The sequence below is a fragment of the Billgrantia aerodenitrificans genome, assembly GCF_021404405.1.
In the GTDB taxonomy this organism is placed as follows: domain Bacteria; phylum Pseudomonadota; class Gammaproteobacteria; order Pseudomonadales; family Halomonadaceae; genus Halomonas; species Halomonas aerodenitrificans.
Window position 1 is genome coordinate 111,276 of sequence record NZ_JABFTV010000003.1, and the last position, 56,402, is coordinate 167,677.

Here is a 56,402-nt window from a genome sequence, read left to right on the forward strand (position 1 = left end):
AGAACCACAGCCACTCCTCATCGAGTCTGCCTTCTACGGGGCCAAGTGAGGCGCCGGGGCAGGTCGAAGAGGAGGTCATTTGCCAGGGATGGCAAATGTAGCGCCCATGGATGGGTTCACAGCGCCTCCTCGTAGACCGAGCGACGGCGCAGCACAGCCTATAGCAAGTACGGCTATTTATCTCGATAGGTCTTTTCTGACCTGGGTCATTTTCTCTCGCTGCCGAAGGCATTAGCCTTCACACACCATATATTGTGGTTAAAAATATCAAATGGCAGCACATATAGGGAGATTACGGTGAACGCCCCCATCCGCCAGGCCGGCCCGCGCCGCATCGACGTCGCCTCGACCGTCAACGAATACCTCGAACGCGCCGACTGGCGCGTGCACGCCAACGCCAACCAGGGCTACTCCCTGGGCGGGCTGATCCTCAACGTCTCGGGCAAGCTGATCGCCAACTACTGGCTCGACGAGGTCTACCCGGCCGAGGTCGGCGCCGCTCACCGCGAAGGCGACCTGCACATCCACGATCTCGACATGCTGTGCGGCTACTGCGCCGGCTGGTCGCTACGCCAGTTGCTGATCGAAGGCTTCAACGGCGTGCCCGGACGCGCCGAGAGCGGCCCGCCGCGCCACCTCTCCAGCGCCCTGGGGCAGATGGTCAACTTCCTCGGCACGCTGCAGAACGAGTGGGCCGGGGCTCAGGCCTTCAGCTCCTTCGATACCTACCTCGCCCCCTACGTGCGCAGGGACGGCCTCGACTATCCGGCCGTCAAGCAGGCGATCCAGGAGTTCATCTACAACCTCAACGTGCCGTCGCGCTGGGGCAGCCAGACGCCCTTCACCAACCTCACCTTCGACTGGGTATGTCCGGCGGACCTGCGCGACCAGGTGCCGATCATCGGCGGCCAGGAGCAGCTCTTCACCTACGGCGAGCTGCAGACGGAGATGGACCTGCTCAACCGCGCCTACCTGGAGGTGATGGAGGCCGGCGACCGCCAGGGTCGGGTGTTCACCTTCCCCATCCCCACCTACAACATCACCCCGGATTTCGACTGGGAGAGCGACAACGCCGAGCGGCTGTTCGCGCTGACCGCCAAGTACGGCCTGCCCTATTTCCAGAACTTCCTCAATTCCGACCTGGAGCCGCACATGGTGCGCTCCATGTGCTGCCGCCTGCAGCTCGACCTGACCGAGCTGCTCAAGCGTGGCAACGGCCTGTTCGGCAGCGCCGAGCAGACCGGCTCGCTGGGGGTGGTGACGCTCAACTGCGCACGACTGGGTTATCGCTTCGCCGGCGACCGGGCGGGCCTGCTGCGCGAACTCGACCACCTGCTGGCGCTGGGCCGCGACAGTCTGGAGCTCAAGCGCGAGTGCATCCAGCAGTGGATGAACGAGGGGCTCTACCCCTATACCCAGCGCTACCTGGGCACCCTGCGCAACCACTTCTCCACCCTGGGCGTGAACGGGCTCAACGAGATGGTGCGCAACTTCTGCGACGACCGCTACGACATCACCGCCCCCGAAGGGCGCCAGCTGGCCCTCGAAGTGCTCGACCACGTGCGCACCAGGATGCAGCAGTTCCAGACCGAGACCGGCCACCTCTACAACCTGGAAGCGACCCCGGCGGAGGGCACCACCTACCGTTTCGCCCGCGCCGATGCCGAGCGCTTCCCTGGCATTCTGCAGGCCGGCACGCCGGAGGCGCCCTACTACACCAACTCCAGCCAGCTGCCGGTGGGGCACACCGACGACCCCTTCGAGGCGCTGATTCACCAGGACCCGCTGCAGACCCGCTACACCGGCGGTACCGTGCTGCACCTCTACATGCGCGAGCGGCTCTCCAGCGCCACCGCCTGCCGCAAGCTGGTACACACCGCGCTGTCGCGCTTCCGCCTGCCCTACATCACCGTGACGCCGACCTTCTCGATCTGCCCGGTGCACGGCTATCTGGCCGGCGAACACGAGTTCTGCCCCAAGTGCGACGAAGCACTGCTGGCAAGACGCGCCGCGGCCATCCCGGCCTGAGCGTTTTTAAACCGCTGTCATCAACCCTTTGGAAGGAGCCAAGCCATGACGAACATCGACACCCTGCCCACCGAACAACGCCAGCGCTGCGAGGTCTGGACCCGCGTGATGGGCTACCATCGCCCGGTCAGCCAGTTCAACGTCGGCAAGCGCGCCGAGCATCGCGAACGCCGCCATTTCACCGAGCGGGCCGCCGCCCTGACGCCCTGACATTCGACCGATGGACCTGCCGGGCCCGGTGCCCGGCATTCACGTCCCAAGCCGAGAAGCTCCCATGATCGCCACCGACCTCGCCCCGCCCCCCTTCACGTCTCTCGACGGCATTCGCCTGCCCGTCGCCGGCATGACTCAGATGACCACCCTGGACTATCCGGATCATCTGGCCTGTGTGGTGTTCCTGCAGGGCTGTCCTCTGCGCTGCGGCTACTGCCACAACGGCCATATGATGGCGCCGCGTCGCGGCGACGAGAACGAGTGGCAGGCGGTGCGTGAGTTCCTCGAGAGCCGCCGGGGCCTGCTCGAGGCGGTGGTGTTCAGCGGTGGCGAACCGACGCTGCACAACGCCCTGCCGGCGGCGGTACGCGAGGTCAAGGAAATGGGCTTCAAGGTCGGCTTGCATACCGCCGGCCCTTACCCGGCGCGGCTTTCACGGCTGCTGCCGTGGCTCGACTGGGTGGGGCTCGACGTGAAGGGACGCGGGGGCGACTTCGACCGCATCTGCGGGCGTCCCGGCATCTGGCAGCGCAACAGCCAGAGCCTGATGGCGCTGCTCGACGGCGGCATCGACTTCGAGTGCCGCACCACCGTGCACTGGCGCGACTTCTCGCTGGCCGAGGTGGAGCGCCTGGCGCTGACCCTGGCCGACTGCGGCGTGCGCCGCTACGCCATTCAGGTGGCCCGCACCCGCCAGTGCCTCGACCCGGCCTACTGCCAGCCGGTGGAGAACGCCCCGCCGCGGGCGATGCTGGCCGGGCTGGTCAAACGCCTGGCACCGCATTTCGAGCGCATCGAGCTCAGGGAGTGAGTTTAAGATTCTCCGGTCCAAACGCATCGGGCAGGAGCTGTTCCATGGTGTAGCGCTTGAGCAGCCGGCCTTCGGCGTCGACCACGTGGATACGGGTCTCGGCGTCGGCAAATTCGCGGATGCGCTGGCGGCAGTCGCCGCAGGGGGTGCACAGGTGCTCGCCGGGGCCGATCACGTAGACGTGGCGCAGGCGCCGCTCGCCGGCGCTGACCATGGCGGCAATGGCCGAGGCCTCGGCGCACAAGCCCTTGTAGTGGGCCACCTCGACGTTGGCGCCGAAGTAACGCGCGCCGCTCTCGCTTTCCACCATGGCGCCCACCGGATGCTGCGAGTACGGCGCGTAGGCGTTGCCGCGTACCGCGATCAATGCGCCGACGATGGCCGGGTCGACGGCGTCGCTCATGCCATGGCTCATGCCGCCCCCGCCGCGTCGTCGCGCAGTACCGCTTCCAGTGCCACCTCGACCATCTCGTTGAAGCTGCGCTCGCGGGCCTCGCTGGGCAGCGATTCACCCTTGAGGATATGGTCGGAGACGGTACAGATGGTCATCGCCCGGCCGCCGAACTCCGCCGCCACGCCGTAGAGCCCCGCCGCCTCCATCTCCACGCCAACGATGCCGTAGCGCTTCATCAGTTCGAACAGCTCGCCCTGGGGGCTGTAGAACAGGTCCGCCGAAAACAGGTTGCCCACCTTCACCGGCACGCCCTGGGCCGCGGCGGCGTCCACCGCGTGGCGGGTCAACTCGAAGTCGGCGATGGCGGCGAAGTCGTGACCCATGAAGCGAGTACGGTTGACCGCCGAGTCGGTGCTCGCACCGAGGCCGATCACCACGTCACGCACCGCCACGTCGTCGCGCACCGCGCCGCAGGAGCCGACCCGGATCAGGCGCTGCACGCCATAGTCGGTGATCAGCTCCTTGGCGTAGATGGAGACCGAGGGGATGCCCATGCCGTGGCCCATCACCGAGATCTCGCGGCCGCGATAACGGCCGGTGAAGCCGAGCATGTTGCGCACGCTGGTGACCTCGCGGGCATCCTCGAGGAAGGTCTCGGCGATGTGCTTGGCACGCAGCGGGTCGCCGGGCATCAGCACGGTGTCGGCGAAGATGCCGCGTTCGCCCTGAATATGGGGAGTCGCCATGTCAGGCTCCTATGCAGCGAGAGGGTCGGGTTGAGGTGGCTTGGGCTGAGGTGGAGAGGCAATAAAACTCGTGCCGTCGGCCATGGGCGCCAGGCCCAGATGCGCCGCCAGGCTCTGGCCGATATCGGCGAAGGTGTCGCGCGCGCCCAGCGAGCCGGGAGCGAGCCCGGCCCCCAGCGCCAGCACCGGCACCCGCTCGCGGGTGTGATCGGTGCCGTGCCAGGTGGGATCGCAGCCGTGGTCGGCGGTGATCACCAGCAGGTCGTCGTCGCGCAGTTTGGCCAGCAGTTCGGGCAGCCGCGCGTCGAAGGCCTCCAGCGCAGCGGCATAGCCGGTCACGTCGCGCCGGTGGCCGTAGAGGGTGTCGAAGTCGACGAAGTTGGTCATCACCAGAGAACGCTCGCCGGCCTCGTCCAGGGCGGCCAGGGTGGCGTCCATCAGCGCATCGTGGCCGCTGGCCTTGAGCGTGTGCGTCACCCCGCAGTGGGCGTAGATGTCGGCGATCTTGCCGATGGCGAACACCTCGCCGCCGTCGTCGCACAGCTTCTGCAATACCGTGGGTGCGGGCGGCTCGACGCTGTAGTCGCGACGGTTGGCGGTGCGGGTGAAGTCCGCCGCGCTCTGGCCGACGAAGGGCCGCGCGATCACCCGGCCGATGTTGTAGGGCTCGAGCAGGCGCCGGGCGGTCTCGCACAGGGCGTGGAGCCGCGCCAGACCGAAGCTTTCCTCGTGGGCGGCGATCTGCAGCACCGAGTCCGCCGAGGTGTAGACGATGGGCTTGCCACTGGCCATGTGCTCTTCGCCGAGCCGGGCGATGATCTCGGTGCCCGAGGCGTGGCAGTTGCCCAGCACGCCGGGCAGCTCGCCCTCGCGGATCAACGCTGCGAGCAGCTCGGGAGGAAAGCTCTCCTCGCGGTCGAGGAAGTAGCCCCAGTCGAAGCGCACCGGCACCCCGGCGATCTCCCAATGGCCCGAGGGGGTGTCCTTGCCCGAGGAGATCTCCCCGGCGTGGCCGTAGGCGCCGATCACCTCGGTCGGCACCTCGACGCCCTCGGCCCAAGCGCCGGTGCTCTCGCGGTGGGCGTGGAACAACCCCAGCCGGCCCAGGTTGGGTAATGCCAGCGGGCCTTGGCGTGCCGCCGGGCCGGTTTTGGGGCCCTGTAAAGAGCCGTCACAGCGTCCACGGGAGCAGGCGGCGGCGATATGGCCCAGGGTATCGGCCCCGGCGTCGCCGAAGCGCTCGGCATCGGGGGCCGCACCGATGCCGAAAGAGTCGAGTACCAGCACGATGGCACGCGTCATGGCGCCTCCCGACGGATCACGTCTTGAATGAGTGTAGGCAGTACGACGTCTCCGGGTGCGACGTCGTTCACTTCGATGGCCGCGCGCAGCTGGCTGGCGGCGCGCTCGGCATCGGCCTCGCTGCCGGCGTGCACCCAGGCCAGCGGGCGTTCGCCATCGACCGCCTCGCCGAGGGCGGCAATGCCGCTCAGGCCAACCGAATGATCGATACCATCGCTCGGCGCACGACGTCCGCCGCCCAGCGTCACCACGGCGAGACCCAGGGCGCGGGTATCCATGCGCGTGACCCGCCCGCTGCGCTCGGCGTATACGGGGCGCACCACCGCCGCCCCGGGCAGGTGGCGGTCGTGTCGTTCGAGCAGGTCGGCGGGGCCGCCCAGGCCCGCCACCATGCGCGCGAAGCGCTCGGCGGCAGCCCCCGAGGCGAGCCGCTCGTCGAGCAGGGCCAGGGCGCCTTCATGGTCCCTGGCCAGCCTGCCGGCCAGCAGCAGCTCGGCGGCAAGCGTGCGGGTTACCTCCAGCAGACGCCCTCCGCTCTTATCACCGCTCTCATCACCGCTCTTGTCGCCCGTCTTTTCACCAGTCAGCAGCGCAATCGCCTCGCGCACCTCGACGGCATTGCCGGCGCAGGGCGCCAGCGGCTGGCTCATGTCGGTGAGCAGCGCAGTGGTCGGCGTGCCGGCGCGGCTGGCCACCTCGGCGATGGTGCTGGCCAGCTCGAACGACGCCTCATGAGTAGGCATAAAGGCGCCGCTGCCGGTCTTGACGTCCATCACCAGGGCATCGAGGCCGCAGGCCAGCTTCTTGCCGAGGATCGAGCTGACGATCAGCGGCAGCGACTCCACCGTGGCGGTGACGTCGCGAATGGCGTAGAGCCGCCGGTCGGCCGGGGCCAGCTCGGCGGTCTGGCCGACGATGGCCACGCCCGCTTCGCGTACCAGGCGACGAAAGCGCTCCCGCGTGGGGGCAATGTCGTAGCCAGGAATTGCCTCGAGCTTGTCCAGGGTGCCGCCGGTGTGGCCCAGGCCGCGACCGGACACCATCGGCACGTAGCCGCCGCAGGCGGCGATCCACGGCCCCAGCACCAGCGAGACGAGATCGCCCACTCCGCCGGTAGAGTGCTTGTCGAGCACCGGCCCCGGCAGGTCGAGCCCCTGGCCCAGGCCGCGCCACACCAGCACCTCGCCGGAGTCGCGCACCGCCTCGGTCAGTGCCACCGTCTCGGCGGCATTCATGCCGTTGAGGTAGATCGCCATGGCAAGCGCACCGACCTGGGCGTCGGAGAGGCTGCCGTCACTGACGCCGGTCACCAGCTCGCCTATCTCCTCGGGGGCGAGCGCCTGGCCGTCGCGCTTGGCGCGGATCAGCTCCTGGGGAAGCGCACGGATAGCCATCAGTAGCCTCCCGTCGGGCCCTTGTCTTGCTCGACGCCCAGGGTATCGAGCAGGCTGCCGAGCAGCCCCGAGGCACCGAAGCGGAAGTGCGCCGGAGTGATCCACTCGGCCCCCATCACCCGCTCGGCGAGCTGCAGGTAGGCGGCGGCATCCTCGGCGGTGCGCACCCCGCCGGCGGCCTTGAAGCCGACGTCGCGGCCGCTCGCCTTGATTGCGGTGAGCAGGATCTTGGCGGCGTTCAGGGTGGCGTTGACCGCCACCTTGCCGGTGGAGGTCTTGAGGAAGTCGGCGCCGCCGTCGATGGCCAGCATGCCGGCGCGGTCGATCAGCCCGGCGTCCTTGAGCTCGCCGGTTTCCAGAATCACCTTGAGCACGGCGTCGCCGCACTCGCGCTTGCAAGCCTCGACCAGTTTACGGCCGACCTCGGCGTCACCCGCCATCAGCGCACGGTAGGGAAACACCACGTCGACCTCGTCGGCGCCGGCGGCGATGGCCGCCCGGGTCTCCTCTGCGGCGCGCTCGATGTCCGCCTCCCCGTGGGGAAAATTGGTCACCGTGGCCACCTTCACCTTGCCGGCCAGGCCCTGCTCGGCCAGCGCCTGACGCGCGGTTGCCACGAAGGCGGGAAAGACACACACCGCCGCCGAATGGCCCACGGGGGTGTTGGCGCGGGTGCACAGCTCGCGAATGACGGCATCGCTGTCATCGTCGTTGAGGCTGGTGAGGTCCATCAGCGCCAGGGCCTGGCGCGCGGCCTGCTGCAGTTCGGTCATGACGTTACCTGTCGAAGCGAAATGGATTTACGGTGGCCATCAGATCACTCCCCCGATGGAGAGGAAGAACCCGGCAATGGCCGCCGACATCAGGTTGGAGAGGGTGCCAGCCAGCACCGCCTTGACCCCGAAGCGGGCAATGTCGTGACGCCGGCTGGGAGCGATACTCCCCAGGCCGCCGAGCAGGATGGCGATCGACGAGAGGTTGGCGAAGCCGCACAGGGCGAAGGAGAGAATGGCGATGGTGTGGCCGCTCATGGCCTGGCCGGTGTTCGCCACCATCGCATCGCCGTCGATGTAGGGCGCCAGGTTGATGTAGGCGACGAACTCGTTGACCACCAGCTTCTGGCCGATGAAGGAGCCGGCCAGGGTGGCCTCCGCCCAGGGCACGCCGAGCACGAAGGCGAGCGGCGCGAACAGCCAGCCGAGGATCAGCTCCAGGCTCAGCTGCTCGAACCCGACCCAGCCGCCGATGCCGCCGAGCATGCCGTTGACCAGCGCGATCAGGCCGATGAAGGCGAGCAGCATGGCGCCGACGTTGGCGGCCAGGCGCAGCCCGGACGAGGCCCCTGCCGCCGCCGCGTCGAGCACGTTGACCGGCCTGTCCTCGGCCTCGATCACCTCGCTGGCCTCCTCCACGTCGTCTACCGGTTTCTCGGTCTCGGGCATGATCAACTTGGCGAACAGCAGGCCGCCTGGCGCGGCCATGAACGAGGCCGCCACCAGGTACTCCATGGGAATGCCCAGCGCCGCATAGCCCGCCAGCACCGAGCCGGCCACCGAGGCCAGCCCGCCGCACATCACCGCGAACAGCTGCGAAGGGGTCATGCGGGCGATGAAGGGGCGCACCACCAGCGGCGCCTCGGTCTGGCCGACGAAGATGTTGGCAGTGGCCGAGAGCGACTCGGTACGCGAGGTGCCCAGCGCCTTCTGCAGCGCCCCGCCGAGAATGCGGATCACCCACTGCATGATGCCGATGTAGTAGAGCACGGCGATCAGCGAGGAGAAGAAGATGATCACCGGCAGCACCTTGATGGCGAAGACGAAGCCGATGCTGTCGGTATCGGCCAGGCCGCCGAAGAGGAAGTCGATGCCGTCGTTGGCGTAGAGCACCACCTGGCTCACGCCAGCGGAGATGGTCTGCAGCACGGTCTGACCGAACGGCACGTAGAGCACGAAGGCGCCGATGCCGGCCTGAATGGCGAAGGCGCCACCCACGGTTCGCAGGCGGATGTCGCGACGGCTGGTGGAAAAAATCAGAGCGATGGCGATCAGCGTCGCCATGCCGACCAGGCTCATGATGGCAGTCATGGAATCCATCCTTTGGTGCCGGCGGCGATGTGCCAGGACCCGCCGCATCTGGTTGTCGTGATATCAGCGCAGGGGAAGACTGCACGAGATGTTAAAATTATAACATTTTGTGTTATCTAACCAACATTCATCCAAAGCGCAAGATTGCTACGCCAAACGCAGTGGCTTAAGGACAGGACAGTGTAGGGAGTGGAAAATACTCGTTGCCTAGCTCAGCATAGGGCCAGCCAAAGCGATCTTCGCGCCAAGTTCTGGAGGGTAAGTTGGAGAGCAACGAATGAAAGACCGCAGCGCCATGCGCCTGGCCCGTCTGCAGCAGGCACTGGCCGGTGGCGGCACCCTCCCCCTCGGCGAGGCCGCTCAGATGTGCGGCGTCTCCGAGATGACCATTCGTCGTGACGTGGCCGCAAGCGACGGCGCCATGATCCTGCTCGGTGGACGCCTGGTCATGGCCAATCACTATGCGCCGGTGTATGACCTCGACCAGCAACAGGACAGCCACACCCTGGCCAAGCGCAGGCTCTGCGAACGGGCCGCCGGCTTCATCGAAGACGGCGACACTCTGTTCATCGACTGCGGCACCACCCTGCTGCCCCTGGCGGGCTTGCTCGCCGAGCGCCGCCAGCTCACCGTGGTGACCTACGCACTCAACGTCGCCAATGCCATGAGCCTGGTGCCTGGCGTACGCCTGGTACTGCTGGGTGGGCTCTATCATACCACCTCGCACTCCTTCGGCAGCGACGACATGAGCGCGGCAATCAAGCGCCTGGGCATCAATCGCGCCTTTATCTCGGCCGCCGGGGTGCACGCCGAGCGCGGTGTGAGCTGCTTTCACTTCCACGAAGTCGCCCCCAAGCAGGCCGCCATCGCCTGCGCCGAACAGCGCCTGCTGGTGGTGGACGAGAGCAAGATCGGCCAGGTGCACCCCGCCTACTTCGCCCAGCTCGACGACTTCGACGTGGTGATCACCGACGGCGACATGACCCTACCGCAAGCCGACGGCGGCCCCAGAATCGTCGCCGCCTGACCCCGGACACGACGAAGCCGGAGCAAGTCCGGCTTCTGGGGGCATAGCATGTCCGTGCAGACAGTTTCAGAAAGTGCTGGTCAGCTTGGCGAGCGAGATGAAGCGCTAGGCGCACGGAGCGCAGGAACCGGAGCCTATGGGGTATAGGTGAGGATTCCGAGCACCGCGCAACGCAGCGATTCGCTCGCGCAGCCAGCTGTACAGTGCTTTCTTAGCCGCACTTGGACCAGCCACAGCCCGCATAGCAGGTGGGGCAGCCGTCCATCATGATCAGCTCGCCGCGACACTCCGGACAGTGGCCCACCACCGTGGGGCCGTCGCCCTTCTCTGCGGCGACTGCCGCCTTGGCCTGCTGCTCGGCCTGCGCCTCCTCTTCCGGCGTGGGCGGCTGCCAGGGGTGGCCGTGGGTCAGGCGGTGGGCGTAGCGGCGCACCAGCTCCTCCACCGGCACCTGATTGCCGTCCTGATCGAGGAAACCGCGGCGGTAGAGGATCTGCTGGATCGACCAGGCGATGGCGGCCACTTCGGAGTCGTGGAACATCGGCTTGCCCCAGCGGTTCATGCCGCAGCGCACCAGGCCCTTGTCCCAGGCCACCTTGCGCAGGTCGGCCACCGCCTGGGTGACGTAGCCGCCGCGGGCGGCCAGCGACAGGCTGCGCATGGTGGCGGTGATCCACTGGTGCTCGCTGGAGAGCTGGCCGGAGGGGAAGAAAAACTCCACCGGACGCTCGATCACCACCCGCTTGCCGTCGAGCACGCCTTCCACCGGCATGAAGGAGACCAGCAGGTAGACCTTCTTGCGGCCTTCGGCGCCGACGTAGGAGATCTTCTCGGAAACGGCCTCCAGCGTCCCTTCCGGGCGCGAGGGAATGCGTACCGTGAGCGGGTTCTCGTCGGCCAGCGGCGCCTCTTGCACCGCCTTCTTGACGCTGTAGGAAACGATCTTGGACTTGATTTCGACGGCCATCAGTAGGCTCCTCCAATACTTGTCTTCATGACGCAGAAACGGATCGAGCGGTTACCACTTCCCATAGGTACCCTCTTTCAATGCGTCATAGAGATTGGCCGCGTTGTGCTCTTCGCCGTCGTAAACCACCTTCTCGTCGCCGGAAAGCTCCAGCGTCTCGCCGTTCTCCAGCTCGAACACGTAGGTGGTGTTCTTGAGGTCGTCCTCGCGCACCAGCACGCCCTGGAAAGCCTCGGGGTTGAAGCGGAAGGTGGTGCAGCCCTTGAGCTTGCTCTCGTAGGCGTCCAGGTAGAGGTCCTTGAACTGCTCGAAGGGAAACTCGGTGGGCACGTTGACCGTCTTGGAGATCGCCGAGTCGACCCACACCTGGGCCGCCGCCTGCACCGCCACGTGCTGCTTGGGGGTGACCGCATCGGCGGTGATGAAGTAGTCGGGCAGGTCGCTCTCCACCGCGTCGCTGGCGATGAAGTGGCGGTAGGCGGCCAGCTCGAAGGAGACCACTTCCACCTGCTCCTTGGTCTTCTTGCCGGACTGGATCACGTTGCGGAAGTAGCGGTGCGAGAACGATGGCTCGATGCCGTTGGAGGCGTTGTTGCCCAACGACAGCGAGATGGTGCCGGTCGGCGCGATGGAGCTGTGGTGGGTGAAGCGCGCGCCGTGCTCGGCGAGTGCCGCGACCAGCTCCGGTTCCACCTCGGCGACCTTCTGCATGTAGCGGCTGTAGCGGGCGTGCAGGATGCGCCCCGGCACCTTGTCGCCGATCTCGTAGCCGTCCTTCGCCAGCTCCGGACGCTCGCGCATCATCTTCGGCGTGATTTCGAAATCCTCGGCGAGAATCGGCGCCATGCCCTTCTCGCGGGAGAGTTCCAGCGCCTGCTTCCAGCCCTCGATGGCCAGGTTGCGGCTCACCTCTTCGGTGAAGGCCAGCGACTCGGCGGAGCCGTAGGGGATCTTGAGCATGGTCAGGGTCGAACCGAGGCCGAGGAAACCCATGCCGTGACGGCGCTTGGCCTCGATCTCGCGGCGCTGGCCGGGCAGCGGCAGGCCGCTGATCTCGACCACGTTGTCGAGCATGCGGGTGAAGATCGCCACCACCTGGCGGTAGCGCTCCCAGTCGAAGCGCGGCTTCTTGCCGAACGGGTCGATGACGAAACGGGTCAGGTTGACCGAGCCCAGCAGGCAGGCGCCTTCCGGCGGCAGGGGCTGTTCGCCGCAGGGGTTGGTGGCACGGATCTCCTCGCAGAACCAGTTGTTGTTCATGCGGTTGACCTGGTCGATCAGGATGAAGCCCGGCTCGGCGAAGTCGTAGGTGGAACGCATGATGGTGTCCCACAGCTCACGCGCCTTGATCACCTCGACGATGCGGCAGGCCACGCGGCCTTCGGCGTCGACCGTGTAGCCCTCTTCGACCACCGGCCAGTCGCGGTAGATCAGGTCCTCGGACTTGACGTCCTCCTTCTCGCCGGCGTGCAGCGGGAAGGCCAGCGGCCAGTCGGCGTCGTTCTTCACCGCCTCCATGAACTCGTCGGTGATCAGCAGCGAAAGGTTGAACTGACGCAGCCGGCCGGCTTCGCGCTTGGCCTCGATGAAGGCACGCACGTCGGGGTGGCCGACGTCGAAGGTGCCCATCTGGGCTCCGCGGCGGCCGCCCGCCGAGGCTACGGTGAAGCACATCTTGTCGTAGATATCCATGAACGCCAGCGGGCCGTTGGTGCCGGCGCCGGCGCCGAACACGAAGGCGCCCTTGTGGCGCAGGGTGGAGAACTCGTAGCCGATGCCGCAGCCCGCCTTGAGGGTCATGCCGGCGTCCACCACCGAGGAGAGGATGTCATGCATGGAGTCGCGGATGGTGCGCGAGACGGTGCAGTTGATCAGGCTCACCGCCGGCTTGTAGTCCTCGGCGCCGGCGTTGGACATGATGCGCCCGGCGGGGATGGCACCGTTCTCCAGCGCCCAGCGGAACTTGGGCAGCCACTCCTCGGCCTTGTCGCCTTCCACCGCTGCCAGGGCGCGCGCCACGCGCTCCCAGGTCGCTGCCACATCCTTGTCGACGGGGCGGCCATGACGATCCTTGAGTCGATACTTGGAGTCCCAGATATCGCGTGAGGGCGCTTGCATAGGCACCTCGTGGGATGTCTTGACGGCCTTGGTGGAAGTACTCATGCAGGAATCTCCAGTAAGGGTCAAAAATTCGAATCGTTCAACGTTCCTGGCGCGCCATGCGCTCGAAGCGCGCCAACCAATCGCCGAGCCGGCCCTGGGCCAACCCCTCCTCGCGGCTGTCGAGCAGGTTCTTGACCATCAGGCCGAGCTCGGTATCGCCCTCGATCACCAGGCGGCGCTGGAAGAACAGGGCGTCGGGATCCTCGCGCCGGGTAGCCAGGCACAGAAACTCGCGCCAGCCGCCGCGAATGGTGGCCTCGCCCATCTCCGGGCTGAGCCGGAAGCGCTCCGCTTCGAGGGTCAGCGTCAACGCTACGCCCAGGTCCTCGATGTGCAGCGAGATGCGCCGCCCGTCGAGCGCATCGAACTCGCCCTCGGCCAAAGGCTCGGCGAAGGTGCGGTTGAGCAGCGGCTCGATCAGCTGGCGCTTCAGGACAAGCGGCACGCGGGGGTCGATGGCGCGAATCAGGCGGGTCGGGGCGGGCGGACGTGGCAAGCGCGACAGAGAAAGAGGAAGCATAGCGACTCTCCGGTGGAGCGAACCCATGGATTCGGTGCGGCCAGGTGGCCATGAAACCGATCATCCTAAGCTCGACGACGCCTGCCCGTACTGATGTGCGTCAAGCCTGTGACACTGCCCCCAACCGGGGCCTTGGCTACCATATCTAGACAACCACTACCGATCAAGCACTATATATATGGCCTTCGTTAACGCTGCTTCTTGACTTTTAGACCTTCCGATAACTACTTGATCCCCAAGCGGCGGGCCAGCTTGTGCAAGTTGCTGGGGTCCACGGCGAGGCGGCGGGCGGCGTTCGCCCAGCTCCCGTCGCACGCCGTCAAGGCCTGGCGAATCGCCCGTCGCTGGGCGTCCTCGACCTGACGGCGTAGCGGTTCGACGCCGTGCGTTGCCAACTCCCGGATGTCGGATGCGCGGGAATCGGCTTTCAACGGTTCGTCCTTTGACGTTTTGCCGTGAGGCAGGTCGAGCCACTCCGGTTCCAGGGTGACGATGTCGTCGCGCCGGGCGCCGTGGCCCAGCGCCTTGATCGCCGCCCGGCTGATCACGTGCTCCAGCTCGCGCACGTTGCCCGGCCAGTGATAGCCCAGCAGCGCCGCCTCGGCCCTCGGCGCCAGGCGCAGGCTGCGCACACCGAGCCGGGCACGGTTGATCTCGAGGAAGTGCCCGGCCAGCACCAGCACGTCGCTACCACGCTCGCGCAGCGGTGGGATGGCCACCGGGTAGACCGACAGCCGATGGTAGAGATCGGCGCGGAACAGGCCGTCGCGCACGCCGTCGGCCAGCTGGCGGTTGGTGGCGGCGATGATGCGCACGTCGACCCGGCGCGGGGTGTCCTCGCCCAGCCGCTGCACCTCGCCGTTCTGCAGCGCACGCAGCAGCTTGGCCTGGATCGGCAGCGGCAGCTCGCCCACCTCGTCGAGGAACAGGGTGCCGCCGTCGGCAGCCTCGAAGCGCCCCGCCCGCTCCGCCGTGGCACCGGAGAAGGCCCCCTTGACGTGACCGAACAGCTCGCTCTCGGCCAGGGTTTCGGGTAGCGCCGCACAGTTGACCTGCACCAGCGGCTGCTCCCATCGCGGTGAGCGCTGGTGCAGGCGTCGGGCGAACAGCTCCTTGCCCACCCCGGTCTCGCCCATCAGCAGCACCGGCAGGTCCGCTTCCGCCACCACGTCGAGTTCGTGCAGCAGTCGCTGCAGTTCGGCGCTGTGGCCAAGAATCTCACCGCCCTCGCCCGGCTCGACATGGGCGATGCCGCCATGGCCCGCCATGCGCAGCGCGCGCACCTCCTGCTCCAGACGCGACACGCGCACTGCGGCCTCCACCAGCAGCGCGTAGCGTTCCAGCGCCGTGCGTGAGGCCTCGTCGAAGGTGCCCGCCACCAGGGCGTCCAGGGTCAGCACGCCCCACGGCTCACCCTCCACGTGCAGGCTGATGCCCATGCAGTCATGCACGTGCAGCGGCTCCCCCGGCTGCTGCTCGACCAGGCCGTCGTAGGGATCGGGCAGGCTGGAGTCCGGCGGGAACAGGGTCGAACGGCGGCTGGTGAGGATGGCGGCCAGACGCGGGTGACGCGCCACCTCGAAGCGCCGCCCCAGCGCCTCACGTACCAGCCCCTCCACCGCCACCGGCGCCAGGACGTCCTGCTGAAGCTGTAGCAGGCACACCGCACCGCAACGAAAGCTTTCGCGCAGCGTACGCACCAGGCGCTGCAGGCGCACGGCGCTGGGCAGATCGGCCGTCAGGTCGGCCAGCAGGGAATCGTCGAGCATGGTTAATAATACCTATCAGGGTAAATTTAACCCTATCACGGCAAGGTCATTTCAACCATGACCACTTCATATCATTGAAAGTAAAGCAGTAAAAAAACTGGCATGGCGCTTGCTCTGTACAGGATGACATCCCCGTTGCAGAGGAACTACACATGGACCTGCTCGAACAAACCGTTGGCCGTATCGCCCTGTCGCTGCCCGGTGCGACCCGCATCTTCCACACCCACAACATCGACTTCTGCTGCGGCGGGCGCATCAGCCTGCGCCAGGCCGCCGAGCGCGCCGGCCTGCACGTCGACAGGCTGGTCGCCGAACTCGAGGCACTGCCGGCCGTCAGCAGCGAGCAGCGCGACTGGCGCGAGGCCAGCAACGACGAGCTGATAGAGCACATCCTGACCCGCTACCACGACGTGCATCGTCAGCAGCTGCCCGAGCTGATCCGCATGGCGCGGCGAGTGGAGCAGGTCCACGGCGAGCGCGAAAGCTGCCCCAACGGGTTGGCAGACCTGCTGATGGACATCCATCAGGAGATGGAGAGCCACATGCAGAAGGAGGAACAGATTCTGTTTCCCATGCTGCGCAGCGGCATGGGCGCCCAGGCCCAGGGGCCGATCGCGGTGATGCGCCATGAGCACGACGACCACGGCGAGAACCTGGAGCAGGTGATGCTGCTCACCGAGGACATCACCCCACCCAAGGGCGCCTGCACCACCTGGCGCGCGCTCTACACCGGCCTGCGCGAGTTCCGCGAGGATCTGATGGAGCATATCCATTTGGAGAATAATCTGCTGTTCGAACGGGCCGTTTGAGGAAGCACAGCCGCCGAAACGCAAACGGCGCCCCGCGGGGCGCCGTTGTGTTTCGGTGGGCGTCTTAGACGGTGCGCGAGAAACGCCCTTCGTTGGGTTTGAGGTAGGCGTCGAAGGCCATGGCCATGTTGCGCATCATCAGGCGCCCGGCGGGTAGCACTTCGATGGCGTCATCATTAATGGCCAGCAGGCCGTCGGCCTGCATCTCCTCGAGCTGGTCCAGGGCATCGGCAAAATAGTCGCGGAAGGCGATGTCGTGGCACGCCTCGATGTTGGCGAAATCGATGCGCCCGTGGCACATCAGGGCGTTGATCACGTCGCGGCGCAGGCGGTCGTCGTCGTTGAGGCGATAGCCGCGCATCACCGGCAGCCGCCCCTCCTCGAGCCGCGCCTGATACTGGGCGGTCTCCTTGACGTTCTGGCTGTAGCTGTCGCCGACCTTGCCGATGGAGGTGATGCCCAGGCCGATCATGTCGCAGTCGGCATGGGTGGAGTAGCCCTGGAAGTTGCGCTGCAGGGTGCCGTTCTCCCTGGCCAGGGTCAGCTCGTCGTCGGGCAGAGCGAAGTGGTCCATGCCGATGTAGACGTAGCCGGCGGCGGTGAGGCGGCGAATGGTGAGCTCGAGCAGTTCCAGCTTGCGCTCCGGCGGCGGCATGTCCTCGGGGCGGATCAGGCGCTGGGCCTTGAACAGCTCGGGCAGGTGGGCGTAGCTGTAGCTGGCGATGCGGTCCGGGCGCAGGGCGATGATCTTGTCCAGCGTAGTGTCGAAGCTCGCCACCGTCTGCAGCGGCAGGCCGTAGATCAGGTCCACGCTGACCGACTGGAAGCCGGCCTCGCGGGCGGCGGCCACCAGCTCGACCACCTGCTCCTCGCTCTGCAGGCGGTTGACCGCCTTCTGCACGTCCGCGTCGAAGTCCTGCACGCCGAAGCTCAGCCGGTTGAAGCCGAGATCGTGCAGCTCATGGATCTGTGCCGGCGTGACCGTTCGCGGATCCACCTCCAGCGAGAACTCGCGCTCCTCCACCGGGGCGAAATGGAACGCCTCGTCGAGGGCCGCCATCAGCTCGCCGAGCTGGGCATTGCTCAGGTAGGTGGGCGTGCCGCCGCCCAGGTGCAACTGGGTCATGCGGCGGGTTTCGTCGAACAACGCCCCCTGCACACCGATCTCCTGCTTCAGCCAGTCCAGATACTCCGCCGCACGCTCGGTGTTGTGCGTGATGATCTTGTTGCAGGCGCAGTAGTAGCACAGGCTCTTGCAGAACGGGATGTGCACGTAGACCGACAACGGCTTGGGCGAGGCGACCCGATTGCTGCGCTCGGCGGCGGCGCGGTAGTCGTCCTCGGCGAAGGCCGCATGGAACTGCGGCGCCGTGGGATAGGAGGTGTAGCGGGGCCCGGGGCGGTCGTACTTCTCCACCAAGGGGCGATTGAACAACAGCTCGTCTTGCATGATCGACTTCGACCTCTTGAAACCCTGGCATGGTGCGCGCCATGCCCGATATCCGTGAGTATGACATTGGCACTTATCAGCGTCTCGACAGCTCGCCCCTCTCTTGTCCCGAGTCAAGTTTGCTCATGTCGCGCGGGGGCAATCGGCGAATCCACACCCACAGCCGCCAGGCCACCAGCAGCCAGCCCAGGCTCCAGGCCAGCGCCGAGGCCCACATCAGCAGCAGCCAGGCACTGCCGGCGTCGATGGCCCACAGGCGAAGGACCGCTGCCGTGGCGAACAACCCGGCCAGCGGCAGCAGCACTCGCTCCCGCTCCGGGCGGCCTTTGGCACGCAGAATCACGTGGCGCAGCATGATGCTGCTGGCCAGTGTGCCCAGCGCCCCTACGGTGAAGGCGTGCAACGCGGTGCTGGCATGCTGCGGCGCCCACCAGCTGCGCGCCAGCAGCACCAGGCCGATGGCCAGCCAGGCATAGCCCAGCATCAGCACCTGCAGATCCGGCCGCTCACGGCAGCCTAACGGCCGCCAGTGCCAGATGCGAGTCAGCACCAGCAGGCCCGCTGCCAGCACCAGCAAGGCCGCCAACGGGCGCAGCAGATCGAGCAGCATGACGAAGGGCGCCAACCCCAGCAGCACGATCAGCGCCGCCTCCAGGCGCGGCTGCACGCCTACCCCGGCCTGGCGAAACTCTCGTGCGAACTCTCGCGCGAAATAGCCATTGACGGCCGGAACGATGACGCGACCACCCATGAAGGTCATCAGCAGCACCAGCCACAGCACGCTCTGATGCATCAGCGGCGCTGTGGTCGGCATGTCGTCGAGATAGCGCCAGGTCAGGGTCACCACCGCCAGCAGGCTGATCATGCCCAGCAGCGGCGACAGCAGCCGGTTGCGCCACTTCTTGGCGGCGATGAAGCGTGGCACCAGCCCCCCGGCCACCCACAGCGCGAAGGCTGCGTCGGCCAGCGAGGCCACCACGGCGCCCGGCCAGGTCAGCACGCCCACTCGACCCAACAGCCAGAGCGTCACCAGCACGGCCAGCTGGCGGCGCGGCACCGGTCCCAACAGGTAGCCGGCGATCACCGCCAGGGCGAAGCCGAACAGCATCTCGCGCGCATGGGCTGCCGGGGTCGCCAGCTGTACCGCTGTCCAGCCGTGATAGAGCGCCAGCAGCGAGAGCGGTACCATCAGGGCGGCATGCAAGGCCGCCAAGGGGAACAGCCAACGCCAGGCCGGGAGCCGCAGCTCCCCCGCTTGAGGGTCCGGTGCGTACGTAGACTTGGCAAAGTTTTTAAACATGTATATAAAATACTACTTAGAATGAACGCGCGAGACTGCGCCTCGAAAATTTCGCGAGGGTGTGATGAGAGAAACCGTGCTACGCCTGGGCTGGCGAATGCTTGCCTACGGAGCCATCGCTTTGGGCACCGCCGGGCTGGTGGTGCCGCTGCTGCCGACCACCCCTTTTCTGCTGGTGGCCGCCTGGGCAGCGCCGAAGGGTTCGCCGCGCCTGGCGCGTTGGCTATGGCACCATCCGCGACTGGGCCCGCCACTGCATGCCTGGCGCGAGCAGCGGGCCATTGCCAGAAGGACGAAGCAACTCGCCATCGTTCTGCTTGCTTTCAGTTGGCTGGTACTATGGTTCGGCGGTGCACCCGGCTTGGTGCTGGGGACGACAGCAGCGATTTTCGGCTGTGTGGCCACCTTCATACTGACGCGACCCGATGCCACAGCCATGCCCAGCGCGAGCAAGCAACGAAGCAGTGTTATGATAAGAAGATGTTAGCGCACCTTAATTGACGCCCATCAAGACAGGCCGAACTTCATGCATCTGACCCGTTACACCGACTATGCGCTGCGCGTTCTGCTCTACCTCGCCGTCAAAGGGGAAGAGCGGGCCACCATCCACGAGATTGCAGAGAGTTTCGGCGTTTCGCGCAACCATCTGATGAAGGTGGTCCAGGATCTGAGTCATCGTGGCTACATCACCACCATCCGCGGCAAGAACGGCGGCCTGCTGCTCAGTCGGCCCCCCGAGGAGATCACCTTGGGACGACTGGTGCGCGATACCGAGCACGAGCTCGGCCTGGTGGAGTGTTTCCGCGATCATAACGAATGCATCATCACGCCGGCCTGCCGGCTCAAGCCCATTCTCAACGAGGCGATGGGCGCTTTCATGGAAGTCTTGGATCGTTACACCCTTGCCGACATGCTCGGCAGACGGCAGCCCCAGCTCGCGCGCTTAATGCAGATCCCGACAGGCGCCGCATAGATGTGCCAAAATCCGCTTTGGCTGTAAATCGAGGCCAGCCCTCGAGTGGAATTAAAAAGGACTGGCTTCACCGTGAATCAAGCATAAGGAGAAACCCATGAAGAAACTTACCGCCGCTCTGCTCGCCGGCTCTGCCGCCCTGGCCTTTGCCACCGTGGCCCAGGCCGAGCCCGATGGCGAGGCGATCTACAACCAGGCGTGCATGGCGTGCCACATGACCGGCGCCGCCGGCGCCCCGATCAAGGGCGATGCCGACGCCTGGGCCGAGCGCCTCGAGCAGGACATGGAAACCCTGTATGCCCACTCCATCGAGGGTATCGGCGCCATGCCGCCGAAGGGTGGACACGCCAACCTGAGCGACGAGGAAGTGAAGGCCGCCGTCGACTTCATGCTCGAGCCGGTGCTCTAACCACACCATCAAAGCTCAGGCGGACATTTCCGCCTGAGCGGCGGGGCGGCTGGCCGAGATTGCCATCACGCGCCCCGCCGCCCCTTCGCAATACTCTTCCAGACATCACCACACCTCACCGTAACCAAGCCTGCCTACTCCCTCGGGACTACCTCTTCAACCTCGTCCCCAGTCCCTCCCGCGCATGATCCACGTCAATTCGATGACGTTGGTCAACTGGCATGATGGACAACAACATAAGCAACATTTCAAATGCATGTTCCTGGCAAGTCCTTTTCCTGGCCTCGAACAAGCGCTTGATAAGGAATGCCCATGTCCATCCGGCGCTACCCGCTCCTCACCCTGATTCTTGCCTGTGTATTTGGATTGTCGATGCTGCTCGGCGCGTCCGCGCAAGCCTTTGAACTTTCCCAGGTGAAGGCGGGGTTCCCCAGCGCCACGAGACTGGCGGAAGTGGAGGGAGAGCATGCCGCCAAGGCGGTCTACGCCGGCGACACCCTGCTCGGCTACGCCTTCGAAACCGACGACATTGCGCCGATTCCGGCCTACTCCGGAAAACCGATCAACATGCTGGTGGGTATCGACCTGGAAGCCCGAATCGCTCAGGCCACCATTCTCGGCCACGAAGAGCCGATCATGCTGGTGGGCATTCCCGAGCAGCGCCTGATCGACTATGCCGATGCCCACGCGCCCCATCACGTCAACGCGCGGCTACGCGTGGGCGAGAACCTGGATGCCATCTCCGGTGCCACGGTCACCGTGATCGTGCTCACAGAGACCGTCATGCGCTCCGCCCGCCGGGTCGCCGCCGAGCAGGGCCTGATCGACGACCCGCTGGCCACACCGCCGGCCGAAGTACGCTACGAGGTGTTCGAGCCGGCCGACTGGGAAACCCTGGTAGGCGACGGCACCATTCGCCGTCTGCACCTGACCCACGGCGAGATCGACGAGGCCTTCGTCGGCACCGCCGCCGAAGGCTACGCCAGCGGTCAGGCGGCCGAGAACACCTTCATCGATCTCTACGTCACCTATCTCAATGCGCCGACCGCCGGCCGCAATCTGCTCGGCGACATCGTCTACGAGCAGTTGATGGAGCGACTCGACGAGGGCGAGCATGCCATTGGGGTCATGGCCAGTGGCGACTACTCCTTCAAGGGCTCCGGCTATGTGCGCGGCGGCATCTTCGACCGTATCGAGGCCTCTCAGGGCAACACCAACATCGCCTTCCAGGACAGCGACCACCGCCGCATCGTGCGCCTCGGCATCGACGGGGCACCGCGGCTGACCGAGCGCGACATCTTCATCATCCGCAACGAGGCCGAGTTCGACCCGGGCGAGCCCTGGGAGCTGGGTCTGCTGGTGCGCCGGGCCGCCGGGCCGCTGGAGACCGAGTTCGTACGCTTCAACGCCCACTACAGCATCCCCGAGCGCTTCATCGAGCGCTTCGAAGCACCAGTGGAAGAAGCGCTGTGGGTCCAGGTGTGGCGCGACCGCACCTTCCAGATCGCCGTGCTCGGCGCCGGCCTGACCGTACTGACGGCGATCATGCTGTTCCAAGACGTGCTGGTGCGCTATCCCAGGGTATTCAACCCGCTGCGGGTCGGCTTCCTGGTCTACACCGTGGTGTTCATCGGCTGGTATTCCCTGGCCCAGCTCTCGGTGGTCAACATCCTGACCTTCGTTCACTCGCTGATGGGCGGCTTCAGCTGGGAGTCGTTCCTCATCGACCCGATGATGTTCATTCTCTGGTCGTTCGTCGCCGTCACGCTGCTGATGTGGGGCCGCGGCGTATTCTGCGGCTGGCTGTGCCCCTTCGGCGCCATGCAGGAGTTGATCAACAAGGTCGCGCGCAAGCTCCGGGTGCCTCAGTTCGAAGTGCCCTTCGCCCTGCACGAGCGGCTGTGGGCGATCAAGTACATCATTCTGCTGGCGCTGTTCGCGGTCTCGCTGCACTCGCTGGGCCAGGCCGAACGCTACGCCGAGGTAGAGCCGTTCAAGACCGCCGTGACCATGCGCTTCCAGCGCGAGTGGGCCTTCCTGGCCTATGCCCTTGGCCTGCTCGCCATCTCGGCCTTCACCCACAAGGCCTACTGCCGCTACATCTGCCCGCTGGGCGCGGGGCTCGCCATTCCCGCCCGCCTGCGCCTGTTCGACTGGCTCAAGCGCCATCGCGGCAACTGCGGCACCCCCTGTCAGATCTGTGCCAACGAGTGCGAAGTGGCCGCCATCCATCCCGACGGCCGCATCAACGCCAACGAGTGCCACTACTGCCTGGACTGCCAGGTGACCTACCACGACGACCGGCGCTGTCCGCCAATGATCAAGCGCCGCAAGCGCTACGAGAAGGCCGCTCGCGGCTCCTCGAAGGGCGGTGCCGTGGAAACCTATCCGGCCGATGCTGCGCAGGGCAGCCAGGCCAAACTGCAGCGCATTCCCACTCTTCAGGAGGAGTGAACCATGAGCGACAATAACGACCACATCAAGGACCTCAGCCGCCGCAACTTCCTGCGCAACAGCGCAGTGACCGGCGTGGCCGGGGCCAGCCTGGCCGGCGGTTTCGGCGCCGGTGCCCTGGTGCGCAGCCGCCCCGCCGAGGCGGCGACCAACAACGAGCACCACGTGGAGCCGGGCGAGCTGGACGAGTACTACGGCTTCTGGAGCGGTGGCCACTCCGGTGAGGTGCGCATCCTCGGCGTGCCCTCCATGCGCGAACTGCTGCGCATCCCGGTGTTCAACGTCGACAGCGCCACCGGCTGGGGCATCACCAATGAGTCCAAGCGTGTGCTGGGCCCCAACGCCCCGCTCAACGGCGACACCCATCACCCCAAGGTAAGCTACACCGACGCCCGCTACGACGGTCGTTACTGCTTCATCAACGACAAGCTGAACACCCGGGTGGCGCGGATTCGCCTGGACATCATGCGTGCCGACAAGATCCTCACCATCCCCAACGTGCAGTCGATCCACGGCCTCACCCTGCAGCGCGTGCCGAGTACCGAGCGGGTCTTCGCGGCGGGTGAGATGATCGTGCCGCTGAACAACAACGGCGAGTACCTGGACGATCCGTCCGAATACTGGACCATGATGACTTGCATCGACGCCGAGACCATGGAGTTCAAGTGGCAGGCGATCGTCGATGGTAACCTGGACAACTGCGACACCGACTACAGCGGCCGCTTCGTCGCCGCCTCCTGCTACAACTCGGCCCGCGGCATGACCCTGCCGGAAATGATGGGCCCGGAGCGCGACTGGACGGTGATATTCGACGTGCCGGCCATCGAGCGTGCCGTTGCCGCGGGCGAATACACCACCATCGGCGACTCCCCGGTACCGGTGGTCGACGCCCGTGAGCAGGCCCACCAAGGCCGCAACGCCTTTGCCCTCTATGTGCCGACCCCGCGCAGCCCGCACGGCGTCAACACCGCGCCGCCGGAAGGCAAGTACTGCGTGGTCAGCGGCAAGCTGTCGCCGACCTGCACCGTGATCGAGTGGTCCCGCGTGGCCGAGTGGTTCGACGGTGGCCTGTCCGACCCGCGCGACGTCGTGGTGGCCGAGCCGGAAGTGGGCCTGGGGCCGCTGCACACCACCTACGACAACCGCGGCAACGCCTACACCTCGCTGTTCCTCGACAGCCAGGTGGTGAAGTGGAACATCGAGGACTCCATTCGCGCCTACAACGGCGAGGAGGTGAACTACATCCGCGACCGCATCGACGTGCACTACAACATCGGCCACATCAAGGCCTCGCTGGCCTGTAGCCGTGACGTCGACGGCAAGTACCTCACCGCGCTGTGCAAGTTCTCCAAGGACCGCTTCCTGCCGGTGGGTCCGATGCATGCCGAGAACGATCAACTGATCGACATCAGCGGCGAGCAGATGAAGCTGATCCACGACGGCCCGACCTACGCCGAGCCCCACGATGCGCTGATGATCCGTGCCGACCAGCTCAACCCGTCGCAGGTCTATACCCGCGACGACCCCTACTTCGCCGAGACCGTGGCCATGGCCCAGGCCGATGGCGTGACCCTGGAACGCGACAACAAGGTCATTCGCGACGGCAACAAGGTGCGCGTCTACATGACCTCGGTGGCGCCGAGCTTCGGCACCACCGAGTTCCGCGTGAAGCAGGGCGACGAGGTCACCATCGTGGTCACCAACATGGACACCATCGAGGACGTCAGCCACGGCTTCGCCCTGGTCAACCACGGCATCAACTTCGAGATCCATCCGCAGCAGACCTCATCGGTGACCTTCGTTGCCGACAAACCCGGGGTCCACTGGTACTACTGCAGCTGGTTCTGCCACGCCCTGCACATGGAGATGTCAGGTCGCATGCTCGTAGAACCCGCATGACGATGTAACCCGGCCGGCCCCGCGGGGCCGGCCACTGTCCTACTCGAGGTGACCGTAGTGAAACGTCTCTTTTCTTTCCTGGGTGGCTGCGGCCTGCTGCTGACGGCGACCTTCGCCTTCGGCGAGCTGCGCATCGCGCCCGGCGACGGTCCACTCCAGACGCATATCGATGCCGCCGCCCCCGGCAGCGAGTTGATCCTCACTGAAGGGCTGCACATCGGCAGCATTCTGATCGACAAGCCGCTGACCCTGCGCGGCGAGCCCGGCGCCATTCTCGACGGCGAGGGCAACGGCGACGTGATTCGCATTAGCGCCCCGGACGTGCGCATCGAGGGCCTGACCCTGCGCAACTCCGGCTTCAATCTGACCGACATGAACGCTGGTATCCATGTCGAGCGCGAGGCCCACCGCATCCATATCGAGAACAACGTGCTGGAGAACGTGGCCTTCGGTCTGTGGCTGTGGCACCTGGAAACACCCAGCGTGATCGGCAACCGCATCGCCGGCAATACCGGCGTGCGCTCCCAGGACCGTGGCGACGCTATCCGCCTCTATAACATCAGCGGCGGCACCATCGCCGACAACGACGTACGCGACAGCCGCGATGCGATTTACGTCGATACCAGCCGCGACCTGACCTTTCGCAACAACCGCCTGCGCGACTCGCGCTTCGGCATTCATTACATGTTCACCCACGGCGGCAAGATCGTGGGCAACCATACCAGCGGCACCCGCGCCGGATACGCGCTGATGATGTCCCGCGATCTGGAAGTGGTTAACAACCGCTCCGAGCGCGACATGAACTACGGCATCCTGATGAACTACGTCAACTACAGCACCATCGCCGGCAACGACATTCGCGGCATCACCGCCTGGCACGGGCCCGGCGGCAGCGAGCACGGCGTCACGCTCGGCGCCGAGGGCAAGGCGCTGTTCATCTACAACTCCCAGCACAACGAGATTCGCGGCAACCGCCTGGCCGACAGCGAGATGGGCATCCACCTGACGGCAGGCTCCGAGAACAACCGCCTCTACGACAACGCCTTCATCAACAACCGTCAGCAGGTGATGTACGTGGCCACCCGCCATCAGGAATGGTCCCGGGACGGCCGCGGCAACTACTGGAGCGACTACCTGGGCTGGGACCTGGACGGCAACGGCGTCGGCGATACGCCCTACGAGCCCAACGACGCCGTCGACCGCCTGCTGTGGCGCCACCCCGAGGCGCGCCTGCTGCTGCACAGCCCCGCCGTGGTCGCCCTGCGCTGGGTGCAGCGCCAGTTCCCCATCTTCCGCGCCCAGGGCGTGCGCGACAGCGCACCATTGATGCACGCCCCTAGCCCTGGGGAAGCCCTTAGCCTTGGGGAAGCTCTTAGCCTTGGAGAAGCCCACTCATGAATCCGGTAATCGAATGCCACGGGCTGACCAAGCGCCATGGCGACCTCACCCGCCTCGAGGCCCTCGATCTCACGGTCAAGGAGGGCGAGGTACTCGCCCTGCTAGGCCACAACGGCGCCGGCAAGACCACCACCATGAAGCTGATCCTGGGCCTGATCTCGCCCAGCGCAGGCTCGCTCGAAGTGCTCGGCGGCGCCCCCGACGGCCCCCACGCCGAGACGCTGCGTCGCCATCTGGGTTACTTGCCCGAAAACGTCAGCTTCTACGAACAGCTCACCGGTCGCGAGGTACTCGACTATTTCGCCCGCCTGAAGCGCATCGATCGTCGGCAGGTTGATGAGCTGCTCGAGAAGGTCGGCCTGGGCCATGCGGCCAAGCGTCGGGTCAAGACCTACTCCAAAGGCATGCGCCAGCGCCTGGGCTTGGCTCAGGCACTGCTCGGCGAGCCGCGCCTGCTGCTGCTCGACGAGCCCACCACCGGGCTCGACCCTGCCGCCACCCGGGATTTCTACGAAACCGTGCGCGAACTGCGCGAGCGCGGCTGCACAGTGCTGCTCTCCTCACACGTGCTGCCTGGGGTGGAGCCCTACATCGACCGCGCGCTGATCCTCGGCGCCGGCCGGCGCCTGGCGCTGGGCAGCCTCGAGGAGCTGCGCCGCGAAGCCTCGCTGCCGTTGACCATTCGCGCCAAGGGCCGCTGGCCCGGGGTCGACTGGACCGCCGGCTGGGACGACAGCCGCATCGCCCCGCGCTACCTCAACGGCTCGGCGCTGGAGCTCGGCGTTCACCCCTCGGCCAAAATGAGCGCCCTGCGCCGGCTGACCGGCACGCCGGGGGTCGAGGACATCGACGTGCTGCCGCCGACGCTGGAGCACCTGTACGCCCACTTCTCGGCGCCCGTCGCCGCAGCTTCGTCCACCCCTGACCAGCGAGGCACACCATGAACACCACCCTGATCGTCGCCCGCAAGGAGTTCCAGGACGGCCTGCGCAATCGCTGGGTGCTGGCCATCGCCCTGATCCTGGCCGCACTCGCCGTCGGCATCGCCTGGTTCGGCGCCGCCGCCAGCGGCGGCATGGGCTTCACGTCGCTTGCCACCACGGTGGTCAGCCTGTCGACCCTGGCGGTGTTCCTGATTCCACTGATCGCCCTGCTGCTGGCCTACGACGCCGTGGTCGGCGAGCAGGAGTCGGGCACCCTGCTGCTGCTGCTCACCTACCCGCTCAGTCGCACCTCGCTGCTGCTGGGCAAGTTCCTCGGCCACGGCCTGATCCTGGGCGCCGCCACGGCGCTGGGCTTCGGCATTGCCGGGGTGGTGATCGCCTTCGCCGCCGACGGCGTGGCGCTCGGCGATCTGGTCGCCAGCCTCAGCCTGCTGATCCTCAGCAGCGTGCTGCTGGGCTGGGTATTCATCGCCTTCGCCTACCTGATCAGCGTGTGGGTGACCGAAAAGGCGCGCGCCGCCGGGCTGGCACTGGGCGTGTGGTTCCTGTTCGTGCTGGTGTTCGATCTCGGCCTGCTGGCACTGCTGGTGAGCGTGCAGAGCGGCGGCGACTGGCTGCCGTGGCTGCTGCTGCTCAATCCCACCGACGGTTTCCGCCTGATCAACATGGTCGGCTTCGAGTCCGCCCAGGCCTACACCGGGGTGACCGCCATCGCCCAGAACACCGCCTTCCATGCCGGCTGGCTGCTGCTGATCCTGGTCGGCTGGATCGTGGCTCCGCTGGGACTGGCCATATTGCGCTTCCGCCATCATTCCGCCTGACTCGACCGGCCCTGACCCGGCTGTGTCTGAAAAGTCGTCGAGCGAAGGTCAGACAAGGCAAAAAACAGCGAAAAGACGGAGTTTACGGGGTGTAAATGAGTACTTTGAGCTGATTTTTAACGCCGTATGGCCAAGCGCAGACAGTTTTCAGACATAGCCTTCGGAGAACGACCATGACACGCACTACCCTTACCGCCCTGGTTCTTGCCGTATTGCTGGCGGGCTGCAGCGGCAGTGAAGACAAGCCCCTCGCCGCGGCCCAGCCGATCACCGACGGCGACAGCTGCCACGTTTGCGGCATGCTGATCGCAGAATTGCCGGGCCCCAAGGGCCAGGCCTATCTGAATCGCGACGAGGCGGTACGCAAGTTCTGCTCCACCACCGATATGTTCGCCTTCCTGCTGCAGCCGGAGAACGAGAACCGCCTGAGCCATGCATGGGTCCACGACGTGGCCGTGACCCCCTGGAGCCGGCCGGCCGACGACGCCTTCATCCTGGCCAGCGAAGCCTGGTACGTGGCGGGCCACGACCAGCGTGGCGCCATGGGCCATACGCTGGCATCCTTCAGGGAGCGCCATCATGCCGAGGCCTTCAGCGAGACCCATGGCGGCGAGGTGCTCGCCTTCGGCGACATCGACCTGGAGCTGCTGACCGAGCTCGCGCGGGCGGATGCCAGCATGCAGCACCACGGCGGCATGCCCGGTCACGAAGGCCATGGCAACGAAGTGAATGACCACGCCGGTCACGGTGGCGCCATGCACGGCCACTGATACGTACCCACTGCAGGGGAGGGTCCAGCCCATGGTCATGAAGCTCGCCTCGCGTGCCATCGCCATGCTGCTGATATCGCTGAGCCAGGCCGTCTGGTCCAGCGATACCTCCTCTCCGGCGCTGGTCGGCGACGCGCAGCGCGGCGCCGACATGGCCAAGCTGTGCACCAGCTGTCATGGCTATCAAGGGCGCAGTGTGACTTCCCGCTACCCGAGCATCGCCGGCATGGACGAAGCGCGTTTCATCGCCGGCATGCAGTCGCTGCGGGCCGGCGAGCGCGGCCACCTGATGGCCAGCATGACCCGCGGTCTCAGCGATCAGGACATCGCCGACCTGGCGGCCTACTACTCACGGCTTGCCCCCCAGGCACAGCTTGAGCCCCATACGCAGCAGGAGCCGCGCACTGAGGGCGCCGACGCAAGCGTGCCGTGAAGCCACTCCTCGCCGTAACCGATACCTGACGGGGTCGGCGCGGCGCGCTGCGAGTGCTACCATCCCAGGCCTGTCGATCAGGAACCCGAACATGACCCGATCCCTTCGGCCACACGCCGCACGTCGGCTGCTCGCCGGCCTGGCGCCTGCGGCCCTGCTGGCGGCCTTTCCCTTTGCCAGCGTGGCGCTGGCCACCAACTACAACGTGAGCGACGTCGAAGCCCACGGCCACTGGCACTCACTGGCCCTGTCGCTGGGCGAGGAGCGCCACTTCCGCGCCCTGGAGCAGCACAGCTACAGCGACTCAATTCTTAGCGTGAACTACACCCCCGGTGTATGCGACCTGCCGTGGCTGGAAGTGCGCGTCGAACTCGAGGAGCTCCAGTCGGAGAGCCGCGTGGCCAACCTGGTGCCCGGCGACCTGCGGGTCGACTATGCCACCATCCACAGCGGCGCCGCGGAATTCATCACCCAGCGCGGCGACCGCGGCTTCTACGTCAACTTCTATCTCGATGAGCTGGATCTGCTGCTCGACGAGATGCGCGACGGCGAGACCCTGCGCCTGCGCTTCGATCGCGGCGACGAGGACTACTGGTTCATGAGCTTCGACTTGACGGGTGCCGACGAGGCCATCGCCCGCGCCGAGCAACTGTGCAAGGCGGCCGGCTGATGGCAACGCTGCTGTTCCGGCTGGCCAACGTCTCCGAGGAAGAGGCCTGGGAGGTGCGCCGCCTGCTCGACGAGCACGGCTTCGATACCTACGAGACCCACGCCGGCTTCTGGCGCCTGGGGGTCGACGCCATCTGGCTGCGCGACGACACCCAACTGGAAGCGGCGCGGGAAGCGCTCGCCCGCTACCAGGCCGAGCGTCAGGAGCGGGTGCGGCAGGAACATGCCAAGCAGGTCGAGCGCGGCCAGGCGCCCACGTTGTGGCAGCGCCTGCGCCATCATCCCTTGCAGGTATTGCTGGTGGTGTGCGCCGTGGCAGCGATACTGGCGCTGACTTTAGTACCCTTCCTGGGCCTCATCTAGGCACTGCCTGAAAACTGCCTGCGCTTGGCCATACGGCGTTAAAAATCAGCTCGTGCACGAGTCCGAGCAAAGTACTCGACTGCCGCCGCCCGCGGGCGGCGGCTTGCCTTTGGCGGCTGGTGGTGTCAGCGCAGCAGCCGGGTATCCAGGTACTCCACCGTCAGATAGTCGTCGAAGGTCCACAGGCGCACGAAGCGGCTACGCTCCTGGCGCTCGCTCTCGCTGCCACCCCAGATCGTCAGGTCATTCGGAGCCACCGGCATGCCCTCCTTGAGCTGCTCGAACCACCACTCGGTCATCTCCTCGCCCCAAGGTTGGCCGTACTGCGAGACCAACTGATCCTTCACGGCCGCGTGATCCGCCACGTCGGGGTAAAAGGCCACCACCAGGGCCAGCCGGTCGCTGCCGGCCGGAAAGACGTAGCGCAGATCGGTCACCGGCTCGCCCTCCACCTGCAGCTCGCCGTCGATGAGTCGATCGTTGTCTTCGGTTTCACGTATTTCGATGTCCGTCACGCCGTCCTGCTCGAGCCGCTCCAGCACCGCTTCGGACGACATACCGAACTCGGCGCTGCGGTAGCCCGTGATCTCTTCAGCCGCGGTGGCGACACTCGCTACGATCAGCGCCAGCGCCGTGAACAACCCACCCGTCAGCGCCACCAGCTTCGTGGTCATCGCCATGCGTCCTCCCCTTGGGCTTGAACAGCCATCGTCTAATCGTCTTGTTCGGCCGCCACGACATGGATCACGCCGACCATGCCCCGGTTGTGATGGGGCTGGCAGTAGTACTCGTAGGTGCCCTCTTCATCGAAGGTACGCTCCCAGCTCTCCTCGGGGAAGAGACGGCCGGAGGCGATCTCCTCGTCGGGGAAATAGATGTCGTGGTTGGAGCGGCGCTCGGCGTTGACCCAGCGCACCGTGGTGCCGACGCTGACCTCCAGTTCATCCGGCTGGAAGCGGTTGTTGACCATCTCGATCTCGACCACATCGCCGCCGGCCTGGGCCGCCCCGCCGATCAGCAGGGCGCCCAGCAGGCCAAGGGTGGTCAGAAACCGCTCGTGCATGTTCATTGCGCACTCCTCCTCGGATCCGGACGCATCACCGTGTGATGCGCGTGGCGTTGATCTCCACCATGTCTTCCTCGAAGTCGCCGGGAATCTCGGCGTCGAAGGCCAGACCGTACTGCCAGGAGACGTGGTGGAAGCGCGAGGCGGCATAGTCATCGTGCAGCGCCACGTTGAAGCTGTACTTGCGGTCGGTGGCGAGCGGCTTGTCGCCCTCCACGCCGGTACGCAGGGCCCGGGTCAGATAGGCGGTCCATACGCCGTTCTCCTCCGTCGCCGTCATGACCACCGCTTCGCTCTCGGAAAGATGTCGCTGCTCGAGGATATAGCCGCTCTCGGTGAGCTCGGCACCGCTCTTGTAGCGCGCGATATCGAGATAGACACCACCGCCCAGCAGCTCGGCGATCTCCGCCTCGTCCTTGAGCTTGTCCCAGCCACCCCGCGCGGCGCCGCGGCGGCCGCGGATCTCGATCTCGCTGCGACTCTCGCTGAGGTACTTCGTCACGCCGTTGAGCATGTCGAGGCGCTCGGCCAGCTCGCTCTGAGCCAGGGCTTCCGCCTCCGGCGCATCGGGCATGTAGGTGGAGTCGTGGTGACAGCTGGCCCAGCAGCCGCCGCGGTCGGCCATGTCGACCCGCTCGTCGGCAAAGCTGACGGTGAGCTTCATGGGGTTGTCCGGATCCATGCGGCCGCCGTCGACGAAGGGCAGCGGCGCGTGCTCGCCGGCTTCCCACTGGAAGCGCATGAACAGGTAGTCATCGTCGAAGGAGGCCTGCACGGTCATCGGGATGTGGCCACGCTTGTCGCCCAGGTCATAGGTCTCGATCTTCTCGGCGCTGGTGGCCAGCGCTCCGATCTGCGCCTCTTCGCCCGCATGGCACCACACGCAGCGGTCGCCGAAGCTGAAGGCGCGTCCGCCTCCGTGAGAGCTGCCGTCCTGGATCCACTCGATCGAGGCCTGGCCGGGCAGGAACAGAGTCAGGTCCAGCGCCGGCACGTCGCTCCAGTCCAGGGTCGCGGCGATGTCGCCTTCGGCCGCCACGGCTTCGCCCAGCTCCTCGGCTTCCAGCGGCAGGGCCGGCTCGCCGCGCTCCGGCAGATCGGTGACGGGCTCGTCGTGCTCGAAACGGGCTGCCCACACCGGCGACTCGTCCCAGTCTTCGGGCAGCTCGTGGGCGATGCCCTGATGGCACTCGATGCAGGTCTGGCCCTGCTCGAATCCACGCGCGTGCTCGCGGGCGGCGCGCGGCGCCTGCTGCTCGAGGTCCATGGCCGACCAGTCGTGGCAGTTGCGACACTCACGCGAGTCGGTGCGCAGCATCGAACGCCAGACGTTTTCCGCCAGGTGCAGACGCTTCTCCTCGAATTTCTCCTTGGTGTTGATGGTACCCAGCATCCAGTGCCACACCTCGCGGCTGGCCTCGATCTTGCGCACCATCTTGGGCCCCCAGGAGTCAGGCACATGACAGTCCGAGCAGGTGGCCCCGACGCCGGTGGCGTTCTGGTAGTGGGGCCGGTCCAGGTACTCCTCGTGCACCCAACTCATCTCGTGGCACGCCGTGCTGCAGAACTTCATGCTGTTGGTGGCTTCCATCACGGTGTTGAAACCGCCCCAGAACAGGATGCCGGCAACGAAGAACACCACGGCGGCACCCAACGATGCCCCCATGATGGTGATCCTGCGCCAGTTTCGTAGACGCTCCCCCATGATCTCGCTCTCCCCAGAATGTCGTGCCACGAGTCTTGCTTGTTGCTTTTGCCTGCCTCCCGGTGGTGCCTGGGCTGTCGGCTTCTTCTGCAGGCGCTCCGCACGAAGCGACTGAAGAAGAAGCCGGAGCGCCGCGGGGCGCTCCGGCCGGCGGGCTTAGCCGCGCTCGTACTTCTTCAGACGGTTGTAGACGTTGAACTTGCCGGTCGGCGTGTTCAGGTTCTCGATGACTTCCTTGACCTCCAGGGTCGCGTCGTCGAAGACCACGATGGCGCCATCGTCCTGGTGGCCACGGCCGCGGGCCCAGATGGAGACCCACACCTCGGTGCCGGACTGGTCGTACTCCATGTGCACGGCCACCGCGTCATGCTCGGCGGGACGATCGGCAACGTGGATCGGAGTCAGCTCGCGGGTCTCCTTGTCCATGACCATGATCCACTGGTTGACGTCGGCCTCCGGGTGCATGGCCTGATCGATCCAGACGTGGGGCGAGTTCGGATGGCTGCGCAGGAACAGGCCCGGGCCGTCGGTCTCGACGGTGCCGCAGATCTCCCAGGCATGCTCCGGATGGCCCTCGGGATCGGTGCCCCAGAAGGTCACCAGGCCCTCTCCCAGGTGGGTGGTACCGGCCACCGGGCCGCACTCCGGATCGATCCAGTTGGCACCCGGGCCCGGGTGGGGGATCTGCCCGGTGTTGAGCAGGCCGACGAGCTTGCGCTCCACGGTGTCGACGAAGGCCATCTTGTGGCTGAAGTTCGCCGCGATCATGAAGTAGCGGCCGGTGGAGTCGAAGAAGCCGTCGTGCAGATATTCGGCAGACGCAATGTGGTCGATGCGCAGATTGTCGATATCGCTGTAGTCGACCTGCCAGACCTGTCCGGTCTCCTTGACGTTGACCAGGAAGGAGGGCGCATGAGGCGTATCGTAGAGCGCCGCCACGCGGGCTTCGTGGACGTAGTTGCCCTCGGTGTCGTAGCCACGGGTGGAGACGACCTTGAGCGGCTCCATGGTCTCGGCGTCGGCGATCACGAAGTGCGGGGGCCAGTAACCGCCGCCGATGACGTACTTGTCCGCCCACTCGCCGTAGTGAGACACCGCCACGTCGCGGGCGTCGATGCCGATGAACACCTCGGCGGTCGCCTGGGGCGGGTCCATCCACAGGTCGATCTTGGTCAGACGACCGTCACGGCCCTGGACGTACCAGAAGCGGCCGTCGGAGCTCGACTTGGCCACGTGCACGGCATAGCCGGTCTCGGCCTCGGTGATGAGCTCCTTGGTGTCGCCGTCGATGATGCCCATGGCGCCACGGTCACGCAGGATGGTGACCATGAAGTTTTCCCAATTGCGGTCGTGCTGGGGCGAGTCCGGCCACTCTTCCTGGGGCACCAGGATGCGCCAGGTCTCGCGGATGTCGGCCAGCGACATCTCAGGCGGCTCTTCCGGGGTCTGCTGGATGTACTTCGAGATCAGGGTGATCTCCTCTTCATCCAGGATGCCGTCGAAGTTGTTCATGCCGCCTTCGGTACCCAGCGCGATGATGCTCTCCAGGCGGCGCTGGCCCATCTCCTGAGTGTTTTCGGGCAGCAGGTTGGGGCCGGTGGCGCCCTTGCGCAGGGTGCCGTGGCAGCCGGCGCAGCGCTGGAAGTAGATGGCGCTGGCGCGCTCCATTTCCTCGGCCGTCATTTCCGGGGCCGCGGCCTGGGCAGTACCCATCCCCATCATCGCGGCCAATGGAAAGCTCAGGGCAAAGATCCCCTTGGTCAATGCTCGCTTGTGCATATCGTGCCTCGCTTGGTTTCCCCTTCGGGTAGTGGCTGGCGGGTGCCCGGCATGACCTTTTCTTCTCAACCGCTCGGCGACCATGCGCTTCAGCCACCCCCCACCTGCCGCCATTAGTAGCAGCTTTGACTTTTGGCTCACTTGACCACTGTCAATTGATGCATTCTGGAGTTGACTTATGTCAGAAGAGGGGCGAAATAACCGGCGGCAGGCAAGCACCGGTCCGCTGGGCAGACCGGTGCGCAGGGTATGCATGAGGGCGGCATGGGCAGGGATGAGCGTCAGCGACAGGGGCGCATCGCCGCGGTTCGCTGCTCCGGCACCACACTGGGCAGCGGCGAAAGCAGCTCCTCTTCTTCGGTATTGGCGAAGCGGCGCAGAGCAGCGATGTCCTCGACGTGCACACAGTTGCGCTCGCAGCTCACCCCGACCTCCTTGAGCCGGGCCATGGCCCGCGAGAAGCTCTCCGGCTTCATGCCGAGCCGGCCGGCGATGAGCAGCTTGTCGCAGGGCAGGCAGACGGTGGCCCGGTTGGTTTCGCAGGGGCACAGAGCAACGATGAAGGCCGCCAGGCGCTGGTAGGTCGGCTGGTTGGTCAGCTGGTCGAGCTGACGCACCAGATAGCGCAGCATGCCCGTCAGGTTAGCGAGCAGGTTGAGCGTCAGGCCGTGGTTGCGCTCCAGGGTGGTGAGAAAGTGATCGGCGGTGAACACCAGCAGGCGGGCATCCTCGGCGACGGCGGCGTTGACCGGGAACCCCAGGCGATCGAACATCGCCGCCTCGGCAAAGGACTCGCCGCGGGTGAACAGTCCCACCATGCACTCGTTGCCGTCCGAACTCTCGCGGAACAGCTTCACCCAGCCGCTCAGCACCACGTAGAAGCGGTCCGCCGGCTCGCCGGCGCTGAACAGCAGCGTGCCGCGACGATAGCTGCGCTCCAGGGCGCCGTCGGTGAGCAGTGCCAGGGTCTCGTCACCGAGCCCCGAGAACAGCGGTACCTGCCTGACGGCCTGCAGGGCCTCACGACTCAGCGGTGATTTCATCGGTTTCTCCTTCATCATGGCAGCTCCGGTTCAGCCTTCCGTGGTGGTCTGCGTCACCTGGGCCAGGTTGCCGCGAATTATCTCGGCTTCCGGCGAGTCCGGCGGCAGCACGTCGAGCAGGCGCTCCCAGTAGTCGCGGGCACTCGTCATTTCCCCCTCCAGGTAGGCCCGGGATCCGGCCAGCCACAGCCCCTGGGCATGGTAGGGGTCAATCTCCAGGGCCTGTTCGATCAAGCGCAAAGGTTCGCCGCTCAGGCCACCCTGACGCTCGGCCATGACGTCGGCATAGCGCGTGAGCAGATCGGGATCGCCGTCGCCGCCGTGGGCCATGGCCTCACGAAAGGCGCGTTCGGCGGCGTCCAGGTCCTCAAGAAATACCAGGGTACGGCCCAGCAGCACCCAGCTTTCGACGTCGTCCGGCTGCTGGGCCAGGCGGCCCTGGAGCTGCTGCGCCATCAGTTGGAACTGTCTTCGCAGCTCGGCTTCGGTGGCTGCGGTCGGCTCGGCAACCGCCATCTCGCCGGCGGGCCGCTGAGTGGCGAACACCTCTTCAGCATGCCCCACCGCCAGGTAGATGCCGATCGCCATGAACGGCAGCACGGCAATGCTGACGATGGCGGCAGCGCCCACCGCACGCGCCCCACCTTGTCCTGCGTCCGAGGGTGTTTCGTCGGGCTCGATGGCACCGCTGTCGAGCAGCTCGCGCTCCAGGTCGGCCACGGCCGTGGCGTACTGGGCCTGGGTCAGGGTGCCAGCGGCAAGGTCCTGCTCCAGTTCGTGAACCCGGTCGCGATGCACGCTGGCATTGACCGCCCGGCGCGACGGCAGCGTCTCTCTGCGTGGCTCGCGCAGCAGCGGATAGAGCACGAACGTCAGCGCCAAAACGCAGAGCAGCAGGGCAAAGAGTAGAAACAGTCCGTTCATCTCATCCTCCGGGAGCAGTCTTCATGACGCAGCCGTTCGAGCACGGCGCGCTCCTGCTCGGTGAAGTCGGGGCGCTCGGCCATGCCTCGCCGCCCGACGACGACGCGCCACCACACCAGGGCGCCGCCGAACATCAGCAGGAAGGGGCTCGCCCACAGCAGCCAGGTGTTGGCCTGCAGCGGCGGCCGGTAGCGCACGTAGTCGCCGTAGCGCTGGACCATGAACTCGACGATGGCGTCGGCGTCGTGGCCGGCCAGGGTCATGTCGTAGACCCGCCGACGCATGTCGGCGGCCAGCTCGGCGTTGGATTCGTGAATGGTCTCGCTCTGGCACACCGTGCAGCGCAGCTCGCGCACCAGGGTGTCGTACTGACGCTTCTGGGCCTCGTTGTCGAACTCCAGCGGCTGGCCGATGGCCAGGGCCATGGCGAGCCCCGCCGCCAACCACAGCGGCAGGCCCAGCAGGCTCAGGAACAGGGATCGCTTCATGATTGCGCCACCCTCCTCGCCTCGTTCTTGCGCTGCTGCGCCGCTCTCAGTTGCTCGGCTCTCAGCTTCTCGACCAGCGGCAGCACCTCGTCGAGCAGCAGCTGGCGGGAGAGCGGGCCGATGCGCTTGTAGCGAATCACCCCTTCGGCATCGAGCACGTAGGTTTCCGGCGTGGCGTAAACGCCCCAGTCGATGCCGGCATCGCCACGGGGGTCATAGGCAATGGTGCGGTAAGGGTTGCCGCTGACGCCGAGATAGCGCACCGCCGCCTCCCGCTCATCGCGGTAGTTGAAGGCGTGAATGGGAATGCCGCCCTGGGCCAGCTCCATCAGCAGCGGCTTCTCGGAGCGGCAGGTGCTGCACCAGGTGGCCCAGACGTTGACCAGCGCCACCTCGCCGATGAAGTCCTGCTCGGTGACCAGGCGCTCGGCGTCTTCCAGCGCTTCGAGAGCGAAGGCCGGCGCCGGCTTGCCCACCAGCGGCGAGGGCAGATCGCGGGAGTTCATGCCCAGGCCCACGAACAGCAGGCCGAGCAGGGCAACGGTGGCGACCAGCGGCAGTAACAGGCGAAGTTTCATCAGCCGGTCGCCTCCTGCGCTTGTGTAATGATCTCATCCGACCGACGCTGCGGCCTGACTACGCGGTTGCTGGCCAGACGGTAACGCTTGTCGCATGCTGCCAGCAGGCCACCGAGCGAGAGCAGAATCGCGCCGGACCACATCCAGAACATGTAGGGCTTGTAGTAGAGCCGGAAGCTCCAGGCATCGCCCACCAGCCGCTCGCCCAGCGAGACGTAGACGTCGCGGGTGCTCGAGCGATGCAGCGAGGCCTGATTCATGGGCATCTCGGCGTGGGTGTCGTAGTAGCGGCGCTGGGGCAGCAGCGTTGCCACCAGCCGACCATTACGCTGCACCTCGACCACCGCCTGATCCGCATCCCAGTTGGGGCCACGCACGCTTTCCATGCGCAGCAGGGTGAAGTCGAAGCCTGCCGCCGAAGCGCTCTGCCCCGGCTGCAGGCGCACGTCACGCTCCACCTCGTAGGTGTTGACCATGGCGATGGCCACCACGATCAGAGCCAGGCCGACATGGGCCAAATGCATGCCCAGGAAGCTCGGCCGCATGACCTTGCGCAGCCGCGCCGGCAGGGGTTGGCGCGCCGAGCCCATGCGCTTGCGCATATCCAGCAGTGCGGTGAGCACGATCCAGACGGCCAGCATCAGCGATAGCGCCGTCATGGGACGCCAGGCGCCAAGAGTCAGCGGCCACAGCCCGCCGGCCACTACGCTGGCCGCCAGCACCCAGCGCAGCTGACGGAAGGTCTCGCCGGGATTGGCCTGCTTCCACAGCACCGACGGCCCGAGGCCCACCAACAGCAGTAGCGGCAGCATCACCGGCGCGAACACCGCATCGAAGTAGGGTGGGCCCACCGAGATCTTGCCCAGCCCGAAGGCATCCAGCGCCAGCGGGTAGAGCGTGCCGATGAAAACCGCGGTGCAGGCCACCGTCAGCAGCACGTTGTTGGCCAGCAACAAGGATTCACGGGAGTACCAGCCCAAGGCGCCGCCAAGCCCCACCCTGGGCGCCCGCCAGGCATAGACGGTCAGCGAACCGAGCAGGGTGAGCGTGAGCATGCCGAGAGTGAACACCCCACGCTCCGGGTCGGTTGCGAAGGCGTGCACCGAGGTGATGACGCCCGAGCGCACGATGAAGGCACCGAGTATCGTCAGGGCGAAGGTGATGATCGCCAGCATCAGGGTCCAGACCTTGAAGCCGCCGCGCTTTTCGGTCACCGCCAAGGAGTGGATCAGCGCCGTGGCGGTGAGCCAGGGCAGGAAGGAGGCGTTCTCCACCGGATCCCAGAACCACCAGCCGCCCCAGCCCAGCTCGTAGTAGGCCCACCAGGAGCCCACCGCGATGCCCAGCGTCAGAAAAACCCAGGCCACCGTGGTCCAGGGCCGCGACCAGCGCGCCCAGGCGGCATCGAGCCGGCCGCCTAGCAGCGCCGCCATGGCAAAGGCGAAGACCACCGCCATGCCTACGTAGCCCATGTAGAGCAGCGGTGGATGCAGGATCATGCCCGGGTCCTGCAGCAGTGGGTTCATGCCGCGCCCGTCCAGCGGACCCTGCACGATGCGCTCGAACGGGTTGGAGGTGAAGATGGTGAAGGCAATGAAGCCGACGCAGACCATGCCCAGCACCGCCAGCACCCGCGCCAGCATTTCCCTGGGCAGCGACTGACTGAAATAGGCCACGGCGGCGCCCCAGGCGCCCAGGGTGAAGACCCACAGCAGCAGCGAGCCCTCGTGGCCGCCCCATACCGCGGTGACCTTGTAGATCAGCGGCTGGGTGAGGCTGGAGTGGCTAGCCACGTAGCGCACCGTGAAGTCGTCGACCACGAAGGCCCAGGTGAGCACCGCCAGCGAAAGCGAGAGGAAGACGAACTGGCCGGTGGCCAGGAAGCGACCGGTGCGCATCAGCCGGGCGTTACCGAGCTGGGCGCCCACCAGGGGCAGCACGCTCTGAGCCAACGCCAGGCACAGCGCCAGGATAAGGGCAAAATTTCCGAGTTCCGCCACCATGGGCCGGCACCTCCCGCTTTCCCCGGTGCCGAAGAGAAGCGCGGCGACCGGTCACTGACGAACGTGAGTGGCCGAGACGAACGGGATGAAAGACTGAGAGCAGGCGCGCCTCGACCGGCATGACAGGAATGGTCCGACCAATGGCGCTAAATATCTACACGCAATACTTCTTTTCACGATGGGGTTGTGATCCATGTCAAACAAAACGGCGCGGCCGGATGTCGCGCCCCACTTCGGGCGACGAAAGCCTGACAGCGGACACGTCTGGACGTAAGCTAGGCACAGCGTTTTTCCCGCCTCACACTCACTGCGAACACTCATCACAAACACTCACCACGAACAACAGGAGCTACCGTGCTGAAGCGAACTCTGATCACCCTGCTCGCCGCCGCCAGCCTGCCGCTGGCCGCCGCCCACGCCCAGGCGGCCGACGTCGTGCTGCACACCAACCACGGCCCCATCGGCATCGAGCTGTTCAAGGACCAGGCCCCCGAGAGCGTCGAGAACTTCCTCACCTACGTGCAGGATGGTCACTACGACGGCACCCTGTTCCATCGCGTGATCGACGGCTTCATGATCCAGGGCGGCGGCTTCGATCAGGACTTCCGCCAGAAGGCGACCCGCGATCCGATCGCCAACGAAGCCAACAACGGCCTGCGCAACGAGCGCGGCACCCTGGCCATGGCCCGTACCGGCGACCCGCACTCCGCCACCGCACAGTTCTTCATCAACGTCAGCGACAACGCCTTCCTCAACCACCAGGGCACCCACTCCGGCCAGGCCTGGGGCTATGCGGTCTTCGGCCGCGTGGTGGAGGGCATGGACGTGGTCGATGCCATCAAGCGTGTGTCCACCGGCAGCCGCGGCCCGTTCCAGGACGTGCCCCGTGAAGCCGTGATCATCGAGCGTGCCGAAGTACAGTAAACGAGCACCACCCAGACACGACGACGCCCGCCATCGGTCGATGGCGGGCGTCGTCGTATGAGCGTTGGGTGTCTTACCGTCGCAGCAGGTAGCGTCTGATGGCTGCCAACACCAGCACGGCCGTTCCCGCACCCAGGGTATTGGCCAGAATATCGGCCCAGTCGCCGCCGCTGCGGCCGGGCACGGGGATCTGCAGGTATTCGATGCAGATGCCGTAGAGCACCACGGCAATGAAGGTGCGCACCAGCGGCAGCCCGGCCAGACCGATCAACCCCGCCAGGCCGGCATAGCCGACGAAGTGGTTGAACTTGTCCCACGGCAGGTTGGTGGGCATCTCGTCGCCAGGAGTCAGGCTGCCGATGGCAATGGCCACGGCCGCCAGCACGGCCAGCACCGTCCATAGACGATGGCGGTCATGCTGGCGCTGGAGCCAACTGGCTTCAGGCATGCTGGTGCTGGATGGCACGGTGATAGCGCGGGCTCAGGTCGTGCAGCGCCTCCATGAAGGCGGTGACGTTGTCCGGGTTGGTGAACTGGCTGATACCGTGGCCCAGATTGAACACGTGCCCCGGCCCTTCGCCGTAGCTGTCGAGGATACGCCCCACCTCGGCGCGAATGGCCGGCGGTCGGGCGAACAGCACGTTTGGGTCGAGATTGCCCTGCAGTGCCACCTTGTGGCCCACCCGGGCGCGCGCATCGGACAGTTCGGTGGTCCAGTCGAGGCCCACGGCATCCGGCCCCGCCAGGGCGATGTCCTCGAGCCACTGACCGCCGTTCTTGGTGAACAGGATCACCGGCACGCGCTTGCCTTCGTGGTCGCGGATCAGGCCGGCGACGATCTGCTCCATGTAGCGCAGCGAGAACTCAAGATAGGCCGGCGTGGAGAGCACCCCACCCCAGGTATCGAAGATCTGCACCGCCTGGGCCCCGGCGCGAATCTGCGCGTTGAGGTAGTCGGTCACCGCGCTGGCCAGGGTGTCGAGCAGGTCGTGCATCACGCTGGGCGTGTCGTAGAGCATGGTCTTCACGTGGCGGAAGTCCTTGCTCGAGCTGCCCTCCACCATGTAGGTGGCGAGCGTCCAGGGGCTGCCGGAGAAGCCGATCAGCGGCACCCGGCCGTTGAGCTCGCGGCGGATGGTCGAGACCGCCCGCATCACGTAGTCTAGGTCGCGCTCGGCGTCGGGCACGCTGAGAGCCGCCACGTCTTCAGCGGTGCGCACCGGCTTGCGGAACTTGGGTCCCTCACCAGTTTCGAAGTAGAGCCCCAGCCCCATGGCATCGGGGATGGTGAGGATGTCGGAAAACAGGATGGCGGCATCCAGCGGGTAGCGCTCCAGGGGTTGCAGCGTTACCTCGCAGGCCAGGTCGTGGTTGCGGCACAGGTCCATGAAATCGCCGGCTTCGGCGCGGGTCGCGCGATACTCGGGCAGGTAGCGGCCGGCCTGACGCATCATCCATACCGGCGTGCGGTCCACCGGCTGACGCAACAGAGCACGCAGAAAACGATCGTTCTTGAGTTCCATGCAGGCAGTCATCCCCGGAAAATGTCGCCACATTGTAGCGCATCCTTTTCCACGCGGCTTGACCCGGGCCAAGATCGGAGACACCGCACAATCGTGAGCCGCGCCGGCGTTCCTGCTAGAATGCGGGATTCACTTCCGCCATCGCCGTGGTCTTGACCGAGGTACCCCGTGACCATTCGATTCATCGCCGCCTCCCGGCTGCCCACGCCCTGGGCCACCTTCACCATGCACGGCTTCGAGGACGAAGCCACCGGCAAGGACCACATCGCGCTCACGCTGGGCGAGGTGGCCGACGGCGAGCCGGTACTCGGCCGGGTGCATTCGGAATGCCTGACCGGCGACGCGCTGTTCTCCATGCGCTGCGACTGCGGCTATCAGCTGCAGGAAGCGCTCAAGCGCATCGCCGACGAAGGCCGTGGCGTGCTGCTCTACCTGCGCCAGGAAGGCCGCGGCATCGGCCTGCTCAACAAGATCCGCGCCTATCACCTGCAGGACCAGGGCGCCGACACCGTGGAAGCCAACGAGCAGCTCGGCTTCGGCGCCGACCTGCGCCGCTACGACCTCTGCGTGCCGATGCTCGAACACCTGGGCATCCAGAGCCTGCGGCTGATGACCAACAACCCGCGCAAGGTCGATGCCCTGACCCAGGCCGGCGTCACTATTGCGGAACGCGTACCCCTGACCACGGGTCTCAATCCCCATAACGAGCAGTACCTCTCGACCAAGGCAGGCAAACTCGGCCACATGATGGCGCTGGGCGACTTCACCCAGGCCAGCGACGTGGATATCGAACGCAAGCCCTGAGCCGCACCCGGCAGCGGGGCGCTCCTGACGGAAACGACCCCATGCCACCAACGAAAACAACGGGCGGCCACCGCCACCACCTCATCGAGGAGCTGCTCAACAGCATCAGCCACGGTATCGGTGCGGTGCTGAGTCTTGTCGGCGTCATCGTGCTGCTGGTGCTGGCCAGCATGGCAGCCCATGTCGACCCGTGGAAGATCGTCGGTATCAGCTTGTACGGTGTGACGCTGGTGCTGCTCTATGCCATTTCCACGCTCTACCACGGCGTTCGTCACCCACGGCTCAAGCGTCTCTTTCAGCATCTGGATCACTGCGCCATCTACCTGCTGATCGCCGGCACCTACACCCCCTTCCTGCTGGTCAACATGCGCAGCTCCACCGGCTGGACCCTGTTTGCCATCGTCTGGGGTCTGGCGCTGGCCGGCATCGCCTGCAAGCTCGCCTGGCCGCATCGCTTCACGGCCCTGCGAGTCGCCATCTACCTGGTCATGGGCTGGCTGATCGTCTTTGCCGGCGAGACGTTGAGCGCCAACCTGCCCACGGCCGGTATCGTGCTGCTCGCTGCCGGCGGCATCACCTACACCCTCGGCGTGGTGTTCTTCGCCATCAGCGCTATCCCCTTCAACCACGCCATCTGGCACCTGTTCGTGCTCGGCGGCAGTACCTGTCACTACTTCGCCGTCTACGCTGCCGTGCTGCCGTTCGGGGGTTGATGCTCGGCCAGCCTGAGCCGCTCCAGCCGGGCATAGAGGTACTCGGTGAAGAAGCCGTGCATGAGGAAGCGCTGGCTCAGGTTCCACGGTCCGACCAGGTAGTGCGGGTACTTGTTATAGGCCATCTCGGCCAGGGTCGGGTCGCCGATCAGCTGGCCGACGCGAATGGCGATGGACTGGTCGAGGTTGAAGCCATTGATGGCGTCGCGGTACTCCTCGCGGGTCAGCAGCAGGCAGAACAGGCACATGAACAGCGCATGGGCGCTCTCGAAATCGAGCACCTGGGTACGTCGGCGCGGCAGTTCGAAGTCGCACTCTTCCAACGAACGCCAGTGCGCCCAGTTGATCGCCTGCGGCGTCAGGGCTGCCGGGCGCTGCCGCCAGTAGCCCATCTCCTCGATCACCCGGAACAGCTCCTGATCGTGCTTGACGAAGCTGGCGTCGAGCATGTCCTCGATGCGGCTCGGGTAGAGCGTTAGCGGCTCCACCGTAACCTCCGGGCCGTTGTCGATGAGGAAGTTGAGAATGTTGGACTCGGTGGCGAAGTGGCGCAGGATCAATTGATTGGCGCTGGGGCTGACGAAGTGGGTGCAGAACCAGCAGATCAACCGCTGCAGCAGGCCGTGGGCCCGGAACTGGGGCAGCGGCAGGCGCTTCACGAACCAGATCAGATGCAGCAGCACGGCCAGTAGGAACTGCAGCAGCGGGCGCAGCGACCAGCGCGTGGGGCGCTCCAGGTCGTCCAGCCACAGCCGCACCGCCGCCGGCTCGATGGGCAGGGAGTCGTCGAACGCCAGCGCGCGCAGAAAGGGGCTACGCGGCCTCGGCCTGGTATCAGCCATGCTCGATCTCCTCCAGCTGCAAGGCATAGAGCCGCGCCACCACCCGCGCGGTGCGCAGGATCGCCTGCTGCTGCTCCGGCGTGCGGCAGACCCGGTCGATCAGCGTATAGAGCTTGTCCAGGTGGGCGTCGTCGTTCTCGCCGTGGTAGCGCATGAAGCAGGTATAACGGCCGTCGCCATCGGTGGCCTCGTCGATCCGCCGCGCCCAGTCGCTCGCCATCTTCTGTCCCAGCCCTTCGATGATCCACATGGCACCGATCAGATCCACCGGATTGGGCTGGCTGGCGCGATACATCATGAAGGCGTGCAGCGCCTCGCTGCCGGCGTTGCGCTGCCCGGCGCGGATCTCCGCCAGCGCGCCACCTGCCGCCACGAAGTCCGCCTCCAGCATCTCGTAGTCGCGATGCTCCTCCTTGGCATGACCGATCACTTCCGAGCGCACGTCGGCATAGTCACGCTCGAAGCTGGAGGCGCCGCGGGTGATCCAACGCGCGCCTTCGATCACCTGCTGGCGCAGGTGCAGCAGCAGGCTGCGGTAATCCTCGCGGGTGAAATTGCCGCGCTCCAGGCGCTGGATGATCGGCACCCGCCCCAGCTGGCGCTCGAAGTCGAACCACACACGCATCAACCCTTGCAGGCACTCCTGTCCCAACTGGGTGGTGACCTTGCTTTCCATGGTTATTCCTCCACGACCGTGAGCTGCATGTAGACGTTATTGAAGCGACCGCTCTCCGGCACCATGCACAGGATGGTGTCGCCGGTTTGGTAGCTCTGGGTGCGACGAAACTCGTCGAGCATGATGAACATCGAGGCGCAGCCGGTGTTACCGCGGGTATAGAGATTGGTGTACCACTTCTCCTCGGGGATGGCCGCGCCGGCCTGGGTCAACATGTCGAAGATCTTGCCGCGGAAATAGTGCGACGAGTAATGGCACAGCACGTGGTCGATCCGCCCCGTCTCGACCCGCCCTTCGTCGATCAGCCGCAGCAGGCCGTCCACCCCCAGCTTGACGATGTTGTCGAGCAGGCGAACGTCCTGACGGATCAGCAGGGCGCCGGCGGCCTCCGCCTCGGCGTAGGTGGCGAAATCCTGCCAGCTGCGCGCATCGCCCACCGCCCGGCCGACGCTCATGCACACCGGGTAGGCGTCGGCGTGGGAGAAACCGCGAATCCAGTCGATACGAAAGCTGCGCCGGCGCGGCACGCTCTCCAGCAGCAGCGCCCCGGCGCCGTCCGACAGCATCCAGCGCAGGAACTCGGCATTGAAGTCGACCTCCTGCGCCACCGCCTCGTAGCGGCTGGCCTTGAACAGCCGCGAGGCCAGCTCGCTGGCGATCACCAGGGCATTGTCGTGCTCACCGGCCTTGAGCCCGGTGTAAGCCGCCTTGAGCGCCATCATGCTGCTCGAGCAGATGCCGTGGCTGCTGTGCAGCTCCACGCCGGCCACGCCCAGCTCGGCCTGGACCATGCTGCCGAACCCCGGCAGCACCAGATCGCCCTGGCTGGTGGCCACGCTGAGCATCTCGAGCCGTGATTTACTTAGGAAGCTGTCGTCGAGGCAGGCCTGGCCCGCCCGGGCGGCCATCTCGTCGTTGCTGATCAGGGTGTTGTGCTCGGCATCGATGGCGTAGTGACGCTGACGAATGCCGTTGGATTGCAGGATGCGGCGCTTGAGCCGGCTCGGCTTGCCGTGCACCAGGCCGAGCACCGCCTCGATCTGCTCGTTGTCCACCGGCTCGCCCGGCAGATAGTGGCCGCTACTGGTGATATAGACGCTCATGCGGGATTGCCTCCGTGCTTGAGGTAGTGACGCAGGCAGCGCAGGTTCTCCTCCATGTAGGGAAACACGCACAGCAGGGCCATGAAGGTCAGGTAATAGGGCAGGTAGCGTTCGCCGCCGTGGGGCACCTCGACGGGAATCAGCCGCATCTGCCCGGCCCAGTTGAGGGAGACGAGATCGATCACCACCGGCCAGTTGATCACCATGATCATCGCCAGCATGTAGAACGGCAGGCTGGCCAGGTAGCTGTGGGCATGCATCTCCCAGATGCTGATGTGACGCCGGGGAGCGGCGTAGTGCACGTCCCAGTGGGCCACGACCTCATGCAGCACCCAGGCCAGCAGGCAGATCAGCAGCACCAGCACGTTGATGCGGTAGAGCAGGCACATGAGGATGGGGATGCCCACCTGAATGCCCATCGCCGAGTGCATCAGGGTCTCCTTCAGCCCCGAGGTCTCCTCGATGTGCGTGGCACGGTGACAGCACCAGTCGACGAAGCCGGCAATTCCCCATAGCGGCAGGAAGACGTACAGCAGGACATGGATCAACAGCGTGTGGGTATCCATGGCGATTTCCTCTGTTTCAGCGGTTCTCACACTGTTCTTGCAAGGCGCTTACGTTTCATGGATGATGTTAGGAAACACTGTTCGATAACTAATATCCACTAGGCGCACGCCATTTGCAAGCGCCAATCGAATGGAACGGAACATCATGAAACAGGCAACCCACAGGCAGGGCTCGGCTTCGGATAGCGCAGCCGCACCGCAGGCAGCCCGGGATCGCTATCCCGATGCCCTGCGTGCCGGCGCACTGTTGGTGGTGGTGTTCGGCCACTGGATCGCTACCCTGCCGCGGCTGGAAAACGGCCTGATGACCACCACCGACCACCTGCTGCTGGTGTGGACCGGCGCCGGGGTGCTCACCTGGCTGCTGCAGGTGGTGCCGCTGTTCGTCTTCGTCTCGGCCGCGGTCAGCGCCGATGGCGCCCAGCGTCGGCTGGATCAGGGCCAGCGCCAGTTGCACTGGTGGGCGGGCCGGGCTCTGGGCCTGGCCCGCCCCACCGTTACCTACCTGGCAGTGCTGGTGGCCTTCGTCCTGCTGGCGGCCTATACCGGCGGACGCCTGCTCGGCCCGCTCAACCACTCGCTCACCGTTCACCTCTGGTTCCTGATGATGCTGCTGGGCGTGCAGGCGCTGCTACCGCTGAGCGTGTGGGCCGACAACCGCTGGGGGCTCAAGGCCGTGGCAGGGCTGCTGCTGATCGCCGCCGCAGTGGACCTGCTGCGCGCCGGCATTAGCTCTCCCGGCGAGCTGCTGGAGCTGGGCGCTCGCGTCACCGCCAACGGTGGCGGCATCGGCTGGCTCAACGCCGCGGTGGTTTGGCTGCTGCCGCAGCAACTCGGCATCGCCTGGAAGCGCGGGCGCTTCTCCGGCCTGGGCTGCGGCCTCGCCCTGCTATTACTCGGGCTGATGTGGCTGGCCGCCGCCGTGGCCTCGGGCTACCCCGTGGCCATGGTCGACGGCGCCTTCGGCGTGCCCAGCAATCTGCTGCCACCCACCCTGGCGCTGGTCGGCGTGATGTGGGTTCAGGTAGGTGCCGCGCTGACCTTCGAAGCCCCCGTACGCCGCCTGCTGGAGCGCCGCCGAATCGACCGCACGGTGACGATCCTCGGCGCCCTGGGTATGCCGCTCTACCTCTGGCACAAGCTCGCCGAACTGCCGGCCGCCTGGCTGGGCGAGCGCCTGGGGCTGCCCATCGACGCCGGCATACCGGGCGAGGTGGGCTTCTGGCTCGGCCGCCTGTGGTGGATTGCGCTGTGCATCGTGGCCGTCGCCCCCGTGATGATCGCGGTGGTGACCTTCGAGATGCGCCGCAAGCGCGACGTGGTTTCTGCCACCGCTGCGCCGGCCATCCTCGCCGGCGGCGCGGCGCTGCTCGGCGGCATCATCGCCAGCCTGGCGCTCGGCGCCCTGCCCGGCGCCATCTTCGGCCTGGCCGGCGTCGCAGCCGCCTCGTGGCTGCTGCGCGTCCACCCACAGCCGGCCGAAACGCCATCGGAGCGCCTGGCAGAAAGCGCAGAGTGAAGGGCAGCCGAAGGTTGTAAGCTATTTCTTACAAAACGAATCGGCAATTTCTTACAAGCCACTTGCCCCAGGTTAACGTCTGAAGAGACCGTTACTTGGCAAAGTAAAACCGTACTGAGCACGGAGGCTCAACCAGGGACGACCGAGTCAGGAAGACTCACTATCCAGGGATGCTCGGGTGGAAGGATGCTCGAGGTGGAGGTAAGGAAGCGAAGATCCAGCCCGGCCGCAAGGCCGGGCTTTTCCTTTTGTCGTTTTTGGCTCGCTGTGACGCCATCTTCATTGCTGACGCCCGTGGCCGCAAGGAGCGCTTCAAGTGCCGCCGGTTCGTAACCTGGCAACCAGCCGCCGGATACCGGGCGCCCGCAGTAGCAGCAATACCCCCAGGCCAAGCTGAATCAGGCTGCCGACAAAGGCCGCCCTCCCCTCTACCGCTCGATGTATACCGAGCAGTTCACGGTCGTAGAACAGCCAGGCGCCATGGTTGGCGAGCTGAGGCAGTGCGGTGACGGCAACATACAACCCCACCGCCCCGATCAGCCCAGTCTCGAAGTCGACCCCAGTCAGGGCCGACGCCTTCGCTTGGTCATCCCCCGTAGCAGGCAGCAGCCGGCCCGCCACCGCCGAATGAAAATGCCAGAGCACAATCGCCACCCCGGCAAACAGCAGTGCCGTCACAACGAAGTAGCCCAGATGCAGGTAGTGAACATCGCTGCTATGGAAGCTCACGCCCTGCACCGCGAAGCGCAGAGCCGTGAGTCCAAGATAGATGGAAAAGCAGCGAACCAGCGCTGCCACGAGGCCTTGAAGGGCGGATGATTGCATCGTGTGTCTCTCCTACCGCCCATGAGGCGAATCGTCAGGCCACGTTGGTCGCAAACGGCAGGGTGCGGTAAGCCGTGCGCGGCGACGGTGGCACCTCGACGCCGAAGCGCTTCTCGATGTCGCCCATCTCGATGAACTTCTCGCCGCGCTGGTAGGCGGCGCGCAGCTGCTCGCTGAGTTCAGCAAGCTGGCGGGAAGGCTTGGCCCACTGCTCCCGGGGCAGTGGCTTGGACCACTCTGCCAGCCAGTCTTTGGGCACTGCCTTGGGCAGCACGTGCTTCATGCGATATTCGGTGTACCAGTGAGCGAAGCGGGCGTGCTCCCACAGCCGCTTGCGACGGAAGCGCCGCCAGCGGGCCATGTCGTTGGTGCGTTCACATTCCGCCTTTTCCCGGGCGACGTAGGCGTCGTACCACTCCAGGCCCCACTCCCGGGCCGAAGGCGTGATGGCCTCGGGGCCTTCTTCCATGAAGCGACGGATGTACTCCCACTGCGCCAGCGCCCCGGGCAGGCCGCCCACACCGACGACAATACCGGCCCCGGGCAGAGTGTAACCCGGCCGTTCAGGGTCGGGCGGCAGCAGGGCGAAGTTCCAGCCGAAGCCCGTGATGGCGCCCGGGCCTAGGCTGGGGTTGAAGCCGCATACTGCGATCACGTCTTCCCACGGTACCAACACAGTATGTCGCTCGCGTTTGCAGAGCCGACAGAAGGTGTCATAGATTGAGGGGTAAGCAAAAAGAAAGGCCATGGAGCCGATATGCAGCAGCAACAAACCCAGAGGAAAGTCCTCCCGAGCGCCTCTTAGCCATTCGCCAATTTCAATAACTCCCATTCCACCAGATATACAAGCTGCCAGGCCGGGGCCAAAAGAAATCAACCAAGGATTTTGAGGGCCAGGCAGCAAAAAACGACCAGGCGGGTCAACGACGAATGCTACTTCACGGCGCTGACGATTTAAGCGAATAGGGGGGATACGCCTAAGCAACGTATTCATCCAAACGATACCTAGAATAAAGACGAACAGGAAGCCGAAATAGAGACCCCCTCCCCATAAAGTTATAAGCTGTGAGTCTGGTGGAAAACCGCCAACAGCCCACCATGTAATAAAAAAAAGCACAAGAATAGCGCTAGCCCCAGCGCTTAGCGTATGCCCCGCAGTCATAAGGCTCTCGGGGCTTACTGCCTGACGGAGGTCCATGCTGACGTCATCGTGACGAACATCAATATGAGCTACATCTACTGCATGCTCGCTATCCGAGGGAAGAGGCAAAGGACTCAAGCAGTACTGCTCACCCCCGGCGCGGTTTTCCCGCTCGCCGGCTCGCATGGCGGGCAGTGAATCATCGATGGTTGGTTTGGGCATGGTGCGTCAAATCCCTTGATGGTTATCGCCAGGCCGTCAATGACATGGCTGGCCAATTTTTCAACCGGTCACGCGTCCAAAAATATCGGGAAGGGTAGAAATGGCGCGCCGCTCCTAAACGATAGAAGGGGCTTTTTCTCAAAGAGAGAAACAGCCCCTTAGTAACCCAAGTGTGGATAACTCTCTTCTTTAACTATCCGAAGCACAGCTAAGCCACCACTCCTTGCCGACGATAGGCCTCGCTGAAGATCTCCTCGATGGAACTGAGGGGATTCTCCGCGCGTAGTCGGCGCACCTCGGCCGACAAACGTACCAGCTCCTCGCTGGGCTTGGCCCACTGCTCTTTGGGAAGTGGCTTGGACCACTTTTCCACTTCCGCCGGGCGCAGCTTAGGGCGGCTCTTCATCAGCCGCTTGACTTCCCACTCGGTCAGGTAACCGGGCAGATTCCACAGTTCGATGACATGGTAGGCATACCAGAAGAAAGTGAAGATAGGCCCCACTTCCCCATTGGCCCGGCGCTCGAGCATCCGACGGCGCGCATTGCGCAGTGTATGGACACCTTCCCAAGGTGGATCGTCCTTGCCCCTTGGCAGGTGGGGATCCTGAATCTCGTGCAGCGAGTGGACTTCATACTCCATATAGGCGCGGATCGCTTCCCAGTTGCTGATCGCCAGGGGCAATCCCGCCGCCATGTACTCAAGCTTCAGCCACTTGCCCGTCTCCGGGTGGGCGTACCCAACCCCCATGCCGTACTGCTGCTGCACGCCATACTGAGTGGCTCCACGAGCTTCTACCACCCAGGCCATCAAGGACTCCCAAGGCACGTAGACGACTTCCTGCGTATCAGAGAGGGTAAAGCAGACTTCTCTACGCTGGCGATGGAAGCGGACGGGAATGCTTCGCTTCAAGTCCTGGATACCCATATAGTAGCCTAAATACATTAACAACAATGGAACCAACCCACCTAACGTTCCCAGCCAGAAAAATATCTTATATAAAAAATGAAATTTTCGGGCGATATGCCAGGCATAAGAAAAAAATAAGCGCTGGAAAAACCAAGACACATAGCAACAAAAACCCACACCACCCAGCGATAATCATCTGCCATCCAAAGACATTCGGCCACCCGCCCCCGAAATCCAGCCAAGTATCGTTGAACTCGCTTACGGCCTTGTTCATATCCAAAGGCGGCTGGCCCGTCGATAAGGGCAACGGCGCCAGATAGGTAATCCTCCCCCCCAGGAATCACCTGTGTATCACCCGAACGGGGATGCTGGGAGGGGTCGGGTCCAGAAAAGCCCTTGCGCTGTTTGGCCATCGTCAGGCTTCGACTCCCTGGCGACGATAAGCCTCGGCGAACACTTCTTCGATGGACTGCTGCGGATCGCGCTGGCGAATCCGCCGAACCTCTTCCGACAAACGCATCAGCTCCTCGCTTGGCTTGGCCCACTGCTCTTTAGGTAGTGGCTTGGACCATTCCTCCACCTCGGGCAACTTGTACTGTGGCCGCTGCCGCTGGATGTTTCGGTGCTCCCGCTCAGCCAGATATCCCGGCAGAGTCCACAAAGACAGTGCGTGGATGAAGTACCATCCCACCGCGTAGAGATAGCGCCAGAAAGAGGGCCGTTCACGCAGGCTGTTGTGGAGCTTACGGCGAGCATTGCGGATGGTATGAACGCCCTGATGAGGTGGGTCGCCCGGAGCCCGCAGGCCAAGGGGATCCTGCACCTCATCCAGGCTGTGCAACTCGTATTCCATATAGGCACGCAGCACTTCCCACTCGCCGAGGGAGAGAGCCATGCCTGGGGTCAGACCCTCGCTCTTGAGCCACTTTCCTGTCTTAGGGTGAGCGTAACCAATTCCCAGCCCGTATTGTCGAGTGGTACCGTACTGAGTCGCTCCATGTCCCTCCACCGCCCAGGCCATCAGCGACTCCCAGGGCACAATGACCGGCTGCTCGACCTCATGCTGCAGACGCTGCTCCTTGACAATAAAGCATACCTCGCGGCGCTGGCGATGAAAGCGGATGGGAGTAGCCTTCAGGCGTTCCCGATGCATGCCTCGCATGGTCCACCACGACATTAGGAGACCAGCCCCCCCGCCGAAAGACGCCACAACCAGTAGGATCTGATACCCTTGCCAGTCCATAACAGAAATCAGTAGCAGGGGAATCAGCACAAGGCTAAAAAAAACTCCAAATATAGGGATGCCTATGGCCAACTGGTAACCAAAAACGCTAGGTGGCCCAGCGCCATAATCGAGCCAAGTATCGTTTAGGCTACTGATGGCTTGGCTAAAGTCCACTGGTGGCATACCAGTGGGCAATGGCAACGGTGCCAGATAGGTCACCTTGCTGGTACCAACGCGTTCGGTATCGCCGGCTCGGTGGGGTTGACCCGGCGTTGGTTCTGGAAGCTCTACGGTGTGTGCCTTTTTCGCCATTAGATGCTCAGTCATTACTGGTGGCTAGGACCACGATGGCCCGGCCGTCGATTTCATACCAATCGCCATTTGTGAAGTTGGGATTGAGCCCAGCTTCCGGCATATGGCGATGGCTGCTGCCGGTATCTCGTCCATGGCGTGGACGGATTAGGATATACTGCTCATCGTTGCGGCGTTCTCCCTCTTCATCCAGACGTGAGTAACGTACTCCCACTACATAACGCACCTTACCGCGCTCTTCAGTGGGCGTTTCTCCGCTCACTACCAAGCCAGCGTGCTGCTGTGGGCGGGTGGCGCCGACCATGCTATTTGCCCAGGTTTCGGTAATTTCTTCCCAGCGGGACGATGTCCAGCGGCCACGTCGACCGGCCGGCGTCAGTCTCCACACCCTCAGCGCCAAGCGCAGCGGTGGCTCACCCCCTAGGGCCTCAAGCATGGCCGGCGACACGTTGGGCATATGCAGGGCTATACTATACTGGGTTGGATTACGAATGCCTTCGGTCAGACTATCGAACCAAGCAGGCATTACGGTCTCGCCATAATGCGCTTCGACCACGGCATGCGTGGGTTGCAGCACTTCCTCTAAGGCCTGCAGATAGTGTCTCAGCGGCTGGCCATCATCTGGTTCTTGATAGTCGTTGCCCCAAGGAGAGTCCAGCAGCCACTGGTCGTGTTTGCTCAGGTTGTAGCGGTTGTACATCCAAGTACCGGCCAGTTCCAGGGCAGTAAAAGCCAAGCCTATCAGGTTGACTCGCCAGAAAAGACTACCTAGTCGCGCCCCGGCGGAGGCCCAGGTCGTTACACCTTGCCTTATTTCACCGCCGACGCGGAGCGTGGTTGTAAAGCCATATCCATGGGAGCCCATCATACCAAGATTCCCTACCATAGCCGTAGACGCACCCAGTTGAGCCCGCGACTGTCCACTACGCACCGCCTCGACAAGGTTACCACTATTATTGGCAAGCCCCAGCCCCGCAGCCAAAAAGCCTATAAAGTATCCTGCACCGCCCAAGCCAAAGTGCATCCTTCCCAGTTGTGCACTGACCGACCCGCTGCCCAACGCCTCCCCCAAGGCCCTTGCCTGTCGTTCTAAAACAGTTTGGCCAATTCCCTGAGCAGTCAGAAAGCCAGCCGCCCCAGTCGTGAAGGCAGCGTTAAATACATTCAACCAGGCTTGCCTACGTACCCCTGAGGGGGAGTGAGAGGGGAGTTGGTTTAACGCTCGCATGGCTTGCATCAGGTTCACCGCCTGTGCCACAAAAATAGCCAAGCTCAAGCCATCGCCAGTTACATTAATCACATTGGCAGTGCTCGAGATGCCCAAACGGAAGTTACGAATTAGTCGACTTACTTCACGCTGCTGAGCCGCTGGCAATACTACCGTAATACCAGCACGAGCTTTCCCAAGAGAGGAATCCTCAACTCCCGACATTACTCGAACTGCATCTTCATCTGGTGTCTCGACTGGGCTTATCGATTCAGCCAGCAGGGTTTCATATTGGCTCAAGGAAGCCTGAACATTTGCTCTTTCATTTTTCAGCTGCAAAACTCGCTGCGAGTTCTTCCCACTAGCCCGTTGAGTTTGGCGAATTTGGTTATTGAGTGAGCGTAAATTTTCACGAAGGCCTAAAACTCGCCTCAATGTACGCTCGAAAGCTGCAAGCTCTTCTACATTAGCAAAATGGAAATTCAGCTCGCCACGCCGTGCAGCATCGATCAATCGAGGCCCCAGTACCTTGGGCATTTCGCTGCTACGGAACAGCGCCTCGACACTGGGTAACTGTCCACGGCCATCCAGGGCCTCGGAAACCCCCGCCATCGCGCGCTCAAACCCCACACCTACGGCCGGTGCCAGGTTGGTGCGCACACTGTCGGCAGCAGCCTGAGTCTTTTCTTCCAAGGCAGCTACATCTGGTAGTTTATCCACCTCCATAGCAACCAATCGGTCAATCCATGAGGATGTTTCAGATAACACTTTATAGCCAGCGCCGTATAGACTTGCATAGTCTCGTATCAACGCTGTGCCGTCGGCCACCGAGAGAGCGTAGAACATTGGCCGGTCAAAATGGGGGTTGGCTTGAAGCCAAGAGAATATCCGATCATTGGCCGCATCACTTCGGCCTATATCACGGGTTACCGCGTACTCAGCTAGAAAAGCAGCTTTGATTTGCTCCTGATCACAAGAATCAAAATACCAAGCGGAAACCTGAAAGCGCGAATGACATAGCATCTCGACGCGATCATCGGTAATACGCTCAAGCAGCTCATTCCAGCGCGAAAGCTTTATACGCTGTTGCACCAAGAATTCATCCATCTCTTGGCGACGCACTAAATCATTGATACCTCTCTGACCCAGCCTAGCACCATGTTTCATATCATTAACTCGCCGACGCTGCTCTTGGCGAAGTTCGATCAAGTTATCAAGGTGAGGGTCAAAAAACTCAGCGTTGGTTGAAGCATTCAGCATCTGCCGCGTGCTTTCTCGATTCAGTATGGCTTGGCGCTGAGTCTCTAAGCGCAGCCGTTCCAAATCGGAAGAAACACCATGCCCAAAGCTCGGCCTTAGTGTTGAAATTTTCTCATCCAATGCTCTCAGCTCAGATTGTATTTCCTCGGAAAGATGGGCCTCATCCACTTCAGGCAGGGAGCCTTCATGGTTAAGATAGTCAGTCACTGCTTGGCGGGCGTCTTCATCGTCCAGGTCATCGAGATCGTTCCATAGCGCTTCGCGTTCTGTTTCTTTATCCAACTCAGCCAACGCATCTAGCGCCTCCTGAGTGAGCTCAGTTGCCGACTCTATGTAACTTCCTAATACATAGTCACGCTCTGTTCGACCATTTTTTTCTTTAGACCATTCGCTCAGCCACCCCACTACGTTGTCTTGGTACATCGCCAAGTCACGCATGACGCCGATGTCATCCCGCACCACCAGGCACAAGCACTCGTCACGGTCCTCGACCTCATGCTGCTTGAGCAGCTTGCCAAGACGAGACTTGTGGTAGTAATGGTCGTTTTCCCAGTGGTAGGCCTCGCCTTCCTGCTCATGGCCGCCTTCGGGCTGCTCCAACTCGGCATCTTCGGCGAATTCCGCGACCCACTCTTCTGCCTGAGCCGTGGTGATCAAGTGCTCGCCGCCCCCTGTGACGGGGTTGGCGCCCGAAAGATCGACTGCCTGCATGAAGGCATCACGATCCTCCTCGCTCTCCAGCACCTGGGTACGCTTGGTGTCGGTCCACTTCACTTCAGAGAAGCAAACGTAGAGGGTTCGATCCGTCTCGTATTCGAGCTTGCCACCGGTGATCTCATCACCCTGTTCACGAAACTCGTACTCGGCGAGTTCGTTGGTCTCACCATCGAGCACATAGAGATAGCCGTTACGCAGCAGGCGAATGCCCAGCGGCCGC

At 64.8% G+C, this 56,402-nt stretch carries 54 protein-coding genes (1 of these 54 only partly in view); 21 read left to right on the forward strand and 33 right to left on the reverse strand.

The annotated features are described in order from the left end of the window. Window positions 1–297 precede the first annotated feature (297 nt). The 3 genes from HOP59_RS06685 to HOP59_RS06695 all read left to right on the forward strand — a co-directional run bounded on the left by HOP59_RS06685 (window position 298) and on the right by HOP59_RS06695 (window position 3,052). Window positions 298–2,028: a ribonucleoside triphosphate reductase gene (locus HOP59_RS06685; protein ID WP_010626226.1), complete on the forward strand. Its 1,731-nt coding sequence runs from the start codon at window positions 298–300 to the stop codon at window positions 2,026–2,028. Window positions 2,029–2,073: 45 nt separating this feature from the next. Beyond that, window positions 2,074–2,238 (forward strand): anaerobic ribonucleoside-triphosphate reductase, encoded by a 165-nt coding sequence (nrdD, locus tag HOP59_RS06690; protein WP_010626225.1) that lies wholly within the window; start codon window positions 2,074–2,076, stop codon window positions 2,236–2,238. A 64-nt stretch (window positions 2,239–2,302) separates the two neighbouring features. Further along, window positions 2,303–3,052: an anaerobic ribonucleoside-triphosphate reductase activating protein gene (locus HOP59_RS06695; RefSeq protein WP_010626224.1), complete on the forward strand. Its 750-nt coding sequence runs from the start codon at window positions 2,303–2,305 to the stop codon at window positions 3,050–3,052. On the opposite strand, the gene cdd is transcribed toward HOP59_RS06695, so the two are convergent. The 6 genes from cdd to HOP59_RS06725 are packed head-to-tail and all read right to left on the reverse strand — an operon-like array spanning window position 3,042 to window position 8,972. After that, the gene (cdd, locus tag HOP59_RS06700) at window positions 3,042–3,455 is read right to left on the reverse strand and encodes a cytidine deaminase (RefSeq protein WP_010626223.1); all 414 of its coding nucleotides are present in this window, start codon (window positions 3,453–3,455) and stop codon (window positions 3,042–3,044) included. The two genes, HOP59_RS06695 and cdd, sit on opposite strands and share 11 nt — an antisense overlap. An 8-nt stretch (window positions 3,456–3,463) precedes the next feature. After that, entirely contained in the window at window positions 3,464–4,192 is a 729-nt protein-coding gene (gene deoD / locus HOP59_RS06705; protein ID WP_010626222.1) for a purine-nucleoside phosphorylase, read from the reverse strand. Between the two features lie 9 nt (window positions 4,193–4,201). Beyond that, on the reverse strand, window positions 4,202–5,494 hold the full coding sequence (locus tag HOP59_RS06710; protein WP_234253283.1) for a phosphopentomutase: 1,293 nt from the start codon (window positions 5,492–5,494) through the stop codon (window positions 4,202–4,204). Beyond that, window positions 5,491–6,888, reverse strand: coding sequence for a thymidine phosphorylase (gene deoA / locus HOP59_RS06715; protein WP_234253284.1), 1,398 nt, complete (start codon window positions 6,886–6,888; stop codon window positions 5,491–5,493). Before deoA ends, HOP59_RS06710 begins: the two co-directional genes overlap by 4 nt. Continuing rightward, window positions 6,888–7,661: a deoxyribose-phosphate aldolase gene (gene deoC / locus HOP59_RS06720; protein ID WP_234253285.1), complete on the reverse strand. Its 774-nt coding sequence runs from the start codon at window positions 7,659–7,661 to the stop codon at window positions 6,888–6,890. The genes deoA and deoC overlap by 1 nt, the downstream gene beginning before the upstream one ends. 39 nt (window positions 7,662–7,700) lie before the next feature. Then, a complete protein-coding gene (locus HOP59_RS06725; RefSeq protein WP_234253286.1) occupies window positions 7,701–8,972 on the reverse strand; it encodes a NupC/NupG family nucleoside CNT transporter in 1,272 nt (423 codons plus the stop codon). A 277-nt stretch (window positions 8,973–9,249) separates the two neighbouring features. On the opposite strand from HOP59_RS06725, the gene HOP59_RS06730 reads away from it, so the two are divergent. Further along, window positions 9,250–9,999 (forward strand): DeoR/GlpR family DNA-binding transcription regulator, encoded by a 750-nt coding sequence (locus tag HOP59_RS06730; RefSeq protein WP_234253287.1) that lies wholly within the window; start codon window positions 9,250–9,252, stop codon window positions 9,997–9,999. Window positions 10,000–10,210: 211 nt separating this feature from the next. Here the strand turns inward: HOP59_RS06730 and HOP59_RS06735 are convergent, their stop codons facing one another. From HOP59_RS06735 to norR, 4 genes are all read right to left on the reverse strand, one after another. Next, window positions 10,211–10,966, reverse strand: coding sequence for a ribonucleoside-diphosphate reductase (locus tag HOP59_RS06735; protein WP_234253288.1), 756 nt, complete (start codon window positions 10,964–10,966; stop codon window positions 10,211–10,213). A 51-nt stretch (window positions 10,967–11,017) separates the two neighbouring features. Next, window positions 11,018–13,129 carry an adenosylcobalamin-dependent ribonucleoside-diphosphate reductase gene (locus HOP59_RS06740; RefSeq protein ID WP_234253289.1) on the reverse strand — a complete coding sequence of 704 codons (2,112 nt, stop codon included), beginning with the start codon at window positions 13,127–13,129 and terminating at the stop codon, window positions 11,018–11,020. Window positions 13,130–13,166: 37 nt separating this feature from the next. Continuing rightward, window positions 13,167–13,649, reverse strand: coding sequence for a ubiquinone anaerobic biosynthesis accessory factor UbiT (ubiT, locus tag HOP59_RS06745; protein WP_010626214.1), 483 nt, complete (start codon window positions 13,647–13,649; stop codon window positions 13,167–13,169). A 224-nt stretch (window positions 13,650–13,873) separates the two neighbouring features. Beyond that, a complete protein-coding gene (norR, locus tag HOP59_RS06750) occupies window positions 13,874–15,418 on the reverse strand; it encodes a nitric oxide reductase transcriptional regulator NorR (RefSeq protein ID WP_234253290.1) in 1,545 nt (514 codons plus the stop codon). 152 nt (window positions 15,419–15,570) lie between these two features. On the opposite strand from norR, the gene ytfE reads away from it, so the two are divergent. Beyond that, window positions 15,571–16,227 carry an iron-sulfur cluster repair protein YtfE gene (ytfE, locus tag HOP59_RS06755; RefSeq protein WP_234253291.1) on the forward strand — a complete coding sequence of 219 codons (657 nt, stop codon included), beginning with the start codon at window positions 15,571–15,573 and terminating at the stop codon, window positions 16,225–16,227. A 64-nt stretch (window positions 16,228–16,291) separates the two neighbouring features. On the opposite strand, the gene hemN is transcribed toward ytfE, so the two are convergent. Further along, window positions 16,292–17,677, reverse strand: coding sequence for an oxygen-independent coproporphyrinogen III oxidase (gene hemN, locus HOP59_RS06760; RefSeq protein ID WP_234253292.1), 1,386 nt, complete (start codon window positions 17,675–17,677; stop codon window positions 16,292–16,294). Between the two features lie 76 nt (window positions 17,678–17,753). Continuing rightward, entirely contained in the window at window positions 17,754–18,977 is a 1,224-nt protein-coding gene (locus HOP59_RS06765) for an NnrS family protein (RefSeq protein WP_267965876.1), read from the reverse strand. Window positions 18,978–19,041: 64 nt separating this feature from the next. On the opposite strand from HOP59_RS06765, the gene HOP59_RS06770 reads away from it, so the two are divergent. The 12 genes from HOP59_RS06770 to HOP59_RS06825 all read left to right on the forward strand — a co-directional run bounded on the left by HOP59_RS06770 (window position 19,042) and on the right by HOP59_RS06825 (window position 30,110). Beyond that, complete coding sequence (locus tag HOP59_RS06770; RefSeq protein WP_010626208.1) at window positions 19,042–19,464, forward strand: YbaN family protein; 423 nt, start codon at window positions 19,042–19,044, stop codon at window positions 19,462–19,464. 39 nt (window positions 19,465–19,503) lie between these two features. Next, window positions 19,504–19,950: an Rrf2 family transcriptional regulator gene (locus HOP59_RS06775; RefSeq protein WP_010626207.1), complete on the forward strand. Its 447-nt coding sequence runs from the start codon at window positions 19,504–19,506 to the stop codon at window positions 19,948–19,950. Window positions 19,951–20,047: 97 nt separating this feature from the next. Continuing rightward, window positions 20,048–20,359: a c-type cytochrome gene (locus HOP59_RS06780; RefSeq protein ID WP_010626206.1), complete on the forward strand. Its 312-nt coding sequence runs from the start codon at window positions 20,048–20,050 to the stop codon at window positions 20,357–20,359. 312 nt (window positions 20,360–20,671) lie between these two features. Continuing rightward, window positions 20,672–22,813, forward strand: a complete 2,142-nt coding sequence (nosR, locus tag HOP59_RS06785; RefSeq protein WP_234253294.1) for a transcriptional regulator NosR — start codon at window positions 20,672–20,674, stop codon at window positions 22,811–22,813. A 3-nt stretch (window positions 22,814–22,816) separates the two neighbouring features. Beyond that, a complete protein-coding gene (gene nosZ, locus HOP59_RS06790) occupies window positions 22,817–24,712 on the forward strand; it encodes a TAT-dependent nitrous-oxide reductase (protein WP_010626204.1) in 1,896 nt (631 codons plus the stop codon). 57 nt (window positions 24,713–24,769) lie between these two features. Continuing rightward, window positions 24,770–26,110: a nitrous oxide reductase family maturation protein NosD gene (locus HOP59_RS06795; protein ID WP_234253295.1), complete on the forward strand. Its 1,341-nt coding sequence runs from the start codon at window positions 24,770–24,772 to the stop codon at window positions 26,108–26,110. Continuing rightward, window positions 26,107–27,054 carry an ABC transporter ATP-binding protein gene (locus HOP59_RS06800; protein WP_010626202.1) on the forward strand — a complete coding sequence of 316 codons (948 nt, stop codon included), beginning with the start codon at window positions 26,107–26,109 and terminating at the stop codon, window positions 27,052–27,054. The genes HOP59_RS06795 and HOP59_RS06800 overlap by 4 nt, the downstream gene beginning before the upstream one ends. Beyond that, window positions 27,051–27,875 (forward strand): ABC transporter permease, encoded by an 825-nt coding sequence (locus tag HOP59_RS06805; RefSeq protein WP_010626201.1) that lies wholly within the window; start codon window positions 27,051–27,053, stop codon window positions 27,873–27,875. The genes HOP59_RS06800 and HOP59_RS06805 overlap by 4 nt, the downstream gene beginning before the upstream one ends. A 173-nt stretch (window positions 27,876–28,048) precedes the next feature. Next, complete coding sequence (locus HOP59_RS06810; protein ID WP_010626200.1) at window positions 28,049–28,645, forward strand: nitrous oxide reductase accessory protein NosL; 597 nt, start codon at window positions 28,049–28,051, stop codon at window positions 28,643–28,645. 31 nt (window positions 28,646–28,676) lie between these two features. Next, complete coding sequence (locus tag HOP59_RS06815) at window positions 28,677–29,078, forward strand: c-type cytochrome (RefSeq protein ID WP_234253296.1); 402 nt, start codon at window positions 28,677–28,679, stop codon at window positions 29,076–29,078. 91 nt (window positions 29,079–29,169) lie between these two features. Then, the gene (locus HOP59_RS06820) at window positions 29,170–29,748 is read left to right on the forward strand and encodes a hypothetical protein (RefSeq protein ID WP_234253297.1); all 579 of its coding nucleotides are present in this window, start codon (window positions 29,170–29,172) and stop codon (window positions 29,746–29,748) included. After that, window positions 29,748–30,110: a DUF6164 family protein gene (locus HOP59_RS06825; RefSeq protein ID WP_010626197.1), complete on the forward strand. Its 363-nt coding sequence runs from the start codon at window positions 29,748–29,750 to the stop codon at window positions 30,108–30,110. The genes HOP59_RS06820 and HOP59_RS06825 overlap by 1 nt, the downstream gene beginning before the upstream one ends. Window positions 30,111–30,235: 125 nt before the next feature. On the opposite strand, the gene HOP59_RS06830 is transcribed toward HOP59_RS06825, so the two are convergent. The 9 genes from HOP59_RS06830 to HOP59_RS06870 all read right to left on the reverse strand — a co-directional run bounded on the left by HOP59_RS06830 (window position 30,236) and on the right by HOP59_RS06870 (window position 39,696). After that, entirely contained in the window at window positions 30,236–30,790 is a 555-nt protein-coding gene (locus HOP59_RS06830; RefSeq protein ID WP_234253298.1) for a hypothetical protein, read from the reverse strand. A gap of 32 nt (window positions 30,791–30,822) precedes the next feature. Beyond that, a complete protein-coding gene (locus HOP59_RS06835) occupies window positions 30,823–31,179 on the reverse strand; it encodes a cupredoxin domain-containing protein (protein ID WP_234253299.1) in 357 nt (118 codons plus the stop codon). A gap of 28 nt (window positions 31,180–31,207) precedes the next feature. Then, the gene (locus tag HOP59_RS06840; RefSeq protein ID WP_202949051.1) at window positions 31,208–32,911 is read right to left on the reverse strand and encodes a NapC/NirT family cytochrome c; all 1,704 of its coding nucleotides are present in this window, start codon (window positions 32,909–32,911) and stop codon (window positions 31,208–31,210) included. A gap of 126 nt (window positions 32,912–33,037) precedes the next feature. Next, on the reverse strand, window positions 33,038–34,660 hold the full coding sequence (locus tag HOP59_RS06845) for a cytochrome D1 domain-containing protein (RefSeq protein WP_234253300.1): 1,623 nt from the start codon (window positions 34,658–34,660) through the stop codon (window positions 33,038–33,040). Window positions 34,661–34,941: 281 nt separating this feature from the next. After that, entirely contained in the window at window positions 34,942–35,703 is a 762-nt protein-coding gene (locus tag HOP59_RS06850; RefSeq protein WP_010626192.1) for a Crp/Fnr family transcriptional regulator, read from the reverse strand. 30 nt (window positions 35,704–35,733) lie between these two features. After that, window positions 35,734–36,627, reverse strand: coding sequence for a c-type cytochrome biogenesis protein CcmI (ccmI, locus tag HOP59_RS06855; protein WP_234253301.1), 894 nt, complete (start codon window positions 36,625–36,627; stop codon window positions 35,734–35,736). Beyond that, on the reverse strand, window positions 36,624–37,115 hold the full coding sequence (locus tag HOP59_RS06860) for a cytochrome c-type biogenesis protein (protein WP_234253302.1): 492 nt from the start codon (window positions 37,113–37,115) through the stop codon (window positions 36,624–36,626). The genes ccmI and HOP59_RS06860 overlap by 4 nt, the downstream gene beginning before the upstream one ends. Next, complete coding sequence (locus tag HOP59_RS06865; RefSeq protein WP_234253303.1) at window positions 37,112–37,693, reverse strand: DsbE family thiol:disulfide interchange protein; 582 nt, start codon at window positions 37,691–37,693, stop codon at window positions 37,112–37,114. Before HOP59_RS06865 ends, HOP59_RS06860 begins: the two co-directional genes overlap by 4 nt. Further along, on the reverse strand, window positions 37,693–39,696 hold the full coding sequence (locus HOP59_RS06870; RefSeq protein WP_234253304.1) for a heme lyase CcmF/NrfE family subunit: 2,004 nt from the start codon (window positions 39,694–39,696) through the stop codon (window positions 37,693–37,695). The genes HOP59_RS06865 and HOP59_RS06870 overlap by 1 nt, the downstream gene beginning before the upstream one ends. 402 nt (window positions 39,697–40,098) lie before the next feature. Here HOP59_RS06870 and HOP59_RS06875 point away from each other — a divergent pair, with 402 nt between their 5' ends. Next, window positions 40,099–40,620 (forward strand): peptidylprolyl isomerase, encoded by a 522-nt coding sequence (locus HOP59_RS06875; RefSeq protein WP_234253489.1) that lies wholly within the window; start codon window positions 40,099–40,101, stop codon window positions 40,618–40,620. A gap of 73 nt (window positions 40,621–40,693) precedes the next feature. Here HOP59_RS06875 and HOP59_RS06880 read toward each other — a convergent pair whose 3' ends face one another. Both HOP59_RS06880 and hemE read right to left on the reverse strand, forming a co-directional pair. Then, window positions 40,694–41,068, reverse strand: coding sequence for a VanZ family protein (locus HOP59_RS06880; protein WP_234253305.1), 375 nt, complete (start codon window positions 41,066–41,068; stop codon window positions 40,694–40,696). Next, window positions 41,061–42,143, reverse strand: a complete 1,083-nt coding sequence (gene hemE, locus HOP59_RS06885) for a uroporphyrinogen decarboxylase (protein ID WP_234253306.1) — start codon at window positions 42,141–42,143, stop codon at window positions 41,061–41,063. The genes HOP59_RS06880 and hemE overlap by 8 nt, the downstream gene beginning before the upstream one ends. 168 nt (window positions 42,144–42,311) lie before the next feature. On the opposite strand from hemE, the gene ribA reads away from it, so the two are divergent. Together ribA and trhA are read left to right on the forward strand one after the other, a co-directional pair. After that, on the forward strand, window positions 42,312–42,947 hold the full coding sequence (gene ribA / locus HOP59_RS06890; RefSeq protein WP_234253307.1) for a GTP cyclohydrolase II: 636 nt from the start codon (window positions 42,312–42,314) through the stop codon (window positions 42,945–42,947). Between the two features lie 41 nt (window positions 42,948–42,988). Further along, window positions 42,989–43,660 (forward strand): PAQR family membrane homeostasis protein TrhA, encoded by a 672-nt coding sequence (trhA, locus tag HOP59_RS06895; RefSeq protein WP_234253308.1) that lies wholly within the window; start codon window positions 42,989–42,991, stop codon window positions 43,658–43,660. Here the strand turns inward: trhA and HOP59_RS06900 are convergent. From HOP59_RS06900 to HOP59_RS06915, 4 genes are read right to left on the reverse strand one after another with little or no spacing between them, the layout of a single operon-like run. Continuing rightward, the gene (locus tag HOP59_RS06900) at window positions 43,630–44,502 is read right to left on the reverse strand and encodes a DUF6999 family protein (protein WP_010626182.1); all 873 of its coding nucleotides are present in this window, start codon (window positions 44,500–44,502) and stop codon (window positions 43,630–43,632) included. The two genes, trhA and HOP59_RS06900, sit on opposite strands and share 31 nt — an antisense overlap. Next, on the reverse strand, window positions 44,495–45,178 hold the full coding sequence (locus HOP59_RS06905; RefSeq protein ID WP_010626181.1) for an iron-containing redox enzyme family protein: 684 nt from the start codon (window positions 45,176–45,178) through the stop codon (window positions 44,495–44,497). Before HOP59_RS06905 ends, HOP59_RS06900 begins: the two co-directional genes overlap by 8 nt. Before the next feature lie 2 nt (window positions 45,179–45,180). After that, window positions 45,181–46,281 (reverse strand): beta-ketoacyl-ACP synthase III, encoded by a 1,101-nt coding sequence (locus tag HOP59_RS06910; RefSeq protein ID WP_234253309.1) that lies wholly within the window; start codon window positions 46,279–46,281, stop codon window positions 45,181–45,183. Then, the gene (locus HOP59_RS06915; RefSeq protein ID WP_234253310.1) at window positions 46,278–46,847 is read right to left on the reverse strand and encodes a diguanylate cyclase; all 570 of its coding nucleotides are present in this window, start codon (window positions 46,845–46,847) and stop codon (window positions 46,278–46,280) included. Before HOP59_RS06915 ends, HOP59_RS06910 begins: the two co-directional genes overlap by 4 nt. Window positions 46,848–46,992: 145 nt before the next feature. Between HOP59_RS06915 and HOP59_RS06920 the strand changes: the two genes are divergently transcribed. Next, window positions 46,993–48,366: an acyltransferase family protein gene (locus HOP59_RS06920; protein WP_234253311.1), complete on the forward strand. Its 1,374-nt coding sequence runs from the start codon at window positions 46,993–46,995 to the stop codon at window positions 48,364–48,366. Window positions 48,367–48,678: 312 nt separating this feature from the next. Here HOP59_RS06920 and HOP59_RS06925 read toward each other — a convergent pair whose 3' ends face one another. The 6 genes from HOP59_RS06925 to HOP59_RS06950 all read right to left on the reverse strand — a co-directional run. Then, on the reverse strand, window positions 48,679–49,191 hold the full coding sequence (locus tag HOP59_RS06925) for a hypothetical protein (RefSeq protein ID WP_010626177.1): 513 nt from the start codon (window positions 49,189–49,191) through the stop codon (window positions 48,679–48,681). 34 nt (window positions 49,192–49,225) lie between these two features. Further along, window positions 49,226–49,846, reverse strand: coding sequence for a hypothetical protein (locus HOP59_RS06930; RefSeq protein WP_234253312.1), 621 nt, complete (start codon window positions 49,844–49,846; stop codon window positions 49,226–49,228). 916 nt (window positions 49,847–50,762) lie between these two features. Further along, window positions 50,763–51,362, reverse strand: coding sequence for a hypothetical protein (locus HOP59_RS06935; RefSeq protein WP_010626174.1), 600 nt, complete (start codon window positions 51,360–51,362; stop codon window positions 50,763–50,765). A 158-nt stretch (window positions 51,363–51,520) separates the two neighbouring features. Beyond that, window positions 51,521–51,874, reverse strand: a complete 354-nt coding sequence (locus tag HOP59_RS06940; RefSeq protein ID WP_141638493.1) for a hypothetical protein — start codon at window positions 51,872–51,874, stop codon at window positions 51,521–51,523. A gap of 2 nt (window positions 51,875–51,876) precedes the next feature. Further along, on the reverse strand, window positions 51,877–52,614 hold the full coding sequence (locus HOP59_RS06945) for a hypothetical protein (protein WP_234253313.1): 738 nt from the start codon (window positions 52,612–52,614) through the stop codon (window positions 51,877–51,879). 391 nt (window positions 52,615–53,005) lie between these two features. Further along, window positions 53,006–56,402, reverse strand: the 3' portion of a protein-coding gene (locus tag HOP59_RS06950; RefSeq protein ID WP_010626172.1) for a toxin VasX. Its footprint extends 191 nt past the window's final position; 3,397 of the gene's 3,588 nt are visible here — the last part of the coding sequence; the start codon falls outside the window, past its right edge — the gene reads right to left on this strand; it ends in the stop codon at window positions 53,006–53,008.

Coding starts and splice junctions, on each gene's coding strand:
- nrdD (WP_010626225.1), top strand. CDS start 2,074: ATGACGAACATCGACACCCTGCCCACCGAACAACGCCAGCGCTGCGAG.
- HOP59_RS06695 (WP_010626224.1), top strand. CDS start 2,303: ATGATCGCCACCGACCTCGCCCCGCCCCCCTTCACGTCTCTCGACGGC.
- cdd (WP_010626223.1), bottom strand. CDS start 3,455: ATGAGCGACGCCGTCGACCCGGCCATCGTCGGCGCATTGATCGCGGTA.
- deoD (WP_010626222.1), bottom strand. CDS start 4,192: ATGGCGACTCCCCATATTCAGGGCGAACGCGGCATCTTCGCCGACACC.
- HOP59_RS06710 (WP_234253283.1), bottom strand. CDS start 5,494: ATGACGCGTGCCATCGTGCTGGTACTCGACTCTTTCGGCATCGGTGCG.
- deoA (WP_234253284.1), bottom strand. CDS start 6,888: ATGGCTATCCGTGCGCTTCCCCAGGAGCTGATCCGCGCCAAGCGCGAC.
- deoC (WP_234253285.1), bottom strand. CDS start 7,661: ATGACCGAACTGCAGCAGGCCGCGCGCCAGGCCCTGGCGCTGATGGAC.
- HOP59_RS06725 (WP_234253286.1), bottom strand. CDS start 8,972: ATGACTGCCATCATGAGCCTGGTCGGCATGGCGACGCTGATCGCCATC.
- HOP59_RS06730 (WP_234253287.1), top strand. CDS start 9,250: ATGAAAGACCGCAGCGCCATGCGCCTGGCCCGTCTGCAGCAGGCACTG.
- HOP59_RS06735 (WP_234253288.1), bottom strand. CDS start 10,966: ATGGCCGTCGAAATCAAGTCCAAGATCGTTTCCTACAGCGTCAAGAAG.
- HOP59_RS06740 (WP_234253289.1), bottom strand. CDS start 13,129: ATGAGTACTTCCACCAAGGCCGTCAAGACATCCCACGAGGTGCCTATG.
- ubiT (WP_010626214.1), bottom strand. CDS start 13,649: ATGCTTCCTCTTTCTCTGTCGCGCTTGCCACGTCCGCCCGCCCCGACC.
- norR (WP_234253290.1), bottom strand. CDS start 15,418: ATGCTCGACGATTCCCTGCTGGCCGACCTGACGGCCGATCTGCCCAGC.
- ytfE (WP_234253291.1), top strand. CDS start 15,571: ATGGACCTGCTCGAACAAACCGTTGGCCGTATCGCCCTGTCGCTGCCC.
- hemN (WP_234253292.1), bottom strand. CDS start 17,677: ATGCAAGACGAGCTGTTGTTCAATCGCCCCTTGGTGGAGAAGTACGAC.
- HOP59_RS06765 (WP_267965876.1), bottom strand. CDS start 18,977: ATGTTTAAAAACTTTGCCAAGTCTACGTACGCACCGGACCCTCAAGCG.
- HOP59_RS06770 (WP_010626208.1), top strand. CDS start 19,042: ATGAGAGAAACCGTGCTACGCCTGGGCTGGCGAATGCTTGCCTACGGA.
- HOP59_RS06775 (WP_010626207.1), top strand. CDS start 19,504: ATGCATCTGACCCGTTACACCGACTATGCGCTGCGCGTTCTGCTCTAC.
- HOP59_RS06780 (WP_010626206.1), top strand. CDS start 20,048: ATGAAGAAACTTACCGCCGCTCTGCTCGCCGGCTCTGCCGCCCTGGCC.
- nosR (WP_234253294.1), top strand. CDS start 20,672: ATGTCCATCCGGCGCTACCCGCTCCTCACCCTGATTCTTGCCTGTGTA.
- nosZ (WP_010626204.1), top strand. CDS start 22,817: ATGAGCGACAATAACGACCACATCAAGGACCTCAGCCGCCGCAACTTC.
- HOP59_RS06800 (WP_010626202.1), top strand. CDS start 26,107: ATGAATCCGGTAATCGAATGCCACGGGCTGACCAAGCGCCATGGCGAC.
- HOP59_RS06805 (WP_010626201.1), top strand. CDS start 27,051: ATGAACACCACCCTGATCGTCGCCCGCAAGGAGTTCCAGGACGGCCTG.
- HOP59_RS06810 (WP_010626200.1), top strand. CDS start 28,049: ATGACACGCACTACCCTTACCGCCCTGGTTCTTGCCGTATTGCTGGCG.
- HOP59_RS06815 (WP_234253296.1), top strand. CDS start 28,677: ATGGTCATGAAGCTCGCCTCGCGTGCCATCGCCATGCTGCTGATATCG.
- HOP59_RS06820 (WP_234253297.1), top strand. CDS start 29,170: ATGACCCGATCCCTTCGGCCACACGCCGCACGTCGGCTGCTCGCCGGC.
- HOP59_RS06825 (WP_010626197.1), top strand. CDS start 29,748: ATGGCAACGCTGCTGTTCCGGCTGGCCAACGTCTCCGAGGAAGAGGCC.
- HOP59_RS06830 (WP_234253298.1), bottom strand. CDS start 30,790: ATGGCGATGACCACGAAGCTGGTGGCGCTGACGGGTGGGTTGTTCACG.
- HOP59_RS06835 (WP_234253299.1), bottom strand. CDS start 31,179: ATGAACATGCACGAGCGGTTTCTGACCACCCTTGGCCTGCTGGGCGCC.
- HOP59_RS06845 (WP_234253300.1), bottom strand. CDS start 34,660: ATGCACAAGCGAGCATTGACCAAGGGGATCTTTGCCCTGAGCTTTCCA.
- HOP59_RS06850 (WP_010626192.1), bottom strand. CDS start 35,703: ATGAAATCACCGCTGAGTCGTGAGGCCCTGCAGGCCGTCAGGCAGGTA.
- ccmI (WP_234253301.1), bottom strand. CDS start 36,627: ATGAACGGACTGTTTCTACTCTTTGCCCTGCTGCTCTGCGTTTTGGCG.
- HOP59_RS06860 (WP_234253302.1), bottom strand. CDS start 37,115: ATGAAGCGATCCCTGTTCCTGAGCCTGCTGGGCCTGCCGCTGTGGTTG.
- HOP59_RS06865 (WP_234253303.1), bottom strand. CDS start 37,693: ATGAAACTTCGCCTGTTACTGCCGCTGGTCGCCACCGTTGCCCTGCTC.
- HOP59_RS06870 (WP_234253304.1), bottom strand. CDS start 39,696: ATGGTGGCGGAACTCGGAAATTTTGCCCTTATCCTGGCGCTGTGCCTG.
- HOP59_RS06880 (WP_234253305.1), bottom strand. CDS start 41,068: ATGCCTGAAGCCAGTTGGCTCCAGCGCCAGCATGACCGCCATCGTCTA.
- hemE (WP_234253306.1), bottom strand. CDS start 42,143: ATGGAACTCAAGAACGATCGTTTTCTGCGTGCTCTGTTGCGTCAGCCG.
- trhA (WP_234253308.1), top strand. CDS start 42,989: ATGCCACCAACGAAAACAACGGGCGGCCACCGCCACCACCTCATCGAG.
- HOP59_RS06900 (WP_010626182.1), bottom strand. CDS start 44,502: ATGGCTGATACCAGGCCGAGGCCGCGTAGCCCCTTTCTGCGCGCGCTG.
- HOP59_RS06905 (WP_010626181.1), bottom strand. CDS start 45,178: ATGGAAAGCAAGGTCACCACCCAGTTGGGACAGGAGTGCCTGCAAGGG.
- HOP59_RS06910 (WP_234253309.1), bottom strand. CDS start 46,281: ATGAGCGTCTATATCACCAGTAGCGGCCACTATCTGCCGGGCGAGCCG.
- HOP59_RS06915 (WP_234253310.1), bottom strand. CDS start 46,847: ATGGATACCCACACGCTGTTGATCCATGTCCTGCTGTACGTCTTCCTG.
- HOP59_RS06920 (WP_234253311.1), top strand. CDS start 46,993: ATGAAACAGGCAACCCACAGGCAGGGCTCGGCTTCGGATAGCGCAGCC.
- HOP59_RS06925 (WP_010626177.1), bottom strand. CDS start 49,191: ATGCAATCATCCGCCCTTCAAGGCCTCGTGGCAGCGCTGGTTCGCTGC.
- HOP59_RS06935 (WP_010626174.1), bottom strand. CDS start 51,362: ATGGCCTGGGTGGTAGAAGCTCGTGGAGCCACTCAGTATGGCGTGCAG.
- HOP59_RS06940 (WP_141638493.1), bottom strand. CDS start 51,874: ATGGCCAAACAGCGCAAGGGCTTTTCTGGACCCGACCCCTCCCAGCAT.
- HOP59_RS06945 (WP_234253313.1), bottom strand. CDS start 52,614: ATGCATCGGGAACGCCTGAAGGCTACTCCCATCCGCTTTCATCGCCAG.